General features: G+C 34.4%; 56 protein-coding genes and 1 riboswitch (2 of these 57 cut by a window edge). Of the genes, 34 read left to right on the top strand and 22 right to left on the bottom strand.

Annotation, left to right across the window (positions count from 1 at the left end):
- Positions 1-1,137 carry the final stretch of a TonB-dependent receptor gene (locus F1003_RS14445; protein WP_155090143.1) on the top strand. 1,653 nt of this gene lie to the left of the window's left edge, so the window shows 1,137 of its 2,790 coding nt (coding positions 1,654-2,790); its start codon lies beyond the left edge, outside the window; the stop codon is at positions 1,135-1,137.
- A gap of 55 nt (positions 1,138-1,192) precedes the next feature.
- Here the strand turns inward: F1003_RS14445 and F1003_RS14440 are convergent, their stop codons facing one another.
- The 4 genes from F1003_RS14440 to metK all read right to left on the bottom strand — a co-directional run bounded on the left by F1003_RS14440 (position 1,193) and on the right by metK (position 6,856).
- Positions 1,193-2,980, bottom strand: coding sequence for a hypothetical protein (locus F1003_RS14440; protein WP_155090142.1), 1,788 nt, complete (start codon positions 2,978-2,980; stop codon positions 1,193-1,195).
- A gap of 76 nt (positions 2,981-3,056) precedes the next feature.
- The gene (locus F1003_RS14435) at positions 3,057-3,494 is read right to left on the bottom strand and encodes a carboxypeptidase-like regulatory domain-containing protein (RefSeq protein WP_155090141.1); all 438 of its coding nucleotides are present in this window, start codon (positions 3,492-3,494) and stop codon (positions 3,057-3,059) included.
- A 140-nt stretch (positions 3,495-3,634) separates the two neighbouring features.
- Positions 3,635-5,452, bottom strand: a complete 1,818-nt coding sequence (locus F1003_RS14430; RefSeq protein ID WP_155090140.1) for a peptidase associated/transthyretin-like domain-containing protein — start codon at positions 5,450-5,452, stop codon at positions 3,635-3,637.
- Between the two features lie 150 nt (positions 5,453-5,602).
- Positions 5,603-6,856: a methionine adenosyltransferase gene (gene metK / locus F1003_RS14425; protein ID WP_155090139.1), complete on the bottom strand. Its 1,254-nt coding sequence runs from the start codon at positions 6,854-6,856 to the stop codon at positions 5,603-5,605.
- A gap of 385 nt (positions 6,857-7,241) precedes the next feature.
- Positions 7,242-7,366: riboswitch (SAM riboswitch) on the top strand.
- Between the two features lie 122 nt (positions 7,367-7,488).
- Here metK and F1003_RS14420 point away from each other — a divergent pair.
- The 6 genes from F1003_RS14420 (at position 7,489) to F1003_RS14395 (ending at position 13,145) form a co-directional block, all read left to right on the top strand.
- Positions 7,489-8,787, top strand: a complete 1,299-nt coding sequence (locus F1003_RS14420; RefSeq protein ID WP_155090138.1) for an O-acetylhomoserine aminocarboxypropyltransferase/cysteine synthase family protein — start codon at positions 7,489-7,491, stop codon at positions 8,785-8,787.
- A 70-nt stretch (positions 8,788-8,857) separates the two neighbouring features.
- Positions 8,858-9,853: an alpha/beta fold hydrolase gene (locus F1003_RS14415; protein WP_155090137.1), complete on the top strand. Its 996-nt coding sequence runs from the start codon at positions 8,858-8,860 to the stop codon at positions 9,851-9,853.
- Between the two features lie 76 nt (positions 9,854-9,929).
- The gene (locus F1003_RS14410; protein WP_155090136.1) at positions 9,930-10,343 is read left to right on the top strand and encodes an RrF2 family transcriptional regulator; all 414 of its coding nucleotides are present in this window, start codon (positions 9,930-9,932) and stop codon (positions 10,341-10,343) included.
- A gap of 112 nt (positions 10,344-10,455) precedes the next feature.
- A complete protein-coding gene (locus tag F1003_RS14405; RefSeq protein WP_155090135.1) occupies positions 10,456-11,076 on the top strand; it encodes a phosphoadenosine phosphosulfate reductase domain-containing protein in 621 nt (206 codons plus the stop codon).
- A 234-nt stretch (positions 11,077-11,310) separates the two neighbouring features.
- Positions 11,311-12,405, top strand: a complete 1,095-nt coding sequence (locus tag F1003_RS14400; protein WP_155090134.1) for an acyloxyacyl hydrolase — start codon at positions 11,311-11,313, stop codon at positions 12,403-12,405.
- Complete coding sequence (locus F1003_RS14395; RefSeq protein WP_155090133.1) at positions 12,402-13,145, top strand: head GIN domain-containing protein; 744 nt, start codon at positions 12,402-12,404, stop codon at positions 13,143-13,145. The genes F1003_RS14400 and F1003_RS14395 overlap by 4 nt, the downstream gene beginning before the upstream one ends.
- Before the next feature lie 63 nt (positions 13,146-13,208).
- Here F1003_RS14395 and gldA read toward each other — a convergent pair whose 3' ends face one another.
- Positions 13,209-14,111: a gliding motility-associated ABC transporter ATP-binding subunit GldA gene (gene gldA / locus F1003_RS14390; RefSeq protein ID WP_155090132.1), complete on the bottom strand. Its 903-nt coding sequence runs from the start codon at positions 14,109-14,111 to the stop codon at positions 13,209-13,211.
- Positions 14,112-14,410: 299 nt separating this feature from the next.
- Between gldA and F1003_RS14385 the strand changes: the two genes are divergently transcribed.
- The 14 genes from F1003_RS14385 (at position 14,411) to rlmN (ending at position 30,191) form a co-directional block, all read left to right on the top strand.
- Complete coding sequence (locus tag F1003_RS14385; RefSeq protein ID WP_155090131.1) at positions 14,411-15,238, top strand: prephenate dehydratase; 828 nt, start codon at positions 14,411-14,413, stop codon at positions 15,236-15,238.
- A complete protein-coding gene (locus F1003_RS14380) occupies positions 15,235-16,377 on the top strand; it encodes a pyridoxal phosphate-dependent aminotransferase (protein WP_155090130.1) in 1,143 nt (380 codons plus the stop codon). Before F1003_RS14385 ends, F1003_RS14380 begins: the two co-directional genes overlap by 4 nt.
- Positions 16,378-16,381: 4 nt before the next feature.
- A complete protein-coding gene (locus tag F1003_RS14375) occupies positions 16,382-17,233 on the top strand; it encodes a prephenate dehydrogenase (RefSeq protein ID WP_155090223.1) in 852 nt (283 codons plus the stop codon).
- Between the two features lie 27 nt (positions 17,234-17,260).
- Entirely contained in the window at positions 17,261-18,343 is a 1,083-nt protein-coding gene (locus F1003_RS14370) for a bifunctional 3-deoxy-7-phosphoheptulonate synthase/chorismate mutase type II (protein ID WP_155090129.1), read from the top strand.
- Positions 18,344-18,545: 202 nt separating this feature from the next.
- Complete coding sequence (locus tag F1003_RS14365) at positions 18,546-20,195, top strand: protein kinase family protein (protein ID WP_155090128.1); 1,650 nt, start codon at positions 18,546-18,548, stop codon at positions 20,193-20,195.
- Between the two features lie 87 nt (positions 20,196-20,282).
- Positions 20,283-21,233 (top strand): ribosome small subunit-dependent GTPase A, encoded by a 951-nt coding sequence (gene rsgA, locus F1003_RS14360; protein ID WP_155090127.1) that lies wholly within the window; start codon positions 20,283-20,285, stop codon positions 21,231-21,233.
- The gene (gene dtd / locus F1003_RS14355; RefSeq protein WP_155090126.1) at positions 21,230-21,682 is read left to right on the top strand and encodes a D-aminoacyl-tRNA deacylase; all 453 of its coding nucleotides are present in this window, start codon (positions 21,230-21,232) and stop codon (positions 21,680-21,682) included. The genes rsgA and dtd overlap by 4 nt, the downstream gene beginning before the upstream one ends.
- Positions 21,682-22,197 carry a metal-dependent hydrolase gene (locus tag F1003_RS14350; protein ID WP_155090125.1) on the top strand — a complete coding sequence of 172 codons (516 nt, stop codon included), beginning with the start codon at positions 21,682-21,684 and terminating at the stop codon, positions 22,195-22,197. The genes dtd and F1003_RS14350 overlap by 1 nt, the downstream gene beginning before the upstream one ends.
- 131 nt (positions 22,198-22,328) lie before the next feature.
- Positions 22,329-24,233, top strand: coding sequence for a DUF3857 domain-containing protein (locus F1003_RS14345; protein WP_155090124.1), 1,905 nt, complete (start codon positions 22,329-22,331; stop codon positions 24,231-24,233).
- A 49-nt stretch (positions 24,234-24,282) separates the two neighbouring features.
- Positions 24,283-26,334: a DUF3858 domain-containing protein gene (locus tag F1003_RS14340; protein WP_155090123.1), complete on the top strand. Its 2,052-nt coding sequence runs from the start codon at positions 24,283-24,285 to the stop codon at positions 26,332-26,334.
- A 2-nt stretch (positions 26,335-26,336) separates the two neighbouring features.
- On the top strand, positions 26,337-26,663 hold the full coding sequence (locus F1003_RS14335; protein ID WP_155090122.1) for a nucleotide pyrophosphohydrolase: 327 nt from the start codon (positions 26,337-26,339) through the stop codon (positions 26,661-26,663).
- A gap of 29 nt (positions 26,664-26,692) precedes the next feature.
- Entirely contained in the window at positions 26,693-27,922 is a 1,230-nt protein-coding gene (locus F1003_RS14330) for a 3-phosphoshikimate 1-carboxyvinyltransferase (protein WP_162306990.1), read from the top strand.
- 68 nt (positions 27,923-27,990) lie between these two features.
- Positions 27,991-29,040 carry a tRNA preQ1(34) S-adenosylmethionine ribosyltransferase-isomerase QueA gene (queA, locus tag F1003_RS14325; protein ID WP_155090121.1) on the top strand — a complete coding sequence of 350 codons (1,050 nt, stop codon included), beginning with the start codon at positions 27,991-27,993 and terminating at the stop codon, positions 29,038-29,040.
- 110 nt (positions 29,041-29,150) lie between these two features.
- A complete protein-coding gene (gene rlmN / locus F1003_RS14320; RefSeq protein WP_155090120.1) occupies positions 29,151-30,191 on the top strand; it encodes a dual-specificity RNA methyltransferase RlmN in 1,041 nt (346 codons plus the stop codon).
- A 53-nt stretch (positions 30,192-30,244) separates the two neighbouring features.
- Here rlmN and F1003_RS14315 read toward each other — a convergent pair whose 3' ends face one another.
- Positions 30,245-31,045 (bottom strand): T9SS type A sorting domain-containing protein, encoded by an 801-nt coding sequence (locus tag F1003_RS14315; RefSeq protein ID WP_155090119.1) that lies wholly within the window; start codon positions 31,043-31,045, stop codon positions 30,245-30,247.
- 207 nt (positions 31,046-31,252) lie between these two features.
- On the opposite strand from F1003_RS14315, the gene F1003_RS14310 reads away from it, so the two are divergent.
- The 6 genes from F1003_RS14310 to F1003_RS14285 all read left to right on the top strand — a co-directional run bounded on the left by F1003_RS14310 (position 31,253) and on the right by F1003_RS14285 (position 37,619).
- Positions 31,253-31,396: a hypothetical protein gene (locus tag F1003_RS14310; protein WP_155090118.1), complete on the top strand. Its 144-nt coding sequence runs from the start codon at positions 31,253-31,255 to the stop codon at positions 31,394-31,396.
- Positions 31,393-33,999: an alkaline phosphatase family protein gene (locus F1003_RS14305; RefSeq protein WP_155090117.1), complete on the top strand. Its 2,607-nt coding sequence runs from the start codon at positions 31,393-31,395 to the stop codon at positions 33,997-33,999. Before F1003_RS14310 ends, F1003_RS14305 begins: the two co-directional genes overlap by 4 nt.
- A 56-nt stretch (positions 34,000-34,055) precedes the next feature.
- Positions 34,056-35,033 carry a polyprenyl synthetase family protein gene (locus F1003_RS14300; protein ID WP_155090116.1) on the top strand — a complete coding sequence of 326 codons (978 nt, stop codon included), beginning with the start codon at positions 34,056-34,058 and terminating at the stop codon, positions 35,031-35,033.
- A 119-nt stretch (positions 35,034-35,152) separates the two neighbouring features.
- A complete protein-coding gene (locus F1003_RS14295; RefSeq protein WP_155090115.1) occupies positions 35,153-35,716 on the top strand; it encodes an RNA polymerase sigma factor in 564 nt (187 codons plus the stop codon).
- Positions 35,703-36,485, top strand: coding sequence for a hypothetical protein (locus F1003_RS14290; protein ID WP_155090114.1), 783 nt, complete (start codon positions 35,703-35,705; stop codon positions 36,483-36,485). The genes F1003_RS14295 and F1003_RS14290 overlap by 14 nt, the downstream gene beginning before the upstream one ends.
- Before the next feature lie 48 nt (positions 36,486-36,533).
- On the top strand, positions 36,534-37,619 hold the full coding sequence (locus tag F1003_RS14285; RefSeq protein WP_155090113.1) for a coiled-coil domain-containing protein: 1,086 nt from the start codon (positions 36,534-36,536) through the stop codon (positions 37,617-37,619).
- Between the two features lie 76 nt (positions 37,620-37,695).
- Here the strand turns inward: F1003_RS14285 and F1003_RS14280 are convergent, their stop codons facing one another.
- Positions 37,696-39,006: a T9SS type A sorting domain-containing protein gene (locus tag F1003_RS14280; RefSeq protein WP_155090112.1), complete on the bottom strand. Its 1,311-nt coding sequence runs from the start codon at positions 39,004-39,006 to the stop codon at positions 37,696-37,698.
- A gap of 178 nt (positions 39,007-39,184) precedes the next feature.
- Here F1003_RS14280 and dnaG point away from each other — a divergent pair, with 178 nt between their 5' ends.
- On the top strand, positions 39,185-41,164 hold the full coding sequence (gene dnaG / locus F1003_RS14275; protein WP_155090111.1) for a DNA primase: 1,980 nt from the start codon (positions 39,185-39,187) through the stop codon (positions 41,162-41,164).
- Here dnaG and F1003_RS14270 read toward each other — a convergent pair.
- Both F1003_RS14270 and nadE read right to left on the bottom strand, forming a co-directional pair.
- Positions 41,157-41,786 carry a response regulator gene (locus F1003_RS14270; RefSeq protein WP_155090110.1) on the bottom strand — a complete coding sequence of 210 codons (630 nt, stop codon included), beginning with the start codon at positions 41,784-41,786 and terminating at the stop codon, positions 41,157-41,159. The genes dnaG and F1003_RS14270 overlap by 8 nt on opposite strands.
- 133 nt (positions 41,787-41,919) lie before the next feature.
- Positions 41,920-42,708, bottom strand: a complete 789-nt coding sequence (gene nadE / locus F1003_RS14265; RefSeq protein ID WP_155090109.1) for an NAD(+) synthase — start codon at positions 42,706-42,708, stop codon at positions 41,920-41,922.
- 84 nt (positions 42,709-42,792) lie between these two features.
- Here nadE and gldB point away from each other — a divergent pair, with 84 nt between their 5' ends.
- The gene (gldB, locus tag F1003_RS14260; RefSeq protein WP_155090108.1) at positions 42,793-43,755 is read left to right on the top strand and encodes a gliding motility lipoprotein GldB; all 963 of its coding nucleotides are present in this window, start codon (positions 42,793-42,795) and stop codon (positions 43,753-43,755) included.
- Positions 43,755-44,093, top strand: coding sequence for a gliding motility protein GldC (gene gldC / locus F1003_RS14255; protein ID WP_155090107.1), 339 nt, complete (start codon positions 43,755-43,757; stop codon positions 44,091-44,093). The genes gldB and gldC overlap by 1 nt, the downstream gene beginning before the upstream one ends.
- A gap of 24 nt (positions 44,094-44,117) precedes the next feature.
- Here the strand turns inward: gldC and F1003_RS14250 are convergent, their stop codons facing one another.
- The 12 genes from F1003_RS14250 to F1003_RS14195 form a co-directional block, all read right to left on the bottom strand.
- A complete protein-coding gene (locus F1003_RS14250; RefSeq protein WP_155090106.1) occupies positions 44,118-44,837 on the bottom strand; it encodes a hypothetical protein in 720 nt (239 codons plus the stop codon).
- A gap of 369 nt (positions 44,838-45,206) precedes the next feature.
- Positions 45,207-46,934 (bottom strand): amidohydrolase, encoded by a 1,728-nt coding sequence (locus F1003_RS14245; RefSeq protein ID WP_155090105.1) that lies wholly within the window; start codon positions 46,932-46,934, stop codon positions 45,207-45,209.
- Positions 46,935-47,013: 79 nt separating this feature from the next.
- Positions 47,014-47,541, bottom strand: a complete 528-nt coding sequence (locus F1003_RS14240) for a DMP19 family protein (protein ID WP_155090104.1) — start codon at positions 47,539-47,541, stop codon at positions 47,014-47,016.
- A gap of 23 nt (positions 47,542-47,564) precedes the next feature.
- Positions 47,565-48,002 (bottom strand): hypothetical protein, encoded by a 438-nt coding sequence (locus F1003_RS14235; RefSeq protein ID WP_155090103.1) that lies wholly within the window; start codon positions 48,000-48,002, stop codon positions 47,565-47,567.
- 42 nt (positions 48,003-48,044) lie between these two features.
- Positions 48,045-48,692, bottom strand: a complete 648-nt coding sequence (locus F1003_RS14230) for a DUF2459 domain-containing protein (RefSeq protein WP_155090102.1) — start codon at positions 48,690-48,692, stop codon at positions 48,045-48,047.
- Positions 48,693-48,715: 23 nt separating this feature from the next.
- Positions 48,716-49,156: an SRPBCC family protein gene (locus F1003_RS14225; protein ID WP_155090101.1), complete on the bottom strand. Its 441-nt coding sequence runs from the start codon at positions 49,154-49,156 to the stop codon at positions 48,716-48,718.
- A gap of 68 nt (positions 49,157-49,224) precedes the next feature.
- Complete coding sequence (locus F1003_RS14220; RefSeq protein ID WP_202913900.1) at positions 49,225-49,875, bottom strand: SGNH/GDSL hydrolase family protein; 651 nt, start codon at positions 49,873-49,875, stop codon at positions 49,225-49,227.
- The gene (locus tag F1003_RS14215; RefSeq protein ID WP_155090100.1) at positions 49,862-50,464 is read right to left on the bottom strand and encodes a dioxygenase family protein; all 603 of its coding nucleotides are present in this window, start codon (positions 50,462-50,464) and stop codon (positions 49,862-49,864) included. Before F1003_RS14215 ends, F1003_RS14220 begins: the two co-directional genes overlap by 14 nt.
- A complete protein-coding gene (locus tag F1003_RS14210) occupies positions 50,461-50,964 on the bottom strand; it encodes a nuclear transport factor 2 family protein (RefSeq protein WP_155090099.1) in 504 nt (167 codons plus the stop codon). Before F1003_RS14210 ends, F1003_RS14215 begins: the two co-directional genes overlap by 4 nt.
- Positions 50,965-51,066: 102 nt before the next feature.
- A complete protein-coding gene (locus F1003_RS14205; protein ID WP_155090098.1) occupies positions 51,067-51,834 on the bottom strand; it encodes a hypothetical protein in 768 nt (255 codons plus the stop codon).
- Positions 51,835-52,061: 227 nt separating this feature from the next.
- Positions 52,062-52,997 carry a hypothetical protein gene (locus tag F1003_RS14200; protein ID WP_155090097.1) on the bottom strand — a complete coding sequence of 312 codons (936 nt, stop codon included), beginning with the start codon at positions 52,995-52,997 and terminating at the stop codon, positions 52,062-52,064.
- Between the two features lie 188 nt (positions 52,998-53,185).
- Positions 53,186-53,911: a hypothetical protein gene (locus F1003_RS14195; protein ID WP_155090096.1), complete on the bottom strand. Its 726-nt coding sequence runs from the start codon at positions 53,909-53,911 to the stop codon at positions 53,186-53,188.
- 190 nt (positions 53,912-54,101) lie between these two features.
- Here F1003_RS14195 and F1003_RS14190 point away from each other — a divergent pair, with 190 nt between their 5' ends.
- Positions 54,102-54,716, top strand: a complete 615-nt coding sequence (locus F1003_RS14190; RefSeq protein WP_155090095.1) for a DUF4230 domain-containing protein — start codon at positions 54,102-54,104, stop codon at positions 54,714-54,716.
- Here the strand turns inward: F1003_RS14190 and F1003_RS14185 are convergent.
- On the bottom strand, positions 54,711-55,016 hold the full coding sequence (locus F1003_RS14185; protein ID WP_155090094.1) for a rhodanese-like domain-containing protein: 306 nt from the start codon (positions 55,014-55,016) through the stop codon (positions 54,711-54,713). The genes F1003_RS14190 and F1003_RS14185 overlap by 6 nt on opposite strands.
- A 46-nt stretch (positions 55,017-55,062) precedes the next feature.
- On the opposite strand from F1003_RS14185, the gene F1003_RS14180 reads away from it, so the two are divergent.
- From F1003_RS14180 to paaA, 3 genes are all read left to right on the top strand, one after another.
- On the top strand, positions 55,063-55,632 hold the full coding sequence (locus F1003_RS14180) for a TetR/AcrR family transcriptional regulator (protein WP_155090093.1): 570 nt from the start codon (positions 55,063-55,065) through the stop codon (positions 55,630-55,632).
- Positions 55,633-55,700: 68 nt separating this feature from the next.
- The gene (locus F1003_RS14175; protein WP_155090092.1) at positions 55,701-56,774 is read left to right on the top strand and encodes a 2Fe-2S iron-sulfur cluster-binding protein; all 1,074 of its coding nucleotides are present in this window, start codon (positions 55,701-55,703) and stop codon (positions 56,772-56,774) included.
- Positions 56,775-56,845: 71 nt separating this feature from the next.
- On the top strand, positions 56,846-57,671 hold the 5' portion of the coding sequence (gene paaA / locus F1003_RS14170; protein ID WP_155090091.1) for a 1,2-phenylacetyl-CoA epoxidase subunit PaaA. Its footprint extends 131 nt past the window's final position; 826 of the gene's 957 nt are visible here — the first part of the coding sequence; the start codon lies at positions 56,846-56,848; its stop codon lies beyond the right edge, outside the window.

Raw genomic sequence — 57,671 nt, 5'->3', positions numbered from 1 at the left:
AGCAATCAAAAATTCAACTCCAATATATTCCAGTTTTTAGATGATGGTACACGTTTTGACCCAACACCAACCATTACAGATACAGATGGTAATACCTTGTCTGCAATGAATGATGACGTAGAATACCGATTTGGTGATGTTTATTTAGGTGTTCATTACAGATTCAAAACCGGTAAATTTACCTTTACACCTGGTGTGTCATTCCATGCGTATAGCAATCAGAATACTCAAGGAGGAGAAACCTTTAAGGACAACTTCTTTAATGTATTACCAGATTTTGAAACGCGTATTCAATTTAAGAAAAGTGAGAGTTTAACATTCAATTACCGTATGTCTAATACCTTTACAGATGTTACTAATATTGCAGAAGGCTTGGTGCTAAATAACTTTAATAGTATTCAATTTGGTAACCCAGAACTGCAAAATGCATTATCACACAACTTAAGTTTGTTCTATAGTAGTTTCAACTTATTTAATTATACCAATGTATTTGCAGGTGCCAACTATAGTAAAAATATTGATCAAATACGTTCATTAACAAACTTTGAAAGCGTTATTAGAACAAGTTCATTCTTTAACTCGCAATTTGCAGATGAGAGTGCAAGTGTATTCGGTAGAGTACAACGTACGTTTGGAAAAGTTAGAGCTAGTCTTAGAACTAACTTTAATTATAGTAAACTTAACCAGTTTATTCAAGGCAGACAATCGGTTAACGAGAGTTTTACGCAGAGTTATACTCCAGAAATTAGAACCAATTTTAGAGAGGCTCCAAACGTAAGATTAAGATATAGCTATACGGTTAGGGATAATGACCAAGGTACCAATACGACTAAGTTTATTACAAGAGCACCATCTATAGAGTTTGATGCTTACATATGGGATGCCTTAACCTTTGTTACGGACTTTACTTATAACGAACAAGAAAGTAATGGAAGTAAAGATGTGTTTAAAACATGGAACGCGTCACTTCTTTACAGAAAAAATAGTGATGCTAAATGGGAGTACTCATTAAGAGCCTCTAACATATTAGATATTGATTCTAATATTAGTAATGGTGCTGGTAATATCTCAGTGTTTAGCTCAGAGACGTTTATTCAGCCAAGATTTGTAACTTTTAGATTGACTTATACGCTCTAGAAAATATAGTCTACATTGAAAAAGCCCTATCAACTGATAGGGCTTTTTTTAGATTTTACTCATCTCTTAATACATGAATTGTGCCATGTACAGGTAAAACGCCATTTTGTGAACTATGGAATCCACTGAAACTTATATCTATGTATTCTCCAACTTCACCAAGGGTGTTTATGGATAATATCCCAATTGATGCAACGCCACTAGATGCTATAAAAGATGTGTCATCGGTATTATATAAGCCAATGAAGTCTGGAGCATGGGCCCAAACCTTTAAATTGTAATTATGGTTAATATTGTCAACATTGGTACTTCCATTTATCGATAGCATATGTGTTATTGGATAAATATTATTAGGAATTTCAGTAAATGTTGCATTAATATTATCAAAATCAATCACGGTAATATTGTCTCCTATGACATATTGAACAAATTCCTCAACGGAATTACATGCCATTATCGTTCCTATGTCTGTAACAGGAGAAGTAAAAAAGAAATTTAGATGGTCGGTTTCTGTTAAGTTATCATAATCAGTACCAGTAATACCAAATGCATCATTCGTTGAACAGCTTAAAAATTGAAATTCAAAGTCACCTTCTTCATTGACAATTTCTGTGTACGATTGATTACCATAGGTCAGTTGTATATAACCGTTACTTACAGGATTTCCATCACAGTTTAAAAAATTACCTCTAATTGTCTCAAAACTTATAACTGGATGATTGGGAACGATAACAGAAATACTGGAATCTGCATTAAAAGGTCCAATCATTTCAGAATACAAAAGTGAAGTATCGCATGAGTATTGGACATAGATAATAAGTTCTAAGGTTTCACCACTTGGAACAAAACCACAGACTTCGCCATTTTCGTTGGTGTTACCACCTCTTGTGCCAAATGTTAGGCTTGTTATATTTACACTAAGATTATTTATGGCATTACCACTTTCATCTCTAACTGCAACACAAAGTGTAATCGCTTCAGCAGGAATGTCACAATTCCAAAAAGAAAAATGTGATACGGAACCAACATACATATTACCTTGTAGCGTAGCTTCGCCTTCTTCTTTCCAATAGCCATTGGCTTCATCAAAATACCAAAGCGGTATGGTTGCTGGTGCAATTCCCATTAAACTGGCATCCACAGGCATTTTAATTTCAGATGTTGAGCCTTCGGCTAAATTTAAATCTTCACCACCAGAACCTCGTAATTCTACCGCTAGCATACCTAAGGTTTGTAGCATACGTTCTGCACCTTCTTCATTTTCAGCATAGAGCATGCCTGGCATTTGCATTGGCATATCTTCGTCAACAGGATCTAAGTGGTGCATAATTACATTTACACTGCCTTCATAATCTGAGCCATCTTCCTTAATAAAATTGCCATCAAAACTTACAGAACTGCCATTAGGTAAAGAAACCGTTTCGGCAGTACCACTGCTTATAGTGGCAACAGGAGTGGCTTCAAGCAACATAATCTCTACTTTATTAGTGCCCTCCGATGGGACAACACTTCTAGAACCATGAATGTATCCTGCTTTTTCAGCTTTTATATAGCCGAAACGCTCATTAACTTCAGCATCTTTAATAATAAAAACACCATTACTGTCGGTTTGGGCAGTCTCATTGCCTATGGTTATTGTAACACCTTGTAAGGGAAGATTATTTTTATTGACTACAGTTCCGAGAAAATCCCTATTAATGGTATTGCCAAAATATTGTGAAAAGGTATCCGGAATATTCTCTTGTTGTTCGCCATCTCTAAAACTGCCATCATCGTGTTGACAAGAAGAAAATACTAGGAGAAAAGTGAATAAAAATGAAAAGATAATTGTTGATGATTTCATAGTGATTGGTTGTTGGTTTTATCTTTTAGATGTAAAAACCACCAAAAGGTTGCGTGAAAAATCGTATTAATTTTTCTTAATCAATGGTATTGGGTAAGTTGTGATTGTGTTTACAAAACCAAAACAAACACGGTTCTGTAGCCTTTAGAAGTATTATGTTTACTGCACTTGTATCTTTTTTAGGGGCAAGGGTTACCATTGTATTTTTGTAATCTTTTCTTTGAGCTTCTAGAGCTACAAATTCTTGGTGGGCCGATACATTATTAATTGTAAAATTACCATATTCATCGGTTGTGGCAGACTTGTTTCCGGCAACAACCAAAACGCTATCTAAGGGTGTATTGTTAAGGTCTATAACTTTACCCTTTAGGTCAATTTTAATTGGTTCCCCTAAATAGTCAGCAAAGGTGTTTATGGTATTGTTTTGGTTGGTATTATCTGTATTCTCCCTACAGGAAGTTGTATTGAGAAAACAGATAAATAGCACCAGCCATATGGATAGAACTGATTTCATTTTTTGATTGATGATTGATGATAGTTTCTAAAACTAAGATACAGAAAGCTTAAAATAGTTGTGTTAAAATTCTCACAAATAAAAAAGCCTTCAGGTTATTTAACATAATCCTGAAGACTTTCTTGACTAAAAAAAAATATTTAGTTATCCCTTAGTACATGTATGGTGCCATTTATGGTATGGGAACCTCCATTCCAATCTTCATAAGAGCCACTAAAATTGATATCAATATATTCTCCTACATCGCCTAAAGTGGTAAGGTTGTATATAACATTGTTATTGGTGTCAGCCATGCCTATACATTCTGTAATGTTAAACCCTGTGTCGTTAATGTCATTCCAGTCTAAGTAATCATACGTGCCTTCATAGGATGTTTCATCTAGCCTACTAAATAAATAGAAACATGTGGTTTGTCCATCACCATTTCCATAAATATCCAATGTTGGTCCATTTGTGTTAGGGCTGTCTGTATAAAAGTTAGCAGTGATATTGTCAGAGATGAAAAATTCGGTTTCTCCATCATCAATGGTGTATTGAATAAATTCTGTAATCGAATTACATGCCGTAATCACACCAATATCGGTTAAAGGTGTTGTAAAGGTATAGCTAATGCTGTCCGTAGTTTGTAAGTTAACGTAATCACTTCCTTTAATGGTAAACTCGTTATTCTCGTTACATCTTAAAAGGTTAACTTCAAAAGTTCCGTCAGTTACTGCATCTGTAAACGATTGGTTACCATAAGTCACTTGTACATAGCCATCCGTTACTGAGTTATCATCACAGGTGTTAAACGTACCAACAACCGTTTCTTGAATAATATCAGGATTATCGGGTACAACAACCGTAATGTTTGAATCTGAACTAAATGGTCCAACAGTTTCAGTATGTAGAGCATTTTCGCCACAGACATTATAATTATACACATTAAGCACTAAACTTTCATCGCTAGGGACAAAACCACACACCTCTCCATTATCATTGGCATAACCACCTCTTGTACCAAATGTCGCACTTGTAATGGTGACGTATAAATTGTTAAGTGTGTTGCTGTCTTCATCCGTTACGGTAACACAGAGTGTGATGGCTTCGGCTGGTATATCACAATTCCAAAATGAAAAATGCGATACTGTGCCAACATACATATTGCCCTGTAATGTAGCGACACCTTCTTCTTTCCAGTAACCGTTAACTTCATCAAAATACCAAAGTGGTATAGTTGCTGGTGCAATTCCCATTAAACTGGCATCTACAGGAATTTTAATTTCAGAAGTAGAACCTTCGGCTAAATTTAAATCTTCACCACCAGAGCCTCTTAGTTCTACAGCCAACATTCCTAAAGTTTGTAACATACGTTCGGCACCTTCTTCATTTTCAGCATAGAGCATGCCTGGCATTTGCATTGGCATATCCTCATCTGCTGGATCCAAATGATGCATAATGACATCCACAGAACCAGAATAGGAAGAACCGTCTTCTTTTGTAAAATTACCGTCAAAGCTTACTGAACTACCATCGTTGGCGGTTACAGTTTCAGGTGTGCCACTACTCACTGTGCCAACTACTGTGGCTTCTAGTAACATAATGGTAACCTTGTTAGTACCATTGGAAGGTACAACACTTCTAGAGCCATGAATGTAACCTGTTTTTTCAGCTTTTATATAACCAAAACGTTCGTTAACTGTTGCGTTGTTCAATATAAAAACGCCATTGCTGTCTGTTAGAGCGGTTTGGTTACCAATGGTTATGGTAACTCCTTCAATAGGGTTTTTATTAGTGTCTATAACGTTACCAAGAAAATTTCGTGAAACTGAGTTGCCAAAATATTCTGAAAAAGTGTCTGGAATGTTTTCTTGTGGTCCGCCACCTCCTGGACCATCATCTTTTTGACAAGATGTAACGGTGAGTAACGAAAAGAAAAGCATTAAAATAAGATTTGGGAATTTTTTAATGTTGATCATAATGTGTTGATTTAATTGAGTTTTATGTGTTTGTTTGGTATAAAACAGATAGAAAGTATAAATTCCTACCTTGAATAGCATGTTTTCGATAAAACGAAACCCTCAAGATAAATTTCAAGAGGGTTTAATATATAATAAAAGGAATAAGTACTATATCTTAAAAGCTGCTTTAACTTTATCAACATAATCTAGTTTTTCCCATGTAAATAACTCTACATCAAGAGAAACGGGCTCACCATAAGGCTGCTCAAATGTTTTGGTTACGGTTTCATGTTGTCGTCCCATGTGGCCATAAGCAGCGGTTTCGCTATACATTGGTTGACGTAATTTTAAACGTTTTTCAATAGCAGCAGGTCGCATATCAAATATTTCAGATACTTTTTCAGCGATTTCACCATCGGTTAAGTTAAATGGACACGTACCATAGGTATCTACAAAAATGCCCATAGGTTCAACAACTCCAATTGCATAGGATACTTGCACTAAAATTTCTTCACAAAGTCCGGCTGCAACCAAGTTTTTTGCAATATGTCTTGTGGCATAAGCAGCACTTCGATCTACTTTACTTGGGTCTTTACCAGAAAAAGCTCCTCCTCCATGGGCGCCTTTACCACCATAAGTATCTACAATAATTTTTCTTCCTGTTAGACCAGTATCTCCATGTGGTCCACCGATGACGAATTTTCCCGTAGGATTGATATGGTACTTAATATCATCAGTAAACAATGGTTTAATATGGTCAGGTACTTTTGCTACTACTCTTGGGATGAGGATTTCTACAATGTCCTTTCTGATTTTAGCGAGCATGGCTTCATCAGAATCAAAGTCATCATGTTGTGTAGAAACCACAATGGCATCAATACGTTGAGGTGTGTTATCGTCACTATACTCAATCGTTACTTGACTTTTAGAATCTGGTCTTAAATAAGTGATGTCTTTGTTTTCTCTTCGAAGTTCAGCTAATTCCTTTAAAATGATGTGCGAAATGTCTAAAGCCAGAGGCATATAATTGTCGGTTTCGTTTGTAGCATAACCAAACATCATCCCTTGGTCACCAGCACCTTGTTCATCTTTGGAAGCTCTATCTACACCACGGTTTATATCCTCCGATTGTTCGTGTATTGCCGAGAAAACACCACAAGAATTGCCATCGAACATATATTCGCTTTTGGTATAACCAATCTTATTGATGGTATCTCTTGCTATTTTTTGAACATCTAAATAGGTGTTGGATTTTACTTCGCCTGCAAGCACCACTTGTCCTGTGGTTACCAAAGTTTCACAAGCCACTTTAGACTCTGGGTCAAAAGCTAAAAAATTATCTATTAAAGCGTCACTAATTTGATCAGCTACTTTATCTGGATGACCTTCCGAAACACTTTCTGAAGTAAATAAATATGGCATAAATCTCTTTTAAATTTTAATGTATTCTTGAAAAACCTATTGAGATTGCTTGGTTGCTAGAGAAGTTGAAAACCTAACTGCTTTAGCATTTTTTATTGAGGTTGCAATCAGAACAAATTTTTCCTCTTTTTTAATCTGGGCAAATGTACAGATTAAAATTTAAGATAAAAAAGGTTTAAGCGATAAGAAACTTGAAAATAGTTTGTTCATTTACAATTGAATCTATATCAATATGATTATAGATTTAAGATATATTACATATTTTTCAAAAACAAGCGCTTATTTTGTCAATTTCATAAATAATTTAAAAACTTGCCGTTTTGTTTTGAAATTAAAAATTTATAACACAATATTTGTACTCACAAAGTTCAAAACACTTACTGAAATGTTATCAAGAAAGGTGGAGGGATTAGACCCATTGAAGCCTTAGCAACCCTTAGATTTACTAAGAAGGTGCTAAATTCTACTTGAATTTGCAAGTCATTTTTTGCAAATTTAGATAGATAACCCAAGACTAATTACTCATCTGTAATTAGCATATTTCTTTATAACATTTTTCTATTAAGTATGCCTCTAACCGAGGTCTATTTGGCTTTTGTTTTAATTATTTATTAACTCAAAAACTTAGAAAAATGAGTACACAAAAATTCGCAACAAAGGCGTTGCATGCAGGACATGATGTCCAAAACAATGGAGGAACCAGAGCTGTTCCTATTTATCAATCCACAGCATATGTTTTCAATGATTCTGACCATGCTGCAAATCTGTTTGCTCTAGCAGAAACGGGTAATATCTATACTAGAATCAACAACCCAACAAATGATATTTTAGAACAACGGTTAGCGGCATTAGAAGGCGGAATTGCAGCAGTAGTTACAGCTTCAGGTACATCGGCAATCGCAACAAGTTTGCTGACATTGTTAAAAGCTGGAGATCATATTGTAGCATCCAACAGTTTGTATGGCGGAACCTATAATTTGTTGAGCGTAACATTACCGAGACATGGTATAACGACCACCTTCGTAGATCCATCAGATCCAGAAAACTTCAACAGAGCTGCTCAAGAAAATACAAGGGCTTTTTTCATTGAATCCCTAGGGAATCCAAAACTAGATGTGTTGGATATTGAAGCTATTTCAAAAGAAGCAAAAACATACAAAGTACCTCTTATTGTTGACAATACAGTTGCAACACCGTATTTGCTAAACCCAATTGACTATGGTGCAAATATTGTCATCCATTCATTAACAAAATATATCAATGGTAATGGAACAGCACTTGGAGGAGTCATCATTGACGCAGGTACTTTTGATTGGGCTAATGGAAAGTTTCCTGAATTCACAGAACCATCACCTGGTTACCATGGCTTAGTGTATAATGAAGCTCTTGAAGAAGCTGCATTTATTGCCAAAGTAAGGATAGAAGGCTTGCGAGATTATGGAGGTGCTTTGAGTCCGTTTAATGCGTTTCAGATTATTCAAGGTTTAGAGACCTTAGAATTACGTATAAAAAAGCACAGCCAGAATGCTCTAGAATTGGCGAAGTGGCTACAAGAGCAACCAGAAGTGACATGGGTAAATTATCCAGGTCTAAAAACCAGTAAATACCATGAGCTTGCTAAAAAATATTTACCTAAAGGTCAGAGTGGTGTGGTTACTTTTGGTGTCGATGGTGGTTATGAATCTGCAAAGACCATTGCAGACACAACAAAACTATTTTCACTTTTAGCGAACATTGGAGATACAAAATCACTGATTATACATCCTGCGAGTACTACACATCAGCAATTAACTGATGAAGCTCAACAAAGCACTGGTGTGACGAAAGATCTTATCCGTTTATCAGTTGGTATAGAAAATATTGAAGATTTAAAAGCCGATTTGAAGGAAGCGTTTGCTGTTGTAAAACAGCATAACGTTTTTCAAGATTAGCCTTTAGTGTTGTTTAGTTTAGAACAGATGTCCTTGTACTAGGGCATCTGTTAATCTTAAAAAAAGATTCATGAGAAACTTAAAACATATTAATATTCCAAATTATAGAATTAAAAATGGTGAGACTGTAGCTATTTCATTGTCTTATCAAATTTTTGGTGTTACTCTGGGTACTGCACCGATAATATTAGTCAATCATGCGCTTACCGGAAACTCAAATGTAATTGGCGAAAATGGCTGGTGGAATGATTTAATAGGTGATAATAAATGTATAGACACTAATTATTACACAATTATAGCCTTTAATATTCCCGGCAATGGTTATGATGATATTAGAGAAAACCTAATTGATAACTATAAGGATTTTACGGCTAGGGACATTGCCAAATTGTTTGCAATAGGCTTAGAGCGATTAAATATAAATGAACTGTATGCTGTTATAGGTGGTTCTGTTGGAGGAGGTATCGCTTGGGAATTGGCAGCGTTGAAACCCTATTTAATTGAACATCTTATCCCAATCGCTACAGATTGGAAATCTACGGACTGGATTATTGCCAATTGTCATATACAAGATGCTATTCTAAAGAACTCTTCAAAACCACTTGAAGACGCAAGAAGACATGCAATGACATTATACCGTACACCAGAGTCATTGACCCAGAAATTTGAGCGATCAAAAAAAATGAGTACCTTTTTTAATGTGGAATCTTGGCTGAATTATCATGGAGACAATCTTTCAAACAGATTTCATCTAAAAGCCTATAAAATGATGAATCAAATTTTAAGAACCATAGATATTACGCAAGGTGAAGGTGAACTCAGATTTGGGTCAATTGCTAAACACATAACGGCAGATATTCATATAATAACCATTAATTCAGATTTGTTATTTAAACCTGAAGAAAACTGGAAGACTTTTGTGGAACTAAAATCAGTAAAAGAAAACGTAACCATTGGTGAGATAAAGTCTATACATGGGCATGATGCCTTTTTAATCGAATATCATCAATTAGCTAAACTTTTACGCCCAGTTTTTAGTATAAAAAAGAAAGAAATGATAGCATAAATTAGATATAACTGTAGATTTTTTAATTGGCAAAAGTGTAAATCATAGAGTTATAAAAATGTATTAGATTTACACTATGCTTTCAAAGAAAACAAAATATGGGATAAAAGCTTTAGTGCATTTAGCTAAGAAAGAAGATAGGGTTCCTGTTCAGATTTCTTCAATCTCCAAAGCAGAAAATATTTCTCAAAAATTTTTAGAAAGCATATTGCTCACTTTAAAGAAAAATGGAATTTTAGGCTCAAAAAAAGGCAAAGGTGGTGGCTATTATTTATTAAAAGACCCAAAAGAAATTCCAATGACAAGCATAATGAGATTATTAGAGGGGCCAATAGCTATGGTGCCTTGCGTGAGTCTGAATTTTTATGAAAAGTGCGACGACTGTCCAGATGAAAACGCTTGTGCCGTTCATAACATAATGATTAAAGTAAGGGATAATACCTTAGAGATTTTTAGAAATACAAGCCTAGCTGATTTGTCTCATCCTTAAACCCAACTATATTTTTAAATTAATATTCAGAAAAATACTTAATTATCTATATGTTTGCATTTACCCTACTAAGTCTATAGGTTAATGGTATTAAAATTTTAAAGCTTAAGTAATGATTAGATTAGATCTAGATATTTGGAATAAAAAATTAAGAAACAGAACGCCTGATGAGATTGTTGAATGGGCTTTGAGGTTGTCAGACAATAGAATAGTAACGACGAGTTTTGGTGTCTATTCAGCAGTATTATTGAGCACAATGTCTCGTCATGATAAAAATATTAGAGTGGTTTGGTGTGATACATTATATAATGAGCCAAATACCTATACTCACGCCTCAAGTTTAATAAAAGATTACAATCTTAACATTCAAAAGTACCAATCCTTGTTGACCAAGGAAGAAATCGATAAAACCATTGGTTTACCCAACATAGGTGATAATAACCATTCCGTTTTCTCTGAAGTGGTAAAGTTAGAGCCCTTTAGACGTGCCTTAAAAGAACAAAATCCAGATGTTTGGTTTACTAATATTAGAGTAAGACAAACCGAATATAGAAACAAGAAGGACATTTTAAGCTATAGCAAGGATGGTATTCTAAAAGTCAGTCCATTTTATTATTGGAGTGATGCCGATTTAGATGCGTATTTAGAAAAGCATCAGTTACCAAAGAATATAGATTATTTCGACCCTATAAAAGTCTTACAAAATAGAGAGTGTGGCATTCATTTACAGTAGTATAAACATTTATTAAACGGTAACATTTCCTTAGACTTAGCTTAACACTAAAACGGATATTGTGCTTCATATTTGTATTGTATTTCAAAGCCCCTTAAAAATGAAACTTATAAAAAATAACAAGGCCGAATTTAGGTTTGCTATAAAGCTATTATTGATAACAGCAGTATCTTTATTGGCGACCTTGTTTTTAAATTAATTATTCTATTACTTTTGCTAGTAACCATATTATCTATGAAGTACTGGCTTACAGGTTTTATAATTCTATTTGGATTGCTGTTGTTTTCTCAAGAAAAGAGAACGTCTGACTCGTATTTCGATTTGAATTATTTCTCAGGAAACATTGCACTTCATAATAACGATATTCTTCATTTAATTACAGGTCATCCTGAAGGTGTTATTTTAAGTTGGAACAAAAAAACCTTTGGAAACGAAGCTTGGGAACAACGTTTTAACTATCCAGATTATGGCGCTTCATTTATTTATCAAGATTTAAAAAATGATGTTCTGGGGAATAATTATGGACTGTATGCGCATTACAATTTCTACTTTTTTAAGCGAAATCTAACGCTTCGTGTGGGTCAAGGTATAGCCTATAATACCAATCCATACGATAAATTGGAAAACCATAAGAACATTGCCTTTGGTTCGCATTTGTTGAGCTCAACATATCTAATGCTGAATTATAAAAAAGAACGACTGATTGATCGTGCCGGTTTGCAAGCGGGTTTGTCTTTAATTCACTATTCTAATGCTAATGTAAAAGCGCCAAACACAAGTGTTAACACCATCGCTTTTAACGTAGGGTTAAACTATAATTTAGATGAAGAAGATCAAGAGTTTATTGATAACCTAGACGACGATAAATTCACGGAACGCATTAAATACAATATCGCCTTTAGAAGCGGTATTAACCAAAGCGATATTATTGGCAGTGGTCAATTTCCTTTTTATGTGGTGTCCGCTTATGCCGATAAACGTTTGAGCCACATTAGTGCTGTTCAATTTGGTGCTGATGTATTTTTTTCAAACTTTTTAAAAGAGCTAATTTATTATCAATCTGTTTCCTTTCCAGAAGAGAATGTTAGCGGAGATGAAGATTATAAACGTGTTGGGTTATTCGCAGGACATGAGCTTTTTATCAATAAGATGTCCATAGAAACACAATTGGGCTATTATGTATATTACCCTTTTGATTTTGAAGGAAGAACCTATATGCGAATGGGATTAAAACGTTATTTTGGAAACAAATTCTTTGGTGCTATAACTTTGAAGTCCCATGGAGCAAAAGCTGAAGCTGTTGAATTTGGAATTGGAGTAAGACTATGAAAAAAATAATTTACATATGTGTTTTTCTAATGTTCGCCTGTAACAGTGAAGACGCTAACGATTGCTTTCAGACTTCAGGAAACATTATTCAACAAGAGGTTGAGGTTTCAGATTTTGAAAGGATTTTAGTCAATAGAGACATAGAGCTTTTTATTTCTGAGGCTTCAGGCTATAAAGTCACTATAGAAACAGGTGAAAATTTACTGAATGATGTCAAAGCTGAGGTTATAGGTAATCGATTAGTGCTTACGGACGGGAATACCTGTAATTATGTTAGGGACTATGGTATCACTAAGATTTATGTAGAAGCACCTAACTTAACAGAGATAAGAAATTCGTCACAATACGAGGTGTCTTCCAATAGCACTCTAACTTATCCAAGTTTAAATCTAATCTCAGAAGACTACAATGAAAATGTTGAATTTACAGTTGGCGATTTTAGATTAACTCTAAATTCCGATGAATTAAATATTATATCTAATAATATTTCCTCGTTTTATATTGAGGGAACTGCTGAAAATTTGTTTGTAGGTTTCTTCGCTGGTTCTGGTCGTTTTGAAGGAGAAGATTTAATAGCTCAGAATGTAGATATTAGTCATAGAGGAAGCAATGATATGATTGTAAACCCAATACAATCCTTAACAGGAGAGCTTAGAGGAACAGGAAATGTTATAGCGGTAAACCAGCCACCTATTGTAGATGTCGAGAGGATTTATACTGGACAATTGATTTTTGATTAGATATCTTCATAACATTAAGAGTTCCTTCTTGAGCCTGTACTGAGCACAGTTGAAGTAGGAAGATTAGGATGGGCTACTAGTCAATTCCCTAAACAAACTCTCCAAACTTGCATTTTTCTGATTGAGCTGTAGGATTTTCAACTTGTTATCATGTGCAAAATCAAACACATGAGAACGCATATCATCTTTGGTAGAAAAAGTGATTTCGTAGATAAAATCGTGTGTGTTTTTTACCGAAGTAACTTTAGGTAATTTTAGCAAAAACGCATCTTCTACACGATAGTCAAACTCTACAATAACAACCTGTTTCTCTCCGTCTCTTAAATCTTTTAAATATTTGTCAGCAACAACTTCGCCTTTATTTATAATTATCACACGATCGCACATCGCTTCAACTTCTTGCATAATGTGTGTGGATAGAAAAACGGTTTTTTCTTTGCCAATAGTTCTAATTAAATTTCTAATGTCCACTAACTGATTTGGGTCTAAGCCAGTTGTCGGTTCATCTAAAATCAACACATCAGGATTGTGTAATAAGGCATTTGCCAAACCAACACGTTGCCTGTAGCCTTTAGACAATTGGCCGATTTTTTTGTGCGCCTCTGGAGTTAAACCAGTCAGCTCAATAACGTCTTCAATTCTAGATTTTGAAGCGCCATATACATTAGCATTAAAATTTAAATACTCTTTTACGTACAAATCCGTATAAAGTGGATTGTGTTCTGGTAGATAACCAACACTGCTTTGTACATTCTTCTTATTGGTGTTAACATCAAAACCATTAACATTTGCAGAGCCTTCAGAAGCTTCAATATAAGTGGTTAGAATCTTCATCATTGTGGATTTTCCAGCACCATTTGGTCCTAAAAAGCCAACTATTTCAGCATCTTTCACCTTAAACGAAACATTATTGAGCGCTTTTTGATCCTTATAAAGCTTTGTAATGTTTTTAACTTCAATAGACATATTGGAAAAAGTTTAATCAAAAGTAAGGATTATATAATTTTATGAAGTAATAATTGGTTATTCTTTAAAACTTAAAAATTAATTTCAAAAAACTAATCCAAGCATTTTGATTTGTAAAAATATTAATTACATTAGCCACATAATTAAAGACTTCCACATTTGTGGAAAATAAATATGAACACATCTAAAACATATTTTAACTGGTTTTATTTCTTTTATAGCTAAAGGAACGAGACTGGGTATGTTTTATTTAAAATATAAATTAAAAAAGTCTCGATAACATCGAGGCTTTTTTTATTATGACAAAACCAATAGCGATACAAGGAATTAAGGGGTCGTTTCATCACGAAGTTGCTCAACTTTATTTTAACGATAAAGCAGATGTGATTGAGTGTATGTCCTTTGACGGTACAGTAGATAGTCTTTTAAAAGGCAATACGGATTTTGTTGTTATGGCTTTGGAGAATTCTATTGCTGGCTCAATTATCCCTAATTATGCTTTAATCGACAATCATAATTTAACTATGGTTGGTGAGTACTATTTAGATATTCAGCATAATTTGTTGGCATTAAAAGGTGAAACAGTAGAATCTATAAAAGAAGTGCATTCTCACCCAATGGCTCTACTCCAATGTAAAGTCTTTTTTAAAGATTATCCGCATGTTAAATTAGTTGAAGCTAAGGACACAGCAGACGTAGCTAAACAAATTTCAGAAGAAAAGATAAAAGGCATTGCAGCCATTGCAAGCAAAAAAGCAGCGCATTTGTATGGATTAGATGTTTTGGCAGAAAGCGTTCAAACCATAAAACATAACGAAACACGCTTTGTTATTGTTAAGCGAGAAAATTACGAAGTTGAACGAAAAGGAATCAATAAGGCATCCTTAAAATTTGAATTAGACCATAAACGTGGTAGCTTAGCTACAATACTCAACGTAATGAGTGATTGTAAACTAAACCTAACCAAAATTCAATCTTTACCAAAAATTGATACTCCTTGGAAATATGCCTTTTTTGTCGATGTCACTTTTGAAGATTATAAATATTACGAAAAAGCGAGTTCCATTATGCAGTTAATGGCAGAGAATTTTAAAGTGTTGGGCGAATATAAAAATGCAAGATTATGATTGAAGTATCCAACCGTTTAAAACATGTTGAAGAATACTACTTTTCTAAAAAGTTGCGCGAAGTTGCGTTCTTAAAATCGCAAGGAAAACCAATTATTAACTTAGGTATTGGTAGCCCAGATTTAGAGCCTCCTTCTAAAGCAATAGTTCAATTAAAAGAGAGTTTAGATGATGAGGGTGCAAATAAATATCAGAGTTACCAAGGCTTGCCAGAGCTAAGGGAAGAAATAGCTGATTTTTATAAAAAGCGTTTTAAAGTCAACCTAAGCGGACAAGTAGAGGTGCTGCCATTATTGGGCAGTAAGGAAGGTATAATGCATATTTCAATGGCATTTTTAAATAAAGGGGATGAGGTTTTAATACCAAATCCAGGGTACCCAACTTATTCTTCTGTAACCAAACTATTGGAAGCGAAGCCAATTTTATACGATTTAAAGGAAGACAATCATTGGTTACCAGATTTTATAGCCTTAGAACGTATGGACCTGAGTAAAGTAAAAATTATGTGGATTAATTATCCGCATATGCCAACAGGCGCAAATGCACCCAACAAATTTTATGATGAGGTCATTGCTTTTGGCAAACGCCATAATATTCTTATCGTCAACGATAACCCTTACAGTTTCGTATTAAACGAAAGACCTATAAGTATTATGCGTTATAGGAATGCTAAAGACATCTGTTTAGAGCTTAATTCATTTAGCAAGACGTTTAATATGTCTGGCTGGAGGGTAGGTATGGTTGTAGGGAGCCACGAGCATCTCAGTGCTGTTTTAAAGGTGAAGAGTAATATGGATTCCGGAATGTTTTATGGTGTCCAAAAAGGTGCTATAGAAGCTTTAAAATGTTCAGATATGTGGTTTGTAAGTTTAAACAGTGTATATCAACTAAGACGTGAACTAATTTGGAAATTAGTAGAAGCACTCAATTGTACATACGATGAGCATGCCACAGGAATGTTTGTTTGGGCAAAATTACCGCCAAACATAAAATCCGAAGAGTTTACGGATATGGTATTGAAAAAGCATTCTATTTTCATTGCTCCAGGAACTGTTTTTGGGAGTAATGGTGAGGGTTATGTTCGCTTTTCATTATGTGCACCAGAAGAAATAATAAAAGAAGCAATTGCAAGAATTTAGAGACATGGAGAATGTTTTTGTCATAGGAGTAGGATTAATTGGTGGAAGCTTTGCTTTGGATATAAAAAAGCAAAATTCTGAATGTCACATTTTTGGAATAGATAAAAACGAATCGCACTTAGATGAAGCAATTGGTTTAGGTGTAATTGATGAAAAATCAAGTTTTGAAGAATTAGATAAAGCCGATTTGGTGATTATTGCCATTCCTGTTGATGCTACTTTAGATGTTTTGCCAAAGGTGTTAGATAAAATCAATGACAACACAATTGTGTTTGATGTAGGTTCAACAAAAGAGGATATTTGTCTAAAGGTGAAAAGCCATCCAAAACGTAGAAATTTTTTAGCAGCACATCCTATTGCAGGTACGGAATTTTCTGGACCCAAAGCCGCTCTAGAAGGTCTGTACAGAAACAAAACAAATATAATTTGCGAGGTTGAAGAGACGGCATTCAAACTTCAGGAAAAAGCGTTGAAACTATTTTCAGAATTAGGGATGCGTATTCGCTATATGAACCCTAAGGCTCATGACAAGCACATTGCTTATGTATCGCATTTGTCTCACATCAGTTCATTTATGTTGGGTAAAACAGTGATTGAAAAAGAAAAGAATGAACGCGATATTTTTGATATGGCAGGCAGTGGTTTTGAAAGTACAGTGCGTTTGGCAAAAAGTTCGCCAGCCATGTGGACACCAATATTTCAGCAAAATAAAACCAATGTTATAGAAACTTTAGACGAATATATAAGTAACCTCAAACATTTTAAACAGCTTATGGAGAATGGTGATTTTGAAGCCGTCTATAATGAAATGGAAACTACAAATCATATAAAAGACATATTAAACGGAATACAATAAAATTTAGAAAAAGAAGATTAATAGCAGATGGAAAACAAAAAAGAATTAAGGAATTGGTTAGATGCATATAACTTAGACCATCCACTGGTTATCGCAGGACCATGTAGTGCGGAAACTGAAGAGCAGGTGTTAAAAATAGCACATCAACTAAAAGATAGCGATGCTACGGTATTTAGAGCAGGAATCTGGAAACCAAGAACACGACCTGGAAATTTTGAAGGAGTTGGTGCATTGGGCCTAAAATGGCTTCAAAAAGCAAAAGAAGAAACAGGTATGAAGATAACTACAGAGGTGGCCAATGCCAACCATGTAGAATTAGCCTTAAAACACGATGTAGATATCCTTTGGATTGGAGCGCGTACTACGGTAAGCCCATTCATAGTTCAAGATATTGCCGATGCTTTAAAAGGAACCGATAAGCCTGTGTTGATAAAAAATCCAGTAAACCCAGATTTGTCATTATGGTTAGGTGCAGTAGAGCGTTTTTATACAAATGATATCAAGAATTTAGGTGTCATCCACAGAGGATTCTCAACTTATGAAAAAACACGATATAGAAATAATCCGGAGTGGCAAGTGGCTGTAGATCTACAAAACCGTTTTCCTGATTTGCCATTGATTTTAGATCCTTCGCATATTGCAGGTCGTCGTGATATTATTTTTGATTTAAGTCAAACAGCTTTAGATTTAAACTACGATGGTTTAATGATAGAAACACACCACGATCCTGATAACGCGTGGAGTGATGCCGCACAACAAATTACACCAGAAACTTTAATAAAGTACACTGAAGATTTAAAAATCCGAAAGGAAGTAGGTGATGATAAGGCATACAATAACAAAATAAACACCTTAAGAACTCAAATCGATGTGGTGGATCATCAGTTGATTGAGATGTTAGGGAAGCGTATGAATATAGCCGACGATATAGGGCAGTTAAAAAAAGAGCACAATGTTGCCGTGTTACAGTCTAAACGTTGGAATGAGATTTTAGGAAAAATGATTCTTCAAGGAGAAGAGAAGAACTTAAGTGAAGAATTTATTCTTCGTGTGTTTAAAGCCATTCACCAAGAATCGATTAATCACCAAGAGAAGATTATTAATCATTAAGACCAGAATATATCTTAAGAGAGGCTCGCAACAGCGAGCCTTTTTTATGTGTTGTGTTTACTAACTTAAAGCGAGTTCTACAATCAATATTATTGCAGATGGACGTCATTTAGAGGTAGTTAAAGCTATAATAGGCTAAAAACACTGTTGCATTGTAATAAAATTCTTATCATTGCCACCTCAACAACAAATGTATTTAATAATGAAAAAAAATTACCTATTGCTAGCATGTGGTTTACTATTTACAATGCTGTCATTCTCTCAAATCCAAGTTGGAGATTTTACAATTACCCATGGTGCAGAAATTGAGGATAACTCTTTAAAAATAGTAAGAATTGCTGGCGAAGCCGATGGAAAAATTTATGCATTGGCTAACAAGAAAAAGAAATTCTACATTAAAGTATTTAAATCTTCAGATATGTCTATTATATCTACAAATGAAATAGACCTGTCTAGTTTTAAAGATAGATCCATAGATTTTGAAGAAGTAGGCATGATAGGTAATAAGGTATATGTTTTTGGAAGTGTTTACGATAAAAAAGCAAAAACAGCACATCTGTTTGGAGTTGAAGTTATGGAAAGTGGAAAACTTGCAAACGAGCAGGTAAAATTGTTTTCTACTGAGGTAACCAAAAAGAGAGAGCAAGGTGCATTTTACTTTAAGGATTCACCAGCTGGTGACCGTCTGCTAATTATGCATGCAGCACTTTTTGATAAAGAAGAAGTGATTCAATATGAAATTAAATTATTGAACGAAAACCTAGATACGGTAATGTCCCATATCGAAAAAGTACCTTTTGAAGACAGAAGAGATCTTGAGTTTACCATCGCAGATTATGATGTGAGTGTAGACGACGATGTGTTTTTGGTAATCAATGAAAGCTTTAGGGATAAAAAGGCTAAAACCAATAATGAAAAATTTCAGGTGCATGCTTTCAAAAGCTCAAATGGTTATGCTAAAGAAGTTATAGATATAAAATTTCAGGATAAAGAAATTATCAACTGTGAGATGCTAGCCAATAAGGAAGGCTTGTTGCATTTAGTTGGATTTTATTCTAGTGTTAGAAAAAACGGAAAAGCAAATAAGGAGCTGAAAGGAATCTATGCTGCAGCTATAAAAGTTTCCAATAATGAAGTAGAGCGCTTAAACTTTAATGAGTTTGATTACGATACTAAAGTTAAATTGATTGGTGAGCGCAGAGCTAAGAAAGGAAAGGATGTAAAACCATTATACGTTACGCATAGCTTAATCGAAAAAAATGATGGAGGTTTAATATTATTGTCAGAATACCAGTTAATTATTCAAGGTAGAAGTTCTGGTATTGGTCCATTGGCATTTACTCCAATTACGTTTATAAATAATGAAATTATAGTAACCTCTTTAAATCCAGATGGTACTGTTGCATGGTCTAATGTAATTCCTAAAAAGCAAAAAGCGGCTTACACAACATTATCTCTTGGAATTTTTGGATTCTCTAACCAAGGAAATTTTTCAGTAAGTGCAGGTATTATGGTGCCATTAACCGTTATGGGAAAAGGGCCAGAATATCTTAGTGCTATGCCAATTTATCATAATGATAAGTTAACTGTAATCTTTAACGATAACACAAAAAATTATGGTGTAACTGATATCGAAAAAATCAAATGGTTAGGTAATTACAATAAAGCGGTACCAGCTGCAATGACCTTTAATGATGATGGTAGTTTTACAAGATTAGATCAAGAAAATGTGGAGAAATATCAGTTGGTATTACGTCCAAGGGTTTTCTATAGAACATCACCTTCAGAATATATTATCTATTCTTCTAGAAAGAGCAAGGATAAATTAGGAAGAATGAGTGTGGGTCAATAATCTGCTCTGTAATAAAAAATTAAAAAGGCTGTCTTATTAGGTAGTCTTTTTTTGTACCATTAAACAATATTAGTCATCTTTGTAGTAATGACAGGAACAGTATATAAATCTACAGGTAGTTGGTACACCGTTAAAACCATGAACGGCAAGTTCTACGACTGCCGTATTAAAGGTAGGTTTAGGTTGCAAGGCATTAAAAGTACCAATCCTATTGCTGTTGGAGATAAAGTACAATTTGAACTCGAAACAAAGAATAATACTGAAACTGGAGTCATAAATAGAATTGAAGAGCGTAAAAATTACATTGTGCGCAAATCGGTAAACCTGTCTAAGCAAACACACATCATTGCATCAAACATAGACCAGGTATTTCTTTTGGTTACCATAGACAATCCGCCAACCTTTCCAAGTTTTATAGATCGCTTTTTGGTGACTGCAGAGGCATATTCCATCAAAACGATTTTACTGTTTAATAAGATAGATACTTATGATGAAGAAACTTTATTAGAAGTAAAATATTTAGCGAGTATTTATAGGCAAATCGGTTACGAATGCATAAATATTTCAGCAAAGACAGGTGAAAACATAGACAAGGTAAAAGTGCTAATGGTAGATAAGGTGAGTATGTTTGCGGGTCACTCTGGTGTGGGTAAATCTACCTTGGTTAATGCTATAGAACCCTCCTTAAATTTAAAAACCAAGGAAATATCTGAGCAACATATGCAAGGACAGCATACCACAACCTTTGCGGAAATGTTCGATTTAAGTTTCGGTGCAAAGATTATTGACACACCAGGTATAAAAGGATTTGGTGTTGTAGATATGGAAAAGGAAGAGGTTGGTGATTATTTTCCAGAGTTTTTTGAGTTAAAGCAAGATTGCAAATTCAATAATTGCTTACACCTAAAAGAACCAAAATGTGCGGTAAAAGAAGCACTGGAGAATGATGAAGTATCTTACTCAAGATATAGGAGTTATATTCAAATCTTAGAAGGAGAAGATGAGCATTACAGAACTGATAATTGGGATAACGAATGAGAGCAGTTATACAGAGAGTTTCAGAAGCTTCAGTCGTTATTGATAATACAAAAGTAGCATCCATTAAAAAAGGGCTTCTAGTATTGCTAGGCATAGTTAATGATGATATCCCAGAAGACATAGACTGGCTCTGTAAAAAGATTGTGAATCTTCGTGTTTTCCCAGATGAAAATGATGTGATGAACACATCGCTTTTAGATTCAGGAGGTGATGTAATTCTTGTGAGTCAATTCACGCTACATGCCAGTACTAAGAAAGGAAACAGACCAAGTTATATAAAAGCTGCGAAGCCAGATGTTGCAATTCCTTTATATGAAAACTTCATCGAAGAACTTAAAACACAATTAGGTAAACCCATACAAACAGGTGAGTTTGGTGCAGATATGAAAGTTCATTTGGTTAATGACGGCCCTGTGACTATAATTATAGACTCTAAGAACAGAGAATAATGGCATCAATTTTTGGTCATGGATTAGTAGCTTATACCACTTCAAAAGTCATAGATTCAAGATCCAGTAAACTGCTTTTACTTTTAGCAATTATATCGGCAATCATCCCAGATATTGATGTATTGGCGTTTAATTTTAGAATTCCTTATTCACATCCATTTGGGCATAGAGGTTTTACACACTCTATTCTGTTTGCGATTATTTGGAGTGCTTCGCTGGCCTTATACTTCGGTAAAAACAGAAAGCTCATATTTTCAATTGTTATATTCCTGTCAACCATCTCTCATGGTATTTTAGACGCGATGACAAATGGAGGTAAAGGGGTTGGGTTCTTTATTCCGTTTGATAATACAAGATACTTTTTTTCATTTAGGGAAATTATTGTATCACCTATAGGCGTTGAAAATTTCTTTTCAGAATGGGGAATGCATGTTATTATCAGTGAACTAAAATATATAGCTGTTCCTTGTTTAATACTTTTAGCAGTAATATTTTATGTAAAAAATCGAAACTGAATAATACAGGAATTCTATTTTAATTGCAGATAATCGAAAATTTCAAAAGCGTAAGAAATATATGATATAAATTATTTGCTGAACTAGATTTCCTTTTTATATTGTAGTACCTAACATAATTAAATCACTACATGCCCAGCATAAAATCGGCCTTTTTCGCTTTCTTATTTTCATTTTCTTTTTTTTGTTTTTCCCAGTCCGAAGCAGATTATAACGCACTTCTCGTGCCTGTAGAGTTAAAGACCAAGGCAAATGCTGTGGTCAGGTACGAGAAAAAGACCGTTGAGATTGTAGGCTATGATGAAATTGTGGTTAAAAATAAACGTATTGTAACCATCTTTAATAAGTATGGAAAACGACATGCCAATGCGGTACAATTTTATGATGATCATAGGGAAATAGAGCATATGGAGGCGCGTATTTATGATGCCCTGGGTGAAGAAATAAAAAAAGTAAAGGAAAGAGATTTTACAGATGCAAGTGCTGTAAGTGAGATATCTATTTATGAAGATGATCGCGTGAAATACCTAAATTATATGCCTTTAAAGTATCCTTATACTGTAGAATACACGTCTGAGGTAATTTATAGGAGTACCGCTTTTTTTCCAGATTGGAGACCTGTAGGTGATTATTATGTTAGCTTACAACATGCCGAATATGAAATTATCAATACTGCAGGAGTAGAGCTAAAAACCAAGAAAGAAAATTTTGAAGGCACTAATATCGAAGCACTTTCAGAGCATCATTTTGTTGCTACAAATGTGCCAGCAATTAAGTATGAAGCCTATACGCCAGGATTGAGTAGCATTGCTCCACGTTATAAAGTAGCTATGAAAAAGTTTAATATGGTAGGTGTAGAAGGAATCAATAACAATTGGCAAGACTTTGGCAAATGGATGTATGATAGGTTATTGACTGGCACAGACGCTATACCACAGACTACAATTGATGAGGTTAAACAACTCACGGCAGGAGTAGATGATAAGATAGAGCGTGCAAAAATGGTCTATAAGTACATGCAAGATAAAACCCGCTACATAAGCATACAGGTTGGTATTGGAGGTTGGAAACCCATGATGGCGAACGATGTGGATAAACTTGGCTACGCAGATTGTAAAGGTCTTACCAATTATACTAAAGCGCTATTGGAAGCTGTAGAGGTGCCATCTTACTATACGGTTGTTTACGGAGGAAGAAGTATTACAAGTATTGATGCTGAGTTTTCTGCTATAGAAGGAAACCATGTGATTCTATGTGTGCCAGATGAAAACGAAAATATTTTCTTGGAATGTACAAGCCAAACTAGCCCTTTCGGCTTTACGGCAGGTTTCACTGATGATAGAGATGTATTATTGGTAAAACCCGAAGGTGGAGAAATAGTGCATACCAAAGTTTATGAAGCTGATGATAGTGTTCAACAAACAACGGCAAATATTAACTTGGATGAAACAGGGAGTTTTGAAGCCAATGTAAATATCACAACAACGGGCTATCAATACAATTTGCACGAAGGTGTCGAAAACAAAACCGCAAGAGATCAGCAATTACATTACAAGGAGTATTGGGACAATATCAATAATATAACCATTGATAATATTACAATAGAAAATGATAAAGAAAACATAGTATTTAAAGAAGATGTAAAACTATCATCAACTAATTATGCGTCTAAAAGTGGTACAAGACTCATATTTCAGCCCAATATGTTTAATAAGGTTACCGATATTCCACCAAGATATTCAGAACGCAAATTAGAATTTAAGATAGACCGTTCTTTTAAGGATGTAGATGAATTTATAATTAAGTTTCCAGAGACCCTAAAAGTGGAAGCTATGAGTGAAGGTAAAACCATTGAAACTAAATTTGGGACTTATAAATTTAAAATAGAACAACTAGAAGACAACACCATAAAATATACAAGAACATATATCTTAAATAAGGGTAACTACCAAAAAGAAGATTACAAGGCTTTTAGGGATTTTAAAAAGAAAATTGTGAAAAACGATAAAACTAAGATTGTTCTAGTCGCCATTTAATCCTGAATAAAAATTCAAATCAATTAATAACCATCAATTTAATCAACATATGAAAAATCTAATATTTACAGTAATTGCAATTTTTGGAATAACTGTAATCAATGCACAAAATTATAACTTTGGTAAAGTGTCTAAAGCTGAATTAGAAGAAAAATTTCATCCTTCTGATTCATCTGCTAATGCTGCCATTTTGTACAGAAATGAAGATATCAAATTTACGTTTAATCAAAATACGGGCTTTACGCAACAAAAGGAGATTACAATGCGTATAAAAATTTATAATAGAGAAGGTTTTGAATGGGCTACTGAAAAAGTTTTATTGTATAAGGGCGATAACGGAAATAATGAAAAAATAAAAGGTCTCAAAGGACAAACATATAACCTCGAAGGAAATAAAATCAAAAAGGATAAGCTAAAAAGTGACGGGATTTTTGAAGAAAAAGCTTCTGATATATTTGAAGTTTCGACTTTTACCATGCCTAATATTAAAGAGGGATCTGTAATTGAGTACACCTATAAAGTAATTTCTCCCTTCTTGCAAATAGATGACGTTAATCTTCAATTTAGAATTCCTGTAAAAAAACTAGATGCTAAGATTGCTACACCTCAAATATATAGATACAACGCTCGTATAAATCCAAAAGCGTTTTATGTGCCTGCTTATACTACTACAAAAGAGGACAAGACTTTAACGACAACTACTAAAGTTAGAACGGAAACTAGGGTAATTGGAAGTGGTACAAGATCAGGTGGAGGTACCTTAAACTCTACTTCTTACGACAAAAATGACACCAATTATTTTGATAATGTAATTTTATTCAATCTTGAGGATATTCCTGCGTTAAAAGCAGAGTCTTTTGCTGGTAATATTAATAATTATAGAGCAAAGTTAAGTTTAGAATATGAAGCAAGGTTATCATTAAGTGGCGTTGTTGAGAAATCTTATGCTTCTAGTTGGGATAGAGTGTCTAAAAGTATTTATGACAGTCAAAATTTTGGAGGTCAACTCGTTAAGTTTAATTTCTATAAGGATGATTTAAACTCTGTTCTAGAAGGAGTTGAGGACGATTTTCAGAAAGCTTTTTTAGTAGAAAACTTAGTGAAGTCTAAAGTAAAATGGAATGGCAACTATGGTAAATATGCGCAGAAAGGAATTCGATCTGCCTATAAGGATGGTGAAGGTAATGTTGCCGATATAAATTTGTTGGTTACTTCCATGCTTCAGTCTATTGGGCTAAATGCAAATCCGGTTTTAATAAGTACCAGAAATAATGGAGTGCCATTATTCCCAACAAGAGAAGGGTTCAATTATGTGATTTGTATGGTGCAAAGCGGTAATTCTTATCTGTTAATAGATGCTACAGAACCATACAGTGCAGGTAATGTGTTGCCAGAACGTGTGCTCAATTGGCAAGGAAGATTACTGTTAGATGGAGGAACATCGAGATGGGTAAACATTAAGCCTAACGAAAAGTCATCAGAATCTACAATGCTAAATGTAAAGCTAGACGAGGATTTTATAGCAACAGGAAAAGTGAGAAAGAACTTCACTTCTTATTTGGCAATGAATTATAGAAAGCGTTATACCAATTTAAGCACGGATGATCATATAAAATCTCTGGAATCCAATAAAGGAGCTTTAGAGATTAGTGAATTAAGCTATGAGAATGATAAAGACTTGAGTCAACCTGTTAAAGTTACATACGACTATGAGTTATCTGATGGAGTGGATGAAGTAGGTGATAAATTATACTTCTCTCCACTTTTATTCTTGGCAATGAAAGAGAATCCATTTAAACTTGAAGAACGTTTATACCCAATAGATTTTGTAATACCTTACGAAGATAAGTACATGGTAAACATAATGTTGCCAGATGGCTATGTGGCAGAATCGCTTCCACAAAGTGAAGCCATGTCATTTAAAGAAGGACAAGCAAAGTTTGATTATGTAGTCAAGGAGAATGGTAAATATTTACAGCTAATGGTAAGGTTGGAGATAAGCAATCCATTGATTCAACCTGTAGATTATGAAGATTTTAAGGCATTTTTTAGTAAAATTGTAGAAAAGCAAGGAGAGCAGATAGTATTAACAAAGACGTAATCATGGATTTAAAAGGTGCACAGGTAGAAGTAGATAAATGGATTAAGGAGCATGGAGTAAGGTACTTTAATGAACTTACCAATATGGCTCAGCTTACCGAAGAGGTTGGGGAAGTTGCACGTATTATTGCAAGGCGCTATGGTGAGCAAAGTGAAAAGGAAAGCGATAAAGACAAAGATTTAGGAGAAGAATTGGCAGATGTGGTATTTGTGGTGCTATGTTTAGCAAACCAAACCGGAATAGATTTGCAAGATGCCTTTGATAAAAAAATGAACAAAAAGACTAAACGAGACCACGATAGGCACCATAATAACGATAAATTAAAGTAGATTTGTAGCTACAAATAATTTAAGTATTAGTGGATATTCATATTCTTAAATCGTCAATTGCCAACCGTCAATCTTCTATAACTATTACAGGGTCTAAAAGTGAGTCTAACCGATTGCTCTTGCTACAAGCTTTATATCCTCAGATACGGATTGAAAACCTTTCTAATTCAGACGATTCTTTGCTTATGCAAAAAGCGTTAACATCTAACGCTGAAGTTATCGATATACACCATGCAGGCACTGCCATGCGTTTTTTAACAGCTTATTTTTCTATTCAAAATAACCAAGAAGTGGTTCTTACTGGTTCGTCCAGGATGAAAGAACGGCCAATAAAAATCCTGGTAGATGCTTTGAGAGATTTGGGAGCAGATATTAGTTATTTAGAAAATGAAGGTTTCCCACCGTTAAAGATAAAAGGAAAAAAACTATCCAAATCAAAAGTCACATTAAAGGCCAATGTCAGCAGTCAATACATTTCCGCATTGCTTTTAATAGCTTCAAGATTAGAAAATGGTATTGAGCTTACGCTAGACGGAAAGATTACATCCATACCATACATAAAAATGACATTAAGTCTTTTGGATGAACTTGGAATTAAATCCGAATTCAAAAGCAATAAAATCAGTGTTCAGGCACATGTTTCAAGTGATAAATCTCAAACGTTGGTTGTAGAATCAGATTGGTCTTCAGCATCCTATTTTTATAGTATTGTAGCGTTGAGTGAATTGAATACGGAAATTACGTTGACATCCTATAAAAAAGATTCACTGCAAGGAGATTCAGTGTTAGCAGAGATTTACAAAGAATTTGGTGTTGCAACCAAGTTTAAAGATAACTCCATTGCACTCACCAAATCGTCAAACATCGATAGTCAATTGTCAATTGATTTGGATTTAAGTAATGCGCCAGATATAGCACAAACTATTGCTGTTACAGCATTTGGCTTAGGTTTAGAATGTTATATGTCAGGTTTACATACCTTAAAAATCAAAGAAACAGACCGTTTAGTAGCATTAAAAATAGAGCTGGAAAAGTTAGGAGCTGAGGTAGAAATTACAGACGCTACTTTGCACCTTAAACCTTCTAGTATAATTAACAGTGATGTTTCCATAGCAACATACAAAGATCATAGAATGGCGATGGCATTTGCACCACTTGGCTTAAGAACGTCATTAACCATTAAAGATGCTGATGTTGTAAGTAAATCGTACCCTGATTTTTGGAACCATCTAAAGTCTTTGGGCTTTAATTTAAAATAAACCTCTATTTACTTGACAAGGCCTATGCTGAGATTGTATATTTGCAACTTCAAAAAATTACTATTTAAATGAAATTATCACACTTCAGTTTTGACCTTCCGGAAGAATTATTAGCAGAACATCCTGCAGAACACAGAGACGAATCGAGATTAATGGTTCTCAATCGGGAAAAGCAAACGATTGAACATAAGCAATTTAAAGACATTATTGATTATTTTGACGAAGGTGATGTTATGATAATGAATAATACCAAAGTTTTTCCTGCCAGACTTTTTGGAAATAAGGAAAAAACAGGTGCACGTATTGAAGTGTTTTTATTAAGAGAACTTAATCAAGACCAGCGTTTATGGGATGTGTTGGTAGATCCTGCACGTAAAATAAGAATTGGGAATAAGTTGTATTTTGGTGAAGATGAAACATTGGTTGCTGAGGTCATTGATAACACAACGTCTAGAGGCCGAACATTACGTTTCCTTTATGATGGATCTTACACAGATTTTAGAAAAAAATTAACGGAGCTTGGTGAAACACCACTTCCAAAGTACATAAAAAGAGATGTAGAGCCAGAGGACGAGGAACGTTATCAAACGATATTTGCAAAAAATGAAGGTGCTGTAGCTGCACCAACTGCAGGTTTGCACTTTTCTAAGCACCTATTAAAACGTTTAGAGATCAAAGGTGTGGAAATGGCAGAAGTAACATTACATGTTGGTTTAGGTACTTTTAACCCTGTAGAGGTAGAGGATTTATCCAAACATAAAATGGATAGCGAAGAAATCGTTATTACCCAAAGAGCTGCAGATAAAGTTAATAAAGGTATTGAGAATAAAAAGCGTGTTTGCGCTGTAGGTACTACATCTATGCGTACAGTAGAGAGTTCAGTATCTTCTAATGGGAGATTGAATGAATTCGATGGTTGGACAAACAAGTTTATCTTTCCACCTTACGAGTTTAGTATTGCCAATTGTATGATTACTAATTTCCATACACCAAAATCAACCTTGTTGATGATGGTCTCTGCATTTGCAGGTCACGATTTTATGAAAAAAGCATACGAGGAAGCCGTAAAGGAAAAGTATAGATTCTATTCTTATGGTGATGCTATGCTAATTATCTAGAGCAGAAAATAAAATAATCTTAAAAGCCTCTTCACTTCGATAAACTCAGTGACAAGAGGCTTTTTTTATGCATGGGATATTACGATAACATTTAAGTAACTTTGCACCCAATGGAAACTAAAAAGAAAGACATACGAGCATTAACCAAAGAACAGCTGAGGGATTTTTTCGTTAAAGAAGGTGATAAAGCTTTTAGAGGAAATCAGGTGTACGAATGGTTGTGGCAAAAGTCAGCGCACAGTTTTGAGGATATGACCAATATATCTTTAGAAACACGCCAGATGCTGAAAGATAATTTTGTCATCAATCATATTAAAGTAGATCAAATGCAACGTAGTTCTGATGGCACTATAAAAAACGCTGTAAGACTACATGACGACTTAATTGTAGAATCGGTATTAATACCAACAGCAACAAGAACTACAGCATGCGTATCTTCTCAAGTTGGGTGTAGTTTGGATTGTAAATTCTGTGCTACGGCAAGGTTAAAACGTATGCGTAACCTAAATCCAGATGAAATTTATGATCAGGTTGTGGCTATTCATAACGAAAGCAGATTATATCATAACAGGCCATTGAGCAATATTGTTTTTATGGGTATGGGTGAGCCATTGATGAATTATAATAATGTTTTAAAAGCCATAGATAAAATCACCTCGCCAGAAGGTTTGGGCATGTCGCCAAAACGAATTGTGGTTTCTACTTCTGGAGTGCCTAAAATGATAAAAAAAATGGCAGATGATGAAGTGAAGTTTAAGCTAGCTGTGTCCTTACACTCTGCAATTGATGAGGTAAGAACTTCTATAATGCCATTTAATGCTACGTTTCCGTTAAAAGATTTGCGAGAAGCCCTAGAATATTGGTATTCCAAAACAAAAAATAGAATTACTTACGAATATGTAGTTTGGGAGGGGATTAATGACAAGCGAAAGGATGTAGATGCGTTGGTGGAATTCTGCAAATTTGCACCAAGTAAAGTTAATTTAATAGAATACAATCCTATTGATGATGGTGAATTTCAACAAGCCAACCCTAAAGCATTGGATATGTATGTTAATGTTCTTGAAGCTAATAATATTACTGTGACCGTAAGACGAAGTAGAGGAAAGGATATTGATGCAGCCTGTGGGCAGTTGGCTAACAAAGGGTAATAAAAAAGCCTAAAGTTATTGCTTTAGGCTTTTATTCGTTTTTAAACCAGAATTTATAAAACAATTTTCTTGCGAATAACGGCCTTAGAATTTACATCGTTCAGCTCTACGATATATACACCGTTAGAAAGAGAATTTGCTTCAATAACATAAGAGTCAGTTTCTAAACTACCGTTAAGAACAGATTTTCCTGTAATGTCAATAATTCTATATTCTGTAGACGCAGGTAAATTGTATAAGCCTATGCTCTTATTTATAGGTACAATACGTGTGTTATTATTTTCGAATTCATTTATGCTTAAGGTCGTTTGCCCAGCGTTAATAGCTTCTCCAGGCGTGGAATTATAAGCATAATCTTTAACTGTAAAGCTATCACCAGAGGCACTCACGTCAAGTCTGGCCCAGCCATAGTGAGTATTCCCTCCAATATCAAATCTTAGGCCTATAAACTTATCAGATACTCCGCACCAGTTGCTACTTCCTGTACCATTATAGCAACTGACATAATTTAATGTGCCAATATTATACCATCCAGTTTGCCCAGAACTAATTGCATCTCCTGCATTCATGGCAAAAGGATATGTATAATTGGGCTGTGAGCCTAGAAATGAATTTGTTGATAAGCTAGAAGAGTTTAAAAAAACGGCAAAAATCGAGGAATTGTATGAACTAGCGTTAACTATAAAATCAATTGTAGAGTCATTGTTCAAATCAAGATTGTAATCCACAGCTCCACCACCTGTAAAATCTGCTATGTCTGTATAAACGATTTGACCATTAACATCAGCAATTCCTGCAATTGCTGCAGAAAGAGCACTATATTTCAGTAATTTTTTTGAAGTAATTTTTTTCATAAGCTGTAAAATATTTAAATATATCTAGTTTTAAAGTTAGACATTTTTAATTAAAAAATATAGTTCCCTATTGAATAATTTGATATTAAGTTAGTTAATTATCAAATTACAATATTTTAAATTCAAATTTTATCTATTTAACAATAGATGATATTCATTAATCCTTAAAATATCATTTAAATTTGTTAACCGTCAAAAGTAGTTGATATGCAAAATAAAAATGAAGAACAGAATCCAAAAACATTTGTTATAACCGAAAAGGGTTCTCTTGGACTTTTAGCGTATGGCGACATAGGTTTACGGGAGTGGAGAAAGGTAAAGCAAAATGTAACCAATAAAAACAATGAATGAAAAAACCAAAAGTATTACTGATTGGTTGGGATGCTGCCGATTGGAAAATTATTTGGCCACTGGTTAATAGTGGTCAAATGCCTGCTCTTAAAGGTTTAATGTCTCGTGGTGTATATGGTAATATGAGCACCATGAATCCTCCATATTCACCTATGCTTTGGAGTTCGGTAGCTACTGGTAAAACCCCAGACAAACATGGTGTTCTTGGATTTATTGAGGTTAATCCTGACGGTAATGGCATACGGCCTGTAACTGTAAACTCAAGAAAGGTAAGAGCGCTCTGGAATATATTCCATAACCAAGGTTTAAAAAGTAACTTAGTCGGTTGGTGGCCTAGTTTTCCAGCAGAACCCATAAACGGTGTAGTAGTTTCCGATAAATTTCAAAAAGTAAATAAGGATCCCAAAAAGAAAACCTCAATAGCAAAGGGTACTATTCACCCAGCACATTTTACGGAAAAAATAGCTGATTTGAGAATGTTTCCTCATGAAGTCACAGAAGCCCATATTTTACCCTTTATACCAAGGGCTTCAGAGATAAATCAAGAAAAGGATGCTTCATTGGCATCATTCGCAAAATTATTAGCAGAAAATACATCAGTACATGCCGCAGCAACAAATTTAATGCGCACAACAGATTGGGATTTTATGGGGATATATTATGATTTAATAGATCACTTTTGCCATGCCTTTATGAAGTTTCATCCGCCAAAATTAGCGGCTATACCAGAAAACAAATTTCAATTATATAAAGACGTAATCGAAGGAGCATATCGTTATCAAGATATGATGTTAGAACGAAAACTAGAGCTTATCGATGAGGATACAACTGTTATTGTAATGTCTGACCATGGTTATGAGTCTGGGCATAGACGTATTCTTAAAATGCCAAAATATCCTGCAGCACCTGCTTTAGAGCATAGAAATTTCGGAATTTTTGTTGCTGCAGGCCCAAAGATTAAGAAGGCTGAAAAAGTGTTTGGATTAGGTCTTATTGATGTTGCACCCACCATTTTGCATATGTTTAATTTGCCAGTTGGAAAGGATATGGACGGCAAAGTAGCTCTTGAAATTTTCGAAGAAGCCAATAAGGTAGATTATATAGAGAGTTGGGATAAAATCCAAGGAGATTTTGGTGAGCATCTCAATAAAGAGGATCAATTACTTAGCGATGAAGAAACAATGAAGCAACTCATTGAGCTTGGCTATATTGATAAACCTGATGACAATGTAGAAATAGCGGTTCTAAAGACAAATTGTGATTTAAAGCATAACTTGGCAAGAGTTTATTTGGGTAAAAAAGATTTTGAGAAGGCCAAAGCTATTTTATTGACATTGGTAACAAAAGAATATCCTGTTTATAGTGAATCGTCTTTTAAGGGAAAAAATAAAGATGTTCTAGAGAGACAAGGATATAAAGTCGGTGACAGTGTTATCGATAAAATTCCTTTTTATATGGATTTGCTTACTATAGCTCTCTCTGAAAAAGATTATGATTTAGGTGAGAAATATTTAAAAGTTCTAAGAAGAAAAGATAAGCGGTTTGAAATTAATACATCAGTTTCGGAAGCAAAGATCTTATTAGGTCAAGGTAAAGTAAAACTTGCCTTAAAATGCTTAGAAGAAGCTCGAGATAAAAACCCAAATTCGCAAGTGTGGTATCAAATAGGTAAAGCTTACGATAGAATTAATGATTTAGACAGTGCAAAATCCGCATTTGAATCTGCAATTAAATTTGAGGCTGATAGTGCTAAATCACATCAGGCACTTGCAAAGGTCTTAATAGAATTGAAAGAATATGAAGAAGCGGCTGATCATGCTTTAACCGCTATTGAACTTGTTAGATATTTTCCTGAAGCACATTATACATTGGGTCGTGCTCTTGAAAAAATGGGTCATTTAGAACACGCTAAACAGGCTTATGAAACAGCTGCAATGTTAAAACCAAAAACCTTTCATAGGGCAGAAAGCGCTATTGAGAATATCAATGATGTTTTAAGTGAAAAAATGTCTTTTAAAGATAAATCAAGTCGTACGTATAAGAAAGATCAAATAGTTATTGTTTCTGGTTTGCCAAGGTCTGGTACGTCTTTAATGATGCAAATGCTAAATGCTGCAGGACTTGATATACTCACCGACAAGAATAGATCTGCTGATGCATCGAACCCGAAAGGATATTATGAATACGAGCCAGTGATGTCATTGCATAAAGACAATACTTGGTTAGCGAAAGCAAAAAACAAATCTCTTAAAGTAGTGGCTCCTTTACTTAAGTTCCTTAATCCAGAATTTAGGTATAAAGTCATATTTATGAATAGAGACCTTACGGAAGTCGTTAAATCTCAACAAAAAATGATTGGTAAAGACCCGGAGACCTTGCCTACTAAATTGCTTCAAGCTTATGAAAAACATTTAAAGCAAGTTGAAACATGGAAAGACAAAGAACCAGGTGTGGAACTTATATATGTAAATTACAAAGATGTAGTTGATGATGCTTCTAGTGTTGTAGATAAGTTAGAATCTTTTATAGGCCTAGAACTAGATAAAAAAAGTATGATGGGTTGTGTAGACAAAAAGCTTTACAGGAATAGGGTTTCAAAATAATTTATACGATTTGATATAGGATTTAGGTATTTTTGCTTAATTCATTAAAATTATTGTTGAAAATAACAGAACAAATAAAGCAGCCCATTGCCTATGAAATGGAACTTTTCGAGCAAAAGTTTCAACTCTCAATGGCCAGTAAAGTTGCGCTTCTCAATAGAATAACGCATTATATTGTTAACCGAAAAGGCAAACAGATGCGCCCAATGTTTGTGTTTTTGGTGGCTAAAATGATGAATAATGGTGAGGTTAGCGAACGTACGTATAGAGGAGCTTCTGTAATTGAGCTTATTCATACAGCTACTTTAGTACATGATGATGTTGTAGATGATAGTAATCGAAGAAGAGGCTTCTTCTCTATTAACGCCTTATGGAAAAATAAAATTGCTGTGCTTATTGGCGATTATCTGTTGTCTAAAGGACTTCTACTTTCCATAGATAATAATGATTTCGACTTACTTAAAATTATTTCCGTAGCTGTCCGCGAAATGAGCGAAGGCGAATTACTTCAAATTGAAAAAGCCAGACAGCTAGATATCACTGAAGATGTCTATTATGACATCATTCGTCAAAAAACGGCAACTTTAATTGCAGCCTGTTGTAGTTTGGGTGCCGCATCGGTAAAGCCTAATTCACCAGAAGTGGAAACCATGCGAAAGTTTGGGGAACTCATAGGTATGGCATTTCAGATAAAGGACGACTTGTTCGATTATGGTGAGGAAAAAATAGGCAAACCAACAGGTATTGATATCAAAGAACAAAAGATGACATTACCATTAATACATGTTTTAAACAATTGCTCCAAAAAAGAGAAATCTTGGCTCATCAATTCAGTTAAAAATCATAATAAGGATAAGAAAAGAGTTAAGGAAGTTATTGCATTTGTAAAAACTAAGGGCGGATTAGAATATGCCGTTTCTAAAATGAAAAATTTTCAAGCTGAAGCATTGACATTATTAGACAGCTACCCTGAATCTCCATATAAATCTTCACTAAAACTTATGGTGGATTATGTTATTGATAGAAAAAAATAAATATTATATGACTGATAATCAGTAATATATAAAATTTTTCAAAATATTTTTATTTCATAGGCAACCATTAGCACAACTATTGCGTCTTTATAAATAGAAGCGCAACCGTAATCAATTAAATGAAAGTTATTCAACTTCATAAAAACGAAACTAAACTCATACAAAGAGCTGCGAAACAAAATCGTGAAGCACAACATGTATTGTACGAGTTGCATGCACCAAAAATGCTAAGCGTTTGTAGATATTACATTAAGGATGTGCATCAGGCTGAAGAAGTAATGTTGAACGGATTTTTCAAAGTATTTAAAAATTTAAAATCGTTTAGAAAAGAGGGTAGTTTTGAAGGGTGGATTAGACGCATTATGGTAAGAGAGGCGATTTCATATTTAAGGCAAAAAAAGAAGATTGAGTTTGCAACAGAAGACGAATATTTAGAGCGTGATTACAGCAATAATATCAAAACCAACATCGAAGTTGCAGAAATCCAACAATTGATAGATAGTTTGCCAGAAGGTTACAAAATGGTATTTGTAATGTATGCAATAGAAGGTTATAAGCATTATGAAATTGCTGAACTATTGAATATTTCAGAAGGAACATCAAAATCACAATTATTCAAGGCAAGACAGATGCTTCAGAAAAAAATAAAAGAATTAAATAACAACAGTTATGGCACCAATTAAATTCGAAGAACAATTAAAGGACAAGCTCGAAAAGCGCAGCTTGCAACCGTCGGCCGATAGTTGGGCAAAACTGTCGCAACGTTTAGATACTGAAGAAAAGAAGTCTAGGAACCCATGGTTTTGGTGGATGGGCATTGCCGCAGGTTTAATAATTATGTTGGCAATCGCAGTCGAGGTATTTGGTTCTAAAGATGCTATTGATAAAGCACCACAAATGGTAGAAGAAGATACCATTGAAAACACTATAGAGCCAAAACAACCAAATGGTAACGAAACCCAAACCACAGAGCTCGCTGTAGAAAACGAGCAAACTGAAACTGAGAAAGAGAACACCAATAACGTTGAGCAACCAGAAATCATAAATTATAAATCCGTTACCCAAAAAGAACCAAAATCTAAAACGCAGTTTGCAAACACTGATGAAGCTGAAAAAGCTAAGGCTGAAACTTCTGATAACGCTAATAATGATCAAAAGTCTGCGGTAGATAAAGTTATAATTAATAAAGAAGCTTTTGCAGGAGTGATTAAGGATTTTAAATCTGAAAACACTTCGGTTACTGATAGGGAGGTGGATTCGCTACTGAAGCTGGCAAGCAAAGAATTGTTTAAGGACAAATTACAGAAAGAAACAGCTAAAACTGTTGATGCCAATTTACTCTTACAAGATGTTGAAGACGAAATGGGACAATCCTTTAGAAGCAAAGTGTTTGACGCACTTAAGGACAGTTACGAAACTGTAAAAACAGCAGTTGCAGAACGTAACAACTAACATAAGAATCAAATAGAATAATTATAAATCATCAAAAAACGAACAGTTATGAACACAATTACAAGATTAGTAGTCTATGCCATCGTAATAATGACATTTGCTACAGCACAAGCACAAGAAACGAAAGTAGACTCTACAAAAACGGCTAATCACTACAAGATTGAAGCCCTCGAGGATCTAAAGGCTAAAATTGAGAAAGAAGAACGCGAGTTTTTAAAACAGGAAATCGAAGCGATTAATCAACGTTTAGATGCTAAGCAAATCACAGCCGCTAAAGCTGAAGAGCTTAAAAAAGAAGCCGCAAAAAAGCGAGCAGCCAATATTGAAAACCGAATGGCTATTATAGATAATAAAATAGCGTTACTGGCTAGAAACGAATCTGGTTACGAGACTAATGATAGTTCCGGAGGTTACTTTTCAATATCATTTGGCAATGATGACGACGAGAGTAAATCAATTAGGGTTGGCAAGAAAAACAAACCTAGAAAGTACGATAGACGCACTACGACAGATGTTGTATTTGCCATTGGATTCAACAATACCTTAATCGATGGAGTAAGTTTGGACGATTCACCATACAAATTAGCAGGTTCTGGGTTTATTGAATTAGGATATGCCTGGAAAACACGAGTCTTTGACAATACTAATTTCTGGAGATTGAAATATGGATTTTCCTTTCAATGGAACAAATTAGATATAAAAGACAATAATTATTTAGTAAATACTGATGGTGATATTTCACTGCAAGAATTCCCGTCTGATTTAAACAAGGCTAAATTTAGAACGACCAATTTAGTTTTCCCGGTACATATAGAATTTGGGCCATCCAAGAAAATTGAAAAAGAAAACTATTTTAGGTATTCAACTTACAAAAAATTGAAAATTGGTCTTGGTGGTTATGCAGGTTTCAATATTGGTAGTATGCAAAAGCTAAAGTACAAGGAAGACGGTAACCGTGTAAAAGACAAACAACGTGGAGGCTTTGAGGTGAATGAGTTTGTGTATGGTGTAAGTGGTTATGTGGCCTTAGGAGGAGTGGCCTTGTACGCAAAGTACGATCTCAACCCATTATTTAAAGATCAAGCGGTTAACCAAAACAATATTTCTATTGGTTTCCGTTTTGATATGGATTAAATACTGATTTCATCAATCATTTTTTGAGTGTTAACAAGCCTTAATCTAGAGTTAGATTAAGGCTTTTAACTATGTGTTAATTTTTAATTAACTTGAACGTCTCTTCTACACCAGAAGATGAAATTTTTGCAAAATAAACCCCATTTGTCAAACCTTCAGCATTAATCTCTATGGAACTTTGGTTCACTTTTAATGTCAATACTTCTTTACCAAATAAATCATAAATTTCTATAGAGTCAATGAAAGTATCGGATAATTCAAAAGTCCAACTATTCTTAGTGGGATTAGGATAAATATTAACTTTAACTTTCTCAAAATCATTAACTGATAACGGTTGGGTAGAAAAAATAAGATTGTCTAAATAAACGGTACCATTACCAACAACTTTAAATTGCATCACATCCAATAGGCTAAACCCTTGATCTGTAAAATGAGATAGAGGAATGTCTTTACTAACCCAAGTATTGTTAATTATACCATCTTCAATAGCAAAGTCGTAAAATTTTTCACCAGCACCTCCTGTGGATTGATTAATAAGAAAGAACTGTAGGGCAGTGGCGTCAGAAGACCAATAATCTATATGAATATAATTCATGCCAGTAACGTCTTGTACATTTGTGGAAAAATCTGTCCCTTGATAATTTAAGTCGTTATATTTTAAAGTATTATTTCCTTGTATATCTATTTGGGTAGTTACGGTAGCTTGTCCCCAAAATGGGTTGTAGTCTACATTAGAAATATCCATATAAGGATTATTTGTATTGAAGACTGAAATTACATTTGCAGCCGGAAGCGTTGGTGTTGGTGCTGCTTCCATAGGGGACGGCTCAACAACTTGTTCAGAAAACGAAATATTATCAAAGTAAACGATATTATCTTGAGTTCTGCCAGCATTGTCAAAATCCGGAAAGATTATGATCTGATCTACAACTTGAGGGAACAGCCCTATGTAAGGAGAAAAGTCAAAAGTTAATTCTTCCCATTGATCAGTGACTGTATTCGCAACTTTGATCTCTGGTTGCGCAGCAGAATCGCTAGCGGCAAACTTTAATCCTACATCACTTATAACAGATTTATAAACCATTATTTTTATAGTGCTATTATTTGCATCAAAAGTAAAACTATCAATATCTGCTCCATGCATGGATTCGCAACCAGCAAATGGCTGACCAGTTTGCAAGGCAGTAAATTTTGCAACTGTCGCAGATGTATTCTGACCTTCAATAAAGGGATTGGCTATTATCTCTAAGGGTGGGTTAGTGTCGTTCTCAAAAACGGACCATGTCCAATCGCCTCCAATTCCACTAATTTCAAAATCAATTGGCGCATTCTGTGAATAAGAAAAGATTGAAATAAGTGTTGCTGTAATAAGTAATTTTACTCTCATAGTTATTATGGTTTATTAATACTCTCAATGTTAGGGCTAATTATTGATTATATAATAATATCCACCCATACAAAAACCATACATATTGTTTTATGATTAAAAAAGAGGTAAGTGCTGTTTTATGTTTTTAAAACAAATAGTTTATCTTAAATTTACAAACTTGCTAAAATTCTAATAATTGATTTCACAAAACACCATAGCACAAGTCTTTGAAACCGCTCGAGTAGAGGAGGTTATTGGTGATTTTGTACAGCTAAAAAAAGCGGGTAGTAATTTTAAGGGATTAAGCCCTTTTAGTGAAGAGCGCTCACCAAGTTTTATGGTATCTCCGGTAAAACAGATTTGGAAAGATTTTTCGAGTGGTAAAGGTGGAAATGCTGTTACGTTTTTAATGGAGCACGAGCATTTTACCTATCCTGAAGCAATAAAGTATTTAGCTAAAAAATACAATATTGAAATAGAGGAAACTGAACGTACAGACGAAGAAAAAACACAGCAAAATGCCAAGGAAAGTCTGTATTTGGTTAGTGAATATGCTAATGAGTACTTTCAGAAAATTCTGCATAAAACGGACCAAGGTAAAGCCATTGGTCTAAGCTATTTTAAAGAACGAGGATTCACCGAAGAAACCATTAAAAAGTTTCAATTGGGTTATGCGTTAGATGAGTGGCAAGCCTTTACAGATGATGCTTTGGGGAAAGGTTATAAGCTAGAATTCTTAGAGCAAACAGGTCTTACCATTGTAAAAGACCAAAAACGCTTCGATAGGTTTAAAGGCAGAGTAATGTTTCCTATCCATAGTATGAGTGGTCGCATTCTTGGTTTTGGTGGTAGAATTTTAACCAACGATAAAAAAGCAGCCAAATATCTTAACTCACCAGAAAGCGAAATTTACCATAAAAGCAAAGTTTTATACGGTCTGTATTTTGCTAAACAAACCATTGCCAAAGAAGACAATTGCTTTTTGGTAGAGGGTTATACAGACGTTATTCAGTTTTACCAAACAGGAGTAAAAAATGTGGTGTCGTCGTCTGGTACGGCATTGACTTCTGATCAAATTAGACTCATCAACAGGCTTACCAATAACATTACCGTACTATTTGATGGTGATGCTGCAGGTATTAGAGCTTCAATCCGTGGGATAGATTTAATTCTGGAGCAAGGAATGAACGTTAAGGTCTGTACCTTCCCAGATGGTGAAGATCCAGATAGCTTTGCCAAGTCTAATACTTTAGAAGAACTTACAGCCTATCTTGATGAAAATGCCAAGGATTTTATACAATTTAAGGCATCACTTTTGGTTAAAGAGGCTAAGAATGATCCTATAAAAAAGGCCGAAACGATTCGTGAGATCGTCAATAGCATTGCTAAGATTCCAGATGCCATAAAGCGTGAAATTTACATACAAGAATGTGCATCAATAATGGACATCAGTGAAAATGTGTTGTTCAGCACTTTGGCACAGATTTCTAAAAAGGAATATCAGGAGGCGAATAAAAAACACAAGCAACAACAAAAAGCTTTTGAGGTTGTAAAAAGCGAACCGCAACAAAAGCAGAAGGTTGATGTACAATATGAATTAGAACGTAAGATTATAGAAATCTTAATGCTTTATGGTGATAGAACGGAACAGTTTGAAGATTTGATTTTAAAAGAAGATGAGACTTCAGGCGAATTACTTTTAGAGCCAACAATACATGAAGCACGCGTTTTTGAAAAAATTTATCTCGACCTTCAGGAGGATGAAATGATGTTTTCCAACGAAAAGTTTAGGGAATTATATTATTCGATAATAGATAAGCTGAATCAAGACGAAGACTTTTCAACCAAAGATTTCATTAATCAATTGGACCAAGCAACCGCAAGTGAGGTTACAGGTATTTTAATGGAAGACGAAAAGTATAATTTACATGATTGGCAGCGCAATCATATCATCCCTAAAGAAAAGGAACATTCAATTTCCCAACTGGTGAGCCAAACCATCTTAAGTTTGCGTTGCTATTTAATAGATCAAAAAGTAGCCGAATACAAGAATGATACCTTAAGAGAAGGTGTAGATTCGCGCACAATTATAGAAGATGTAAAAGATTATCTTGGTCTTAAAATGCTTCTATCCCGTAAACTTGGTAAAGTAATAGGAGGTTATTCTATTAAGTAAGGTTGTGATGTTTAGCTTGGTGAATTAAATCAACGATATTATTTACATTGAGTTTCTTAAAAAGTCTAGCTTTGTAAGTACTCACCGTTTTTTCGTTGATGTCTAACTCTTCAGCTATTTCTTTGTTTTTTCTACCAATTGATAATAATTTCAACACCTCGACCTCTCTGGTAGAAAGCTTTTTAAACATGCGGCTTCTACTTTTTCGAGTGTCTTCGTAGCGCAAATGTTTGTCCATTTTTTCGCTGAGAGAAACTTCACCTCCATGAATTTTTCTAACAGCAGCTTCAATGGCATTAACATCAGCAGTTTTGCTTAAGTAGCCAGAAGCGCCAGCTTTTAGCGTGCTAATGGCATAAATCTCTTCGGGTTGATGACTGAACATCAACACATTAACGGATTTATTTTCTTTTTTAATGGCTCTAAGTGCAGTAATACCGTTAAGTTCTGGTAAATCAATTTCTGAAATAATAACATCAACTTTATGACGTCTTACAAATTCAAAAATCTCAATGCCACTACTTAACTTGCCTACTACCTTTAAATCTGGTTTACTATTTAAGAACAATTCTAATCCTGTTCTTACAATAGGATGGTTGTCAACAATCAAAATATGTATCATGACAATTGTTTTTGGGTTGGTTAGGGTTAATTAAAATAGCAAAAACTAAGTCAAGAGTATTCAAGGGGATTTGCTGCGCAAAAATAACTAAAAATTAAACGATTTAAGCAATTTAATCGATAAACGGCAATATTTACCTTAAATCTTTGGGAATTTCGCAAACTGGAATTGGAATCATTTTATGCTGATTACGAGTATTATAGCTCGTGAAAATCTCAAAAGCTTCACGCTGTCTTCCTGTAAAGTCATCAGCTGTTTTACCTTCGTCTTTCATCTGCATGGCCCATTCTAACTCCGGATAAGACGCTCCGATTTGGTCTTCATCACTTCGAGCATCGCCAAAGAGACCATCACTAGGAGCTGCGTTCATGATAGATTCTGGCACTTCTAAATAGTCACCAATTTTATAAACTTCAGATTTCAGTAAATCTGCAATTGGACTTAAATCCACACCACCATCACCGTATTTTGTAAAAAAACCAACACCAAAATCCTCAACCTTGTTTCCTGTGCCAGCAACTAAGAGTCCTAAGAGACCTGCATGGTAGTAAAGTGTTGTCATTCGTAATCGTGCTCTAGTATTGGCCAATGCCATATCAACAGTTTCTTGTTTACCATCTAAACTGACTTCGGTTTTAAATTCTTCAAAAACAGGTGTTAAATCCACTCGAGAATCACTAACATTAGGAAAGCGTTTTTTTAGCTGAGCAATATGTTCTTGCGCTCTTGTAACGTGACTAGCCGCTTGGTGAATAGGCATTTCTATACACAAAAGGTCTAAACCAGTTTTGGCGCAAAGGGTTGAGGTAACGGCAGAATCAATCCCACCAGAAATACCAATAACAAAGCCATTGACCCTAGCTTTGGTAGCATAATCTTTTAACCAATCTACAATGTGATTTACAACCTTTTCTGTTTGCATAATGTTTATAATTTAAAGCAAAGAAACGTACCTTTGCACAACAAAAATAACGGAAACGTGTTAGGATTAAAAATGTTTTGTAAAATGTCATCGAGAATTTACATACTCTTAATGTTTGAGCTCATTTTGCTGTCTTGCGGAGAAGATTCTAAGCTTGAGAGCGAGATTGAAAAAATTGAAGTAGATTTTGTTGTAGAGCGTTTTGATAAGGCTTATGAAAATACAACGGCAAATGATTTGCCAAAACTAAAACGAGCATATCCATTTTTGTTTTCTAAACATGTACCGGATTCTGTTTGGATAAAAAGAATCAACGATACATTACAAGGTATGCTATTGAATGAAGTGAATAAGGCATATCCAGATTTTACGGATGAAAAGGAAGACTTAAGAAGCTTGTTTAAACATTTAAAGTATTACGATAAAACGTTTAACACACCAAGAGTGGTTACCTTAACAAACGATGTGGATTATAGAAATAAAACCATTGTAACAGATTCGTTAGTGCTTATCGCTTTAGACAATTTTTTGGGTGAGAATCACGAGTTTTACCAAAACATTCCAAGGTATTTAGCTGCAAATATGCAAAGCGACCAAATTGTACCAGAAGTGGCGGAAGGCTATGCAAAAAAATATACATTCCAAACGGATAGAAAAACCCTTTTGGATGAAATGATTTATTTCGGGAAATTGCTATACTTCAAAGATGTTATGATTCCTTTTGTATCTGATGCAGAAAAAATTGGTTATACAGAGCAACAGTTAAAATGGGCTGAAGCCAATGAAAGTTCTATTTGGAGTCATTTTATAGAAAACGAAATGCTTTACAGTACAGATAGTAAGCTTCCTAGTCGTTTTATTGCGGATGCACCTTTTTCAAAATTTTATTTAGAATTAGATAACGAATCTCCTGGGAGGTTAGGACAATATATAGGTTGGCAAATTGTTAGAGCTTATGCCGAAAACACTGAAGAAGATGTTATGCTTGTATTGCAAAAAGAACCTGAAGAAATTTTTATAAAATCGAAATTTAAACCAAAAAAGTAATGGCTAAAACCATAAAATCTAAAATAGAACTAAACGTAGAACTCGACGAAAATCGTGTGCCAGAAAAATTGAAATGGTCTGCACAAGATGGAGGAGTTAATAATGAAGAGGCTAAAGCTATTATGTTATCTGTTTGGGATAGTAAAGCACAAGAAACATTAAAGATTGATCTATGGACTAAAGATATGCCTGTGGATGAGATGAAATTGTTTTTTCATCAAACTTTAGTCACTATGAGCGATACGTTTTTACGTGCTACCCAAGATGAGAAAATGACAGCGACGATGAAAGACTTCTGCGATTATTTTGCTGAGAAATTAGAATTGAAAAAACAATAGCTCATTACCTCTAATCTTCTAATCTTAAGATTTATAAAAAGGCACAGTATTGAAGCAATTGGTTTCCTGTGAATTGGCATAATCTGGATTTTGTCTTTTAAAACGCATAAATTCTGTTGTGTCATAGACTTCCCAAATTGTTAACTCGTTATGCTTTCCTGCTTTGGATTTTAAATCAATTTTATGCTGGGCAATCATTCTATCGACAACCTCCTTATCTCCAATTCGCATTTTTTTACTTGAGCTATGACCCTTGTTTATGTGCTTCACTATCCAATAAAACCTTACGTTTCTAACAGGCTGTTCCTTTATGTCAGTAATAGGTAGTGTTTTGCCTTCGGCTTCGTTGGTTAGTGTTAACTCATTAATTGTAGATTGCTCTTCTATTTCAGTGTCAACTATTGTGTCTTCTACTGTGTTTAATGCTTTGTGCCTTAATAAAGTAAGGATGATAAGTTTGTCCTGTACCTTAACTTCGGTGACAAATCGTCCATTAGGAATTTTAGCTAAAGGGATTTTGATTTTTTGCTTTTCAACAATAAAGGTTTTTTCAAATGAATTGTTATAGATATTAACCTTGGAAATATCGAATTCGCTTTCGAGTAGTAGGCTGTCGCCAGATGCGTTTAAGGAATGTTTTAGATCCTTAGCTCTAAAATTAATATTCTGTATGAGGCTAGACTCTTGACCAAAGATAAGGGTCGTCAAAAACAGACATGCTATTCTGCAGATACTTTTCATCATAAGTAGGTTTTTGTTTTGGGAAACAAACAATATTCCAAAATGCTTTACGAACTTTCGAATATCTGAGACTAAAAATATAAACGAATGTGGTTTTTTGAATACTACTTAGCTATATGACGTTTTTTTAAGATAAAAGACCTAAGCTATCGTCATAAAACCAAAAACTATGTTGAATGAAATTCTCTTTTTGCTGTTTTATGAAGACTATGTTTGGTTATTAGACGTTCATGCCTAATGCTTAAAAACTCATAACATATTGGTAAAGTTTTGGTAATACCTAAGTGTAAAAAGTATTCTATTTTTGTGGTGATAGTAGTCACTATTAAACATTAGTTAGGCCTTCATATGAGAAGGAAACTAGTGTTTTTTTTATTTTTTGTTGTCATACACTACCTTTCCATCAAAAATAGTCATCACTACTTTGGTGTCTAGAATTTTTTCTTCTCCAACTGTCATTATATCTTGATCGTAAATGGTAAAATCGGCAAGTTTACCTACACTTATCGAACCTTTTATATGATCTTCAAATGCACCATAAGCCGCATCTAGAGTGTAAGATTTTAAGGCTTGTGCTCTTGTCATTTTTTGCTCAGGTTCATAACCACCTTCAGGAGTACCTTTTAAGGTTTTTCTACTGACACTGGCATAAAAACTTGCAATCGGATTTATTGGCTCCACAGGCACATCTGTTCCGTTTACTATTGGCACTCCACTTTGTAACAAATCTTGCCACATATAAGCACCTTCCTTTATTCGCTTTTCGCCTAGACGATCAATCGCCCAAGGTCTATCGGAAGACATGTGTACAGCTTGCATAGCAGGAATAACATTGAGTTCTGCAAAACGTGGAATATCATCTGGATGTAAATGCTGTGCATGCTCTATTCTGAACCTATGATCGTTAGCCATATCTGGTAGCTCCTTAAAAGCCATTTCGTATCGATCTAGAATTTCTCTATTGGCACGATCGCCAATGGCATGGGCACATACCTGAAAACCATGTTTAAGTCCATTTAAGGAAGTTTCCTTTACAAATTCCATAGGCAAAGTTTCATGCCCAAAATGATCTGGTCGGTCTGAGTAAGGCTCTAAAAGCCATGCTCCACGAGAACCCAAAGCACCATCACAGTTTAGTTTTACGGACCTGATGGTGAAAAGATGATCTTCATCTACCATAATGCCTTTTTTATACCAATCATTAAGTAAGTCTTTTTCCCATCCTGTAAGCATCGCATAAATACGCGTATGCATTTTGTCTTCGGATTTCATTTTTTCATATAAGGCAATAGTTTCTTTTCCGATGCCAGCATCGTGAAAACTGGTAATGCCATTTTTATGACAAGCTTCTACAGCCAATTGAAAAGCTTTGGCATCTGATTCAGGTGTCTTTTCTGGAATGTGCTGTGTAATTAATGTTTGTGCACGCTCATTAAAAACACCTGTTGGTCTGCCAGAGGCATCTACAAGTACTTCGCCACCTTCTACTTCGTATTTTTTTACGCCATCTAAAGCTAAATTTTGCAAACCTGCTATTTCCATAGCCTTAGCGTTTGCAAAACCTGCATGTCCACTTGCATGCTTTAAGTAAACCGGATTTTCTGGTGAAACCTCACTCAATAAGTGATGTGTTTGAAACCCATGAACCGTTTCAGCAGGCATGCTATCCCATTTGCTTTGGTGCCAACCACGACCTACAATCCACTCACCTGGCTGAGCTGTTTTTACACGCTCGGCCACAGCATCAACAATAGCTTGGTAGCTGGTCGTATTCATAAGATCTAAATTGAGTTCGTTATAACCCAAGCCCATAAAATGTCCATGGCCTTCAATAAGACCAGGTGTCATGGTTTTACCCTTTAAGTCTATAAGTTTTGTTTGCTCATTTTTATAGGTTTCAGCTTCTTCTAGACTGCCTGCAAATAGTATTTTATTGTCCTTGGTTGCTACAGCTTCTACAGTTACTGAAGTGGAATCTACAGTATAAATCGTGCCTCCATAAATAAGCAATGTTGCCGTTTCTTGTTTAGGGTTAGAACAAGCTAAAACACAAAGCAGAATTAAAAAGGCGCTAGAAATCTTAAAAAATCTTGATATCATAAAGGATGGTTTTATAGAGCGATAAGATACAAATATTATGAATTTAAACATTAATTAACAAGATGCTTTTTTTAATATATCACTCGTCAAAATCAGATTTATTTTTAAGTACAAAAGCAATTAGCAATTCCGTTAAATTGTCCTCGTATTTGTAAAATTGAGTATCGAGATTATCCCATTTTTTCTCTGCTTTTTCTTCTATTTTTTCCAGCTCGATGTGTCTTTTTCTCCTATCTTTTGGGACAGTTCCATTATTAAATTCTGAATTTGCTTTTTTAACTATCTCAGCTGTTTTATTAGCGCCAATTTTAATTAAAGCATCGACCGTTTCATTGGCAAAGTCTCCACTTGAATTAAAGTAAAACTGATTAAACCCACCATTGTTTATTTCGCGCTCTAAGTTTTCAATTAAGAGAAAGGTCTTTTGAGAATCATTCAGTTTGTCAATTTTCTCGCCATAATTACTTTTAATATTGAGATATGAGTCAATTTCCATGACAATCATATCTCTTTGTTCAATTTTTAAAATCTTGTCTAAGTCAAATTCTGTCTGCGCACTTGCATTTGCAGAAAATATGGATGCTATATAAATCAAAAGTTTTTTCAAAATGTTCTTTTTTCTGTTTTAAGTTATCTGCACTTATTTTTAATCTTTTCTAACGCTTTAGGAAATGTACTCTTCATAAAATCCAAATGTTCATCCATGACATCTATTTCAACCATAAGTGTGTTACTGTCCTTTCCTTCTGTAAGTCTGTAAATTTCAGAAGCTCCAGACCATATTTTTGTTTCGTCGTCAATGGGTTGTTCCTTGCCGTTTACTACAGTTCCGATATGCTTAAATTGTATAACTTCATTAGGAATATGTTTTTCAACAATGCTATAGATGCCACTTTTATCTGGTGCGAGAAATAGTACGGTACTGCCTTCTTTCCAGTTATCTGTCACAGCGTATGAACCCTCAAAAAAAACGCTTACCCAATCGCGATAAGAGTCGTTATCCCAGAGTGCATTCCATATTTTGGATTTTTCTGCTTTAATATCTATTGAGAAGTGTAGTCTGTTCATTGTTGTTTGATTGGTAAACCATAGCCATTTGGGTTATAGTTCTTATTTGTACTTATTTAATAATCCAAAGTCAAAAGGCGTCCATAGGCAAGATTTTAGTCCACTTTCCTTAAATCCTGTATTTACCCAGCTGTTGCAAGTATTAAAACAAGAATAGTTGCCATTGGCCTTGTAAAAATCATCGATTGGTGAATAGCCTTTATCTTTTAGCATAATCTTTGTGCCGTCTGTTTTGGTTTTAAAAGTTTTAAGTAAATATGAATTGAGTTTTTGTAGCTCTGCGTCATTCACTTTTATTTCTACCCAGTCTGTTCGTTGTTTTTTATATCGTGTTACGTGAACTAATGTTGTGCTTTTTAAAAACATCGCTCTAGTGGCATTACTAAGGGTTAAATCTCCCCAAGTAGGTGTGTTGATGTAGAAATTCTCATCTCCCCAACCAAATGATAAATAGTTTTCGTTTTGATAATGTCTAATTCCGGATAAGACTAAACTATCTATATTCTTTATTGGTATAATAATATCCAAATGAACGCCATTTGTACCCAAAAATATGGTCTTATCGCCATTAGTAGCAATTTCATTTCGATCTATTGTTATTAATGTCAGAATCAAAGAAATTAATAGGTAACTTACAGGGATGAGTAAAAGGTAGAGAACCCATTTAAATATTTTCTTTGTTGTTCTCATGTGAGGACTTTAGTGTTTTTTACTTAATTCTTCTCAGCGAAAGCCTTAAACTGTTTCAGCCATTTTTCAGCTGGTTTTTTATACATGCTCGGAAACAGAATGGCGACAAGTTTTGGCATTACCCAATCAATGCGCGTGTACTCATACTCATATTCGTAACGAGTTTGGTTATCACTTAGTGCAGTAAAATTACATTTCATGGTGTTATCCATATGTTTATGATGGTAATGGGCTTCAAATGTGTGCGGTAATTCGTTTTTGGTTATGGTTTCAGTTAATTCCATCTCGTGCTTGCTATGTTTGTAGTACATCTTGGCAATGGCTCCCGTTTGACCTTCATCACCACTTACATGTACCTTTTTTATAAACCCATCTTGATATTCCTTAAGGTTTTTTGGGTCTGCAAAAAGCTCAGTAACTTTATCTAACGACTGGTTAATGTCTATAAATCCTTTTTGTTTCATTTGGCTGATGTTTTAATAGTCAAAATCCCGTTCTATTTCAATTCCATTAGAGTTATAAAGATATTATATTATTTGTTGAACAAATAGTTTACAATAACTTCAGCAGCTTTTTGACTTCCTTTTAATGAGGGATGAAAACCGTCATTAGAGTAATAATCGAAATTCTCTGTTGTGTCAAAATAAGCTTTCCAAACTTCACCAACAGGAAGCAAAATGGCATTATTTAATCGTGATGCTTCCCTGTGGTTTTTAATAACACCATCAAAAGTTTTGTAATAGGTCAGTGAAGGCCAAATCATAAAATAGCACAATTGTGCACCATTTTCTTTGGACAAGTCATTGTACTTTTTGCCATAATTAATCAAAATATCTTTACCGAAATCTTGGGAAGAAGGCCCTTGTTGTACAATAACAAAGTCATATTGTTTTGTTTCTATTTCTTTTTGAACTTTTCCATCGTTCCAATGATCCATTAAGGCATAGTTTGGAAAAGCTATCATTTTGGTTTCAATGGTTATGCCTTTTTCCTTAGCTGACGTTTCTACGAGCTTAGGAAGATTATTAGTATAAGTAAGGCTATTACCAACAAATAGAATTCTACTAGGATTCTTTTGAATTGTTCTTGTTGATTTGGATTTACCAGCTAAAGAACAACTACAAAAAACACTAAAAATGAAAAGTGCATAGATGATATTTTTTATGCTACTAATCCGTAGCATCGTCTGTATTGGGATTTTTTACCTCTATTGTAATAAAGCAAACCAATGTACTGTCCTTAGCACGTTTTAGATCTGCTAAAAAGTGTTGGTCGCTTCCATTAATGAAATTTCTGCCCATAGTACCAGTATATTGATTGAAGTTAATGTCGTAGGCTTCTGGTTTGGCTCCAAAAACAGTCGTGTGGATATGACGATTGTTTTCCGAACTACCATAATCTCTTGGTAAGATAGTTTCTATATAAATTCTACCTTCCATGTTTGTATATACATCACCACTGAGTCTTGCGGAAGATTCATCTCCACTATCTACAGGTTCATAGTCTCCTTCATTATTTGTATGGTAAAATCTCACTTTTTGATTCGGTAAATAATCCTTATTGGCTTTGTTCACAAGAGTGGCACAAACCAAAAGTTTTTCTCCAGGCTCATCGTTATCTGTGATGTATAGTTGGTGGCGACCATCTAATTGTTGAAATTGACTTAAAGTTGCATTTTCAGAATCAGATGTTTCGGAAATAGTTGGGTCAGGACCACATTGCAAAAGCAAAAGGCAGAAAACGAGAATAGGTATGTGCTTTAGCGTTTTCATTCTTCAATAGGTTTGTTTGTAGATGTAACACAATCAATTTTCCATTGGTCTCCGTACTTTTTGTAAATAGCGGTCCAAGCAAAATGTGTTTGACCTTCTGTGGGATTTCCGTTTTCATCTTTATGGGAAACGGCAACAATCTTATCTACAATAGTATAGGCCATTGAACCATCATCTGAAAACTTAATAATAGGATCAGAAACATCGTCCCATTTTAAAAACTCTACACTTGAAAAATAACCATGATATCTAGAAATGGTTTCATCTTTTTTTGGAGAGCTTATCTCGCCTCTAGTTACTGAAATGAAATTTTTGGAAAGTTGATTGGCAAATGCAATGGAATCTTTATTAAAATGATAATCGCGTTGGGCATTGTGCAGTTTTAGAATTTCCTCTTTTTCTGACTCAAAATCTACTTTTTTCTGGTCATGGCAAGACGCAAATGTAAATGCAACTAAAGCGAAAATTGAAAATAGCTTTAACACTGTTTTAGCTTTCATAATTTGGTTATACTTAGTGCAACTAAGTTAACCAAAAGCTAAAAATTTGCGCTTTATTTGACAAAACTTTGTGATTTGCTGTTAAGGAGTCTAGGATTTCTACTATTGCAGCGCAATTAGATTTTTAGTTGAAGTATAGTAAGGTGCTACATTAAAAAAGTCTGATGATGTAGAGTTGATATAGTTTGGGTCTGCAACTTGATTTTTCATAAACTCAGAAGAATTATAGACTTCCCATACCGTCAATTTATTTCGTTTTCCGAAATCAGTTTTTGCATCTAGCTTGTTTTTTGAAATCATTTTTTCGGCGACATTCTCACTGACCAATTTCATGCTTTTATAAGAATTACTTCCATTACAAACCTCAAGAACTATCCAATAAAATTTTTGCTTTTTCTTGACAGGATTTTTTCTCTTTGATCCTGTTAAAAGGAATTCGACACTAATTTTTGGCGAGTTTTTTATAACCTTAAATTCTTCATCTAGCATCATTCCATTGCCTTCAATAATATCATCTTTATTAAGAGCACTATCAGTATCTTCCTCTAAATTTTTATGCTTTATGATATGCATTTCTACAATTTTATCCACTAATTGTACATCTACCACAAATTTACCTTCAGGCAAATCTTCTAACGGTATTAGAGAATGAAAATCCTCTATTGCGAAAGTTTCTTCGTAATCTTCATTATAAATTTCAACTTTAACAATTTTGCTTTCACAAATGAGATTTAAGCTATCTCTACTCTCATTAAGACTGTGTTTGAGTTCTTTAACTTTTGGATTAAAGTTTTTTAGTAACGTTACATTTTGGCCATAACCTATAAGTGTTGAAGCCAACATAAGCAGTGTGTATATTTTAATAGCCATAATATTCACATTTTAGATTTGAGGGTATGTAATCTTCAGACTTAAATCAAAAAAAAATGACTTAGCTGTATTATAAAGTTAAAATGATACTAATGAGGTAGACTATTTTTAAGATGTCTTACGTTTTTTTTAGTTGATTCACTTTCAATTACGATGTAAAGCAGAAAAAAGAGATTATTATAACCTAAAATACAAGCATTTAACAGCGAAATTTGCCGTTAAAGAATTCATTTTGCTGAGGAGTAATAAGGAGATACGTCAAAAAGGTTGGACACTGCAGAATTGATATAGTCAGGGTTTTCAGCTTGCTTTTGCATAAACTTAACCGTGTCATATACTTCCCAAACCGTTAATTTATTTAGTTTCCCCTGATTTGTTTTACTCTCAATTTTGTGCTTAGCGATTATCCTATCAATCTCACTTTGAGAGACCAATTTCATGCTCTTTCTAGATGTAGTTCCGCTATTTACAATATGGGCAATCCAGAAAACCTTATTGCTGGTATTAGGTTTTTTGGCTTTCCAGTTTAACATACCGGACAAACTGGTTTTTGGTTTGGGTTGCAGATTGGTGTTACCTTCATTAAGCACAACAGAATCAATGATTTCAATTTCTTCTTTCTCAATTATTGGTTCTTGTTCATTAACTAATGTAAGTTTAATTTCAGGCTTAGGTATGGTGACTGTGATAATATCCAGATTTAATTGTTCAGAAAACTCTGGAAGTACATCTAATGTTGCGAGGCGTATATTTTGAAGGGATTTAACAATTGGTAAACCTATGGCTTTTGGTCTCGTCTTAGCTATTTCAATAGGTTTTACTTCAATAGGTTTTGCTTTTATGGTGTCGTGTCTCTGTAAGGTCATTAATATGCGCTTGTCAATCATCTTAGCCTGTACAACCAACCTTCCTAAGGGTGTTCCTTGTAATGGAATTTTAACTTCGTTGCTGCCAACTTGGACAAGTTTTTCATAATGCTGATTAAAAATCTCTACGCTGTAGATCGTTCTTTCACTTTGTAGTATTAGGCTATCTCCATCTTTATTCAAGCTGTGCTTTAATTCTTTAGCCCTGTAATTGATATTTTGTAATAGCGTAGATTTCTGGCCGTATGTAAGCATAGCCAAAGACGTAAAAACTAATAGCAGAAAGTTTTTAAGCATCAAAAAATGGATTAATTAAATATCGCTAAATAAATTTGAGGAAAAGCAATATTGTAATTAACTAAAATACAGCATTGTGCAGAATGTAAATTAAAAGCTAAGATACATTGCATTTTTTTTAGCTGAGTAGCTATACTGCTCGTTGTAATGCAAAAAAACGGGATTTAAAAGCAGTGTGTTCTATTGGTCTATTGAACAAGAATATCGTGATTTGGTGAAACGTAATACGGGTCAACATTAAAGAATTTTGATTTAGATGTGTTGAAATATTTAGGGTTTCTTAATTGTTTGCGCATAAATTTTGAAGTATTATAAACTTCGTAAACAATTAACTTATTGTTCTTGCCAATTTCAGTATTTAATTCTAGTTTGTTTTTTGAGATCATTTCAGATACAACTTCCTTGCGCTCTAAACTCATAGACTTATAGGACCCAGAGCCGCTATTGCTTTCATATACAACCCAGTAACTGACAACAGGTTTCTTTTCAGGTTTTGTTGTTGTCGTTTTTGGGCTCTCTAATTTTTTTTCCTCAAGAATGGTTGAGGCAATTGTAGGCTCGTCGCTCACATTGAGCTCAGTCTTTTCTTTAAAGAATTCGTGCCTTTCAAGATACATTACAATGCGTTTTCTGTCTAACCTCGCCTGGACAATAAATTTCCCTAAAGGTAGAGTGCTAAGGTCAATTTTGGTTTCATTGCCGTTTACATCAATGGTTTTCATGTAATCATCATTGAAAATATCTACCTGGCTGATGGTTTTTTCACTTCTTAAGGTTAAGCTATCACCTTCTTTATTAAGTATTTGCTCCAACCCTTTAGCTCTTTTATTTGCGTTTTTTTGGAATGTTGTTTTTTGCCCATAAATACATACAGAAAATAAAGTAAATGCTAGAATACAGAGGTTTTTAATCATCTTAAATTTATTAGTAGAACAACTGAAACTGTAATTTAATACAAAATACTTAGAGTTAAACCTGTCGATTAACTCTATGTGATCAATTGTTAATTCATATGGTTGTTGTCTGTTGACAGAATAATAGAAAAATAAACAATTCAAATAGTGCGTTAGGTGCATTTACAACTTTAAATATTTAAATTAGCATATGCGAAAAATATTATTTGGAGTCATTATTACATTAGTTGTTTTGTTCACGTTCAAATATTGTGGTGATAGAAAAGAGGATAAAATTATTCTTCAAGAAAACACGGCTTTAATACAAGAGCAAATTAAAAACGTAGGTAAGCTAGTAGTTACCGAAGGGCATTTTAGTGAGGTGTTCAGCTATAAAAATTCCAAAGCCCTTTTTGGTAATTTTATTGAAGCGGAAAAGAAAGCGCTTGTAGTTGTTAATGCAGATGTTACCATTGCCTACGATTTGAGTAGAATTGAATACCAAATTGATGAAGCCACCAAAACATTACGGATTTTAAGTATTCCAAAGGAAGAAATAAAAATAAGTCCAGATTTTGAATATTACGACATACAAGCAGATTTTTTAAATCAGTTTGAAGCAAAAGATTACAACGAAATTAAAAAAACCGTCAATATATCTTTAATGAAAAAAATTGAAGCTTCTGATCTAAAATCAAACGCAAAGAATAGGTTAATAAGTGAGCTTGCTAAATTCTACATTCTCACAAATTCTTTAGGCTGGACATTAGAGTATAATGAAAACCCGATTAGATCACCAGAGGCATTTCAAGACATAAAATTATAGTTTATTCCTTAAATTCACCCAACCACCACCATTGGTTGCTTCGATATTGTGTAGATTTAAAAACTTGGCAGCTTTGGCAGAACGTACACCACTAGCACAACATGCAATAATGGGTTTGCTAAGTTTTTTTACTTCTTCAACTCTGTCATTTAATTCGTCAATTGGAATATGAATAGAGTTTTCGATATGCCCAGCATCCCATTCACGTTGACTTCTAACATCTAAAATAACAGCTCCGTTTTCTAAAAATTCTTCAACTCGACGCTTCTTTGCGCCAAAAATAAAATCTAAAAATCCCATAGGTTCTTTTTGTTTAAATTTACGAATAATAAAAGACTATAGTTTTTTGAAACAAGAAACACGTAAAGAAGAAATTATAAGAGTAGCTGCAAAACTTTTTAAAGAAAAGGGATATAGTGCAGTAACTATGAGAGACCTTGCTTCAGAAATGGGAATTAAAGCAGCGAGTCTTTATAACCATATTAATTCAAAGCAAGATATATTAGATACTATCATAATCTCTTTAGCAGAAGAGTTTACTGAAGGTATGCATATTATTCAATCTTCTAGGGAGAATTGCATTGGGAAGTTGAAACAAATTATACAATTACATGTAAAGATATCTAGTCAAAACATTTATGGGATGGCATCATTAAATAATGATTGGATGCATCTTAAAACAAAGCGCGATTATTATAAGAAATTACGTGTGGATTATGAGGACGATTTTAGGGGCATTCTTAAAGAAGGAATTGCATCTGGCGAGATTGTAGATGTTAACCCAGAAGTTATGATGTTTTCTATATTAACAACACTTAGGTCACTTTACATTTGGATTCCAAAAAAGGAAGATTTAAACCTTGAGGAATTGTCTAGTACACTCAATCAAATTTTGATAGATGGAATTAACAAATAATTTAGATTAAATTTCTTAACTTTGTCATGTAAACTAACAATTGTTAGTTTGTTAATCTTTAACATGAAATGGCAGAATTTCACAACTTAAGAGTTGCAGATATATATAAAGAAACTGAGGATACTTCAGTAGTGACTTTTGATGTTCCTCCGGAATTGCGGGAAGAATTTAAGTTTAGACAAGGTCAGCATTTAACCCTCAGAGCAGATATTAATGACGAAGATGTTAGGCGTTCATATTCATTATGCTCATGCCCAACGGAAAGTAAATGGCAAGTTGCCGTAAAGAAGATTCCAGGAGGGAAATTTTCAACCTTTGTTAATTCAGAATTAAAAGCAGGAGATGGACTAGAGGTCATGGCACCAAGCGGAACTTTTGGTGTGGATTGCAATCCAGATAAAGCTAAAAACTATCTGTTTTTTGCTGCTGGAAGTGGTATAACACCTGTTTTGTCAATGATAAAGGCACATTTAAAAGCAGAACCTAATTCTACATGCAAGCTTTTTTATGTGAATAAGACAGCTAAATCCATTATCTTTAAAGAAGAACTAGAGCAACTTAGAAATACCTACTTCGGTAGACTTGAAATATATTACTTCCTAACTAAAGAGCGTCGGGATATAGAGTTGTTCAATGGTCGTTTTGATGATGAAAAAATGCAGGTTTTAACAAAGACATTCATAGATATTCCAGATACAAGTGAAGTCTTTTTGTGCGGACCAGAGCAAATGGTAGAATATGTGAGCAACTATTTAATAGAGGCAGGTTTGCCGAAAGAATTTGTGCATTTTGAGTTGTTCGTAAAAGGACTGTCAGATGAAGACATAAAACGAGCTGAGCGTTTAGCGCAGCAAAATGTAGAAGGAACTGAAGTGACTATAGTAGATGGTGGTAAGGAGTTTTCTTTTACAATGACTAAAGAATACGACAATATTTTGGATGCAGCACTTGCCGCTGGAGCAGATTTACCATTTGCATGCAAAGGAGGAGTATGTAGTACATGTAAATGTGAAGTCAAAGATGGCTCAGTAGAAATGAAAATAAACTATGCTTTAGATGATAAAGAAGTGTCACAAAACTTAGTTTTAAGTTGCCAAGCCGTGCCAACATCAGATAAAGTAGTGGTCGATTTTGACGTTTAAATATATTGAAAAAAGAAAAATAAGTTTCACTAGCTAAAAGCGAAGAGCTAATAGCCAAAAAGCTAAAAGAAATGAGTGATGAACAAATAAAAAATCTCGAAGAACAATTTGAAGCACGTATAGCACGTGACGAAAAAATTGAACCTAAAGATTGGATGCCAGAGAAGTATCGCCAAACCCATATTCGTCAAATGTCTCAGCATGCGCATTCTGAAATTGTAGGTATGTTGCCAGAAGGCAATTGGATTACAAGAGCACCTTCCTTAAGAAGAAAAGTAGCGTTATTAGCTAAAGTACAGGATGAAGCCGGTCATGGATTATACTTGTACTCAGCAACTGAAACTCTTGGCATTTCTAGAGACGAAATGTATGAGCAATTGCACACAGGTAAAGCAAAATATTCTTCAATATTCAATTATCCAACTATTACATGGGCAGATATGGGAGCTATTGGCTGGTTAGTAGATGGAGCCGCAATTATCAATCAAGTACCATTGTGTAATACGTCTTATGGACCTTATGCTCGTGCGATGATTCGTGTGTGTAAGGAAGAAAGTTTCCACCAACGTCAAGGTTTTGAAATCATGCTAAAACTATGTAATGGTACACCAGAGCAAAAAGAAATGGCTCAAGATGCCTTAAACCGATGGTGGTGGCCAAGCTTAATGATGCTTGGGCCAACAGATGCGGAATCTATTCATACGGAACAATCCATGAAATGGAAATTAAAACGTAAGTCTAATGACGATTTACGTCAGCAATTTATAGACCAAACGGTTCCACAAGCGGATATTTTAGGACTTACAATCCCAGACCAAGACTTAAAATGGAATGAAGAACGAGGAAGTTATGATTTTGGAGAAATCGATTGGGACGAGTTTTGGCAAGTGGTAAAAG

It is taken from the genome of Winogradskyella ouciana (assembly GCF_009709615.1).
In the GTDB taxonomy this organism is placed as follows: domain Bacteria; phylum Bacteroidota; class Bacteroidia; order Flavobacteriales; family Flavobacteriaceae; genus Winogradskyella; species Winogradskyella ouciana.
This window is presented reverse-complemented; position numbering and strand designations above follow the sequence as displayed.

What these genes read in the sequence shown, in the direction of transcription:
- F1003_RS14440 (WP_155090142.1), bottom strand. Translation starts at nt 2,980, where the DNA reads ATGAAATCATCAACAATTATCTTTTCATTTTTATTCACTTTTCTCCTA.
- F1003_RS14435 (WP_155090141.1), bottom strand. Translation starts at nt 3,494, where the DNA reads ATGAAATCAGTTCTATCCATATGGCTGGTGCTATTTATCTGTTTTCTC.
- F1003_RS14430 (WP_155090140.1), bottom strand. Translation starts at nt 5,452, where the DNA reads ATGATCAACATTAAAAAATTCCCAAATCTTATTTTAATGCTTTTCTTT.
- metK (WP_155090139.1), bottom strand. Translation starts at nt 6,856, where the DNA reads ATGCCATATTTATTTACTTCAGAAAGTGTTTCGGAAGGTCATCCAGAT.
- F1003_RS14420 (WP_155090138.1), top strand. Translation starts at nt 7,489, where the DNA reads ATGAGTACACAAAAATTCGCAACAAAGGCGTTGCATGCAGGACATGAT.
- F1003_RS14415 (WP_155090137.1), top strand. Translation starts at nt 8,858, where the DNA reads ATGAGAAACTTAAAACATATTAATATTCCAAATTATAGAATTAAAAAT.
- F1003_RS14410 (WP_155090136.1), top strand. Translation starts at nt 9,930, where the DNA reads ATGCTTTCAAAGAAAACAAAATATGGGATAAAAGCTTTAGTGCATTTA.
- F1003_RS14405 (WP_155090135.1), top strand. Translation starts at nt 10,456, where the DNA reads ATGATTAGATTAGATCTAGATATTTGGAATAAAAAATTAAGAAACAGA.
- F1003_RS14400 (WP_155090134.1), top strand. Translation starts at nt 11,311, where the DNA reads ATGAAGTACTGGCTTACAGGTTTTATAATTCTATTTGGATTGCTGTTG.
- F1003_RS14395 (WP_155090133.1), top strand. Translation starts at nt 12,402, where the DNA reads ATGAAAAAAATAATTTACATATGTGTTTTTCTAATGTTCGCCTGTAAC.
- gldA (WP_155090132.1), bottom strand. Translation starts at nt 14,111, where the DNA reads ATGTCTATTGAAGTTAAAAACATTACAAAGCTTTATAAGGATCAAAAA.
- F1003_RS14385 (WP_155090131.1), top strand. Translation starts at nt 14,411, where the DNA reads ATGACAAAACCAATAGCGATACAAGGAATTAAGGGGTCGTTTCATCAC.
- F1003_RS14380 (WP_155090130.1), top strand. Translation starts at nt 15,235, where the DNA reads ATGATTGAAGTATCCAACCGTTTAAAACATGTTGAAGAATACTACTTT.
- F1003_RS14375 (WP_155090223.1), top strand. Translation starts at nt 16,382, where the DNA reads ATGGAGAATGTTTTTGTCATAGGAGTAGGATTAATTGGTGGAAGCTTT.
- F1003_RS14370 (WP_155090129.1), top strand. Translation starts at nt 17,261, where the DNA reads ATGGAAAACAAAAAAGAATTAAGGAATTGGTTAGATGCATATAACTTA.
- F1003_RS14365 (WP_155090128.1), top strand. Translation starts at nt 18,546, where the DNA reads ATGAAAAAAAATTACCTATTGCTAGCATGTGGTTTACTATTTACAATG.
- rsgA (WP_155090127.1), top strand. Translation starts at nt 20,283, where the DNA reads ATGACAGGAACAGTATATAAATCTACAGGTAGTTGGTACACCGTTAAA.
- dtd (WP_155090126.1), top strand. Translation starts at nt 21,230, where the DNA reads ATGAGAGCAGTTATACAGAGAGTTTCAGAAGCTTCAGTCGTTATTGAT.
- F1003_RS14350 (WP_155090125.1), top strand. Translation starts at nt 21,682, where the DNA reads ATGGCATCAATTTTTGGTCATGGATTAGTAGCTTATACCACTTCAAAA.
- F1003_RS14345 (WP_155090124.1), top strand. Translation starts at nt 22,329, where the DNA reads ATGCCCAGCATAAAATCGGCCTTTTTCGCTTTCTTATTTTCATTTTCT.
- F1003_RS14340 (WP_155090123.1), top strand. Translation starts at nt 24,283, where the DNA reads ATGAAAAATCTAATATTTACAGTAATTGCAATTTTTGGAATAACTGTA.
- F1003_RS14335 (WP_155090122.1), top strand. Translation starts at nt 26,337, where the DNA reads ATGGATTTAAAAGGTGCACAGGTAGAAGTAGATAAATGGATTAAGGAG.
- queA (WP_155090121.1), top strand. Translation starts at nt 27,991, where the DNA reads ATGAAATTATCACACTTCAGTTTTGACCTTCCGGAAGAATTATTAGCA.
- rlmN (WP_155090120.1), top strand. Translation starts at nt 29,151, where the DNA reads ATGGAAACTAAAAAGAAAGACATACGAGCATTAACCAAAGAACAGCTG.
- F1003_RS14315 (WP_155090119.1), bottom strand. Translation starts at nt 31,045, where the DNA reads ATGAAAAAAATTACTTCAAAAAAATTACTGAAATATAGTGCTCTTTCT.
- F1003_RS14310 (WP_155090118.1), top strand. Translation starts at nt 31,253, where the DNA reads ATGCAAAATAAAAATGAAGAACAGAATCCAAAAACATTTGTTATAACC.
- F1003_RS14305 (WP_155090117.1), top strand. Translation starts at nt 31,393, where the DNA reads ATGAAAAAACCAAAAGTATTACTGATTGGTTGGGATGCTGCCGATTGG.
- F1003_RS14295 (WP_155090115.1), top strand. Translation starts at nt 35,153, where the DNA reads ATGAAAGTTATTCAACTTCATAAAAACGAAACTAAACTCATACAAAGA.
- F1003_RS14290 (WP_155090114.1), top strand. Translation starts at nt 35,703, where the DNA reads ATGGCACCAATTAAATTCGAAGAACAATTAAAGGACAAGCTCGAAAAG.
- F1003_RS14285 (WP_155090113.1), top strand. Translation starts at nt 36,534, where the DNA reads ATGAACACAATTACAAGATTAGTAGTCTATGCCATCGTAATAATGACA.
- F1003_RS14280 (WP_155090112.1), bottom strand. Translation starts at nt 39,006, where the DNA reads ATGAGAGTAAAATTACTTATTACAGCAACACTTATTTCAATCTTTTCT.
- F1003_RS14270 (WP_155090110.1), bottom strand. Translation starts at nt 41,786, where the DNA reads ATGATACATATTTTGATTGTTGACAACCATCCTATTGTAAGAACAGGA.
- nadE (WP_155090109.1), bottom strand. Translation starts at nt 42,708, where the DNA reads ATGCAAACAGAAAAGGTTGTAAATCACATTGTAGATTGGTTAAAAGAT.
- gldB (WP_155090108.1), top strand. Translation starts at nt 42,793, where the DNA reads ATGTCATCGAGAATTTACATACTCTTAATGTTTGAGCTCATTTTGCTG.
- gldC (WP_155090107.1), top strand. Translation starts at nt 43,755, where the DNA reads ATGGCTAAAACCATAAAATCTAAAATAGAACTAAACGTAGAACTCGAC.
- F1003_RS14250 (WP_155090106.1), bottom strand. Translation starts at nt 44,837, where the DNA reads ATGATGAAAAGTATCTGCAGAATAGCATGTCTGTTTTTGACGACCCTT.
- F1003_RS14245 (WP_155090105.1), bottom strand. Translation starts at nt 46,934, where the DNA reads ATGATATCAAGATTTTTTAAGATTTCTAGCGCCTTTTTAATTCTGCTT.
- F1003_RS14235 (WP_155090103.1), bottom strand. Translation starts at nt 48,002, where the DNA reads ATGAACAGACTACACTTCTCAATAGATATTAAAGCAGAAAAATCCAAA.
- F1003_RS14230 (WP_155090102.1), bottom strand. Translation starts at nt 48,692, where the DNA reads ATGAGAACAACAAAGAAAATATTTAAATGGGTTCTCTACCTTTTACTC.
- F1003_RS14225 (WP_155090101.1), bottom strand. Translation starts at nt 49,156, where the DNA reads ATGAAACAAAAAGGATTTATAGACATTAACCAGTCGTTAGATAAAGTT.
- F1003_RS14220 (WP_202913900.1), bottom strand. Translation starts at nt 49,875, where the DNA reads ATGCTACGGATTAGTAGCATAAAAAATATCATCTATGCACTTTTCATT.
- F1003_RS14215 (WP_155090100.1), bottom strand. Translation starts at nt 50,464, where the DNA reads ATGAAAACGCTAAAGCACATACCTATTCTCGTTTTCTGCCTTTTGCTT.
- F1003_RS14210 (WP_155090099.1), bottom strand. Translation starts at nt 50,964, where the DNA reads ATGAAAGCTAAAACAGTGTTAAAGCTATTTTCAATTTTCGCTTTAGTT.
- F1003_RS14205 (WP_155090098.1), bottom strand. Translation starts at nt 51,834, where the DNA reads ATGGCTATTAAAATATACACACTGCTTATGTTGGCTTCAACACTTATA.
- F1003_RS14200 (WP_155090097.1), bottom strand. Translation starts at nt 52,997, where the DNA reads ATGCTTAAAAACTTTCTGCTATTAGTTTTTACGTCTTTGGCTATGCTT.
- F1003_RS14195 (WP_155090096.1), bottom strand. Translation starts at nt 53,911, where the DNA reads ATGATTAAAAACCTCTGTATTCTAGCATTTACTTTATTTTCTGTATGT.
- F1003_RS14190 (WP_155090095.1), top strand. Translation starts at nt 54,102, where the DNA reads ATGCGAAAAATATTATTTGGAGTCATTATTACATTAGTTGTTTTGTTC.
- F1003_RS14185 (WP_155090094.1), bottom strand. Translation starts at nt 55,016, where the DNA reads ATGGGATTTTTAGATTTTATTTTTGGCGCAAAGAAGCGTCGAGTTGAA.
- F1003_RS14175 (WP_155090092.1), top strand. Translation starts at nt 55,701, where the DNA reads ATGGCAGAATTTCACAACTTAAGAGTTGCAGATATATATAAAGAAACT.